Origin of the sequence: Xanthomonas sp. NCPPB 2866, assembly GCF_041475745.2 — a bacterium.
Taxonomy (GTDB): domain Bacteria; phylum Pseudomonadota; class Gammaproteobacteria; order Xanthomonadales; family Xanthomonadaceae; genus Xanthomonas; species Xanthomonas arboricola.
In genome coordinates, this window is the sequence record NZ_CM192975.1 from 397,286 (window position 1) to 453,630 (window position 56,345).

Genomic DNA, 56,345 nt, shown 5'->3' on the forward strand with positions numbered 1-56,345 from the left:
TTCGTCGCGCAGGCCGGAGTTGAGCGCGTCGGCACGGTCCAGGGTGAGACGGTTCTGGCTGGACTGCAGGTTCTCCCAGCCGTACGGCATCTTCGACTGGCCCACGCGCACGCGGTACTCGCGCTTCTTGTCGAAGTAGATGTCGGCATACGCATCGCGCAGCTGCGCGAAGTTGGAGGTGGTCGAACCGGTCGGCGTGCTCGCAAAGTCCGGCTGGAAGTACAGCGACACGTGCTCGTTGAGATCGCCGCTCAGCACCAGGCGCGCACGCCGGATGCCAAGGCTCTGGTCGTTGCCGATAAAGCGGTCGCCGGGTGCGCGCAGATCCTGCGCGTCGCCGCCGATGCCCTGGTTGTAGCGGATCTGCGTGTAGCCGCGCAGGCTCAGCTTGTCGTACCACTTCTTGCCGGCCTCGCCAGCCTTGGCCGGTGCCGCAGCCGGTACGGGTGCAGGCGCGGCCTGGGCGATGGCGGTGTCGGCAGGTGCCGGCGCCGCAGGGGCGGGCGGCAGTGCCGGTGCGGCCGGCATCGCCGACGCCGGCAGCTTGCCGTTCTCGTCCACCTGCACGAACTTGCCCAGTTTGTCGCGGCCCGGGGCCGGCTCGGCGAAGATCTGCTTGGTCTTGCGGTCGACGTACAGCTCCAGCTCGGCGGCCAGCGTGCTGCCGCTGGCGGTCGCGCTGAGGGCGCACAGGACGGTGGCGAGATTGCGTTTTTTCATTGGTCCGGCTCGTGCAAGGGAAACGGGTCGGCGGCAGCGTCAGGCCGGCGCTGCCCGGCGGGCGGCGAACACGGCGCCGGCACGCCCACCAGGCGCCCGGTCGTCCTGACGGTGCGGCAATGCGTGCAGTTATATTTAGATTTGATGTCAGTTTGGTGACATCGGTGGCCCCGCACAGCGCAACGCTGTGTCAGCTGCGTGTCTGGCGCGTGTCAGTTGTGCGACGTGCAGAAGGCGGGCCCAGCGGCGCGCGGCGCGGACATCAGGCGCGGATGTGACGCTTTGGTTGCTGCCGCCGGCCATCGGACCTGCGGTGCCATGGGTAGATGGTGCCGCCAGGAGCATTTGCCGACGCAAAGGCCGAAGCGCGTGCTTGGCACGGCCATAGCGTGCTGTCGTCGTCGCCAACGCGTGGGCAAGGGACGATGACTCAGAAACATGGCAAAGGCGGGGTCATCGCCCGCCTTTGCCAGATCACGCACCGTGTGGCGTAGCGCCAGGCCGGTGCGGCTGCACGGTGTCGCGCAACACCGTGCCAGGGCTCGGCTCAGCCGCCCGGCGTCGCCTGCAATGCCGCCGCCACCGCATCGCGCAGCGGGGTGGTCGGACGGCCGATCAGCTGGCTCAGCGTGTGGCTGTCGTCGAACAGGCTGCCGCCGCGCGAGGATGCCGAGCACTGCGCCAGCACCTGTGCGAATGCAGCCGGCAGGCCGATCTGCACCAACGCCGCCGCGTAGTCGGCTTCGGGCAGGTCGTGATAGGCCACCGGCTTGCCCGACTGCTGCGCCACCTCGGCGGCATACTCGGCCATCGTGAAGGCCGTATCGCCGGCCAGTTCGTAGACCTTGCCGGCCTGCGGCGTGTCGGCGGCCAGCACCGCTGCGGCGGCCTCGGCATAGTCGGCGCGCGTGGCCGCACTGATCCTGCCCTCGCCGGCGCTGCCGATCACCGCGCCATGCGCCACCTCGGCCGCGATCGAGCCGGTGTAGTTCTCGGTGTACCAGCCATTGCGCAGCAGTACGTGCGGCACGCCGCTCTCGCGCAGCAGCGCCTCGGTGGCCACATGCTCGGGTGCCAGCGCCAGCGTGCTGGTATCGGCATGCAGCACGCTCGTATAGGCCAGCAATTCCACGCCGGCACGCTTGGCGGCTTCGATCACGTTGCGGTGCTGCGGCACGCGTTCGCCCACCGCATTGGACGACACCAGCAGCACCCGGCCCACACCTGCGAAGGCCTGATCCAGGCTCTGCGGGTCCGCGTAGTCGGCGCGACGCACGGTGATGTCGCGTTTTGCGAACTGTGCGAGTGACGCAGTATCGCGGGCCGTTGCTACGATCCGAGCGGCCGGGACACGCTCCAGCAATGCGTCGACCACCAATGCGCCCAGCTGCCCGCTGGCGCCGGTGACGAGGATCAGGGGGGAGGTGTGTGCCATGGTGAACTCCAGTAGGTATTGATAAGAGGTGTGGTCTACTATCTAGACTCTTGGTCCGCGCACCTATTGTCAGGGCCGTTCGAACCTCCGCAAGGAGGCAGTTTTCCACCCCCTGGTTACCGTGAGATATCCCAGTGAACGCGATTGCTCTGTTTCCGCCGCCGCCGTCCCTGCAAGGTATGCCGTTCGACGCCACCAAGTGCCCGGTGCGCGACGTGCTCGATCAGATCGGCGACAAATGGACCATGCTGATCCTGCTGACGCTGATCCCCGGCCCCTCCCGCTTCAGCGCCATCCAGCGCGCCGTGCCGGACATCTCCAAGCGCATGCTGACCCAGACCCTGCGCAACCTCGAGCGCAACGGCATGATCACCCGCAAGGTCTACGCGACCAAGCCGCCCAGCGTGGAATATGCCTTGTCCAAGCTCGGCGTGGCGCTGCTCGGCCCGATCTCGCAGCTGCTCAACTGGGCAGGCGAGAACCATGCGGCCATCCGCTCCGCGCGCGAACGCTTCGATCATGCCCAGCAGCCGGCTGTTGCGCTGGATGCCGACGAAGCGCTCGCGTAAGCGCCGGTTTGCAGTATCGGCAAGCGAGCTGACGGCGCTGACTGTAGGTGGGCGCCTCGGCGCGTTGGTGGATCGCCTAGGCGCTTGCACCAGGCGCAGCGGTGGATGGATTTCCGCGTCTGTCAGGCGTGCTCTGTCGAGGCATCGATACCCGGGCCCGGAAGCGTAGGCGGCTCAGTGGCGGACTCGCCATGCATCGCCGCTGTCGGGGGCACGCCCTGGCACCTGGACCCGACCCCAGAGTGACGACATCACAGCCACCACGGCCTGCCGTGCATGCAGCAGCCCCGCCGTCGATCTGTGAACGCGTGCTCACAAAATCCCGCGCCGGATAAACGACTGCCAGCGCAGCCACCCCACGCGTCGCCCGCAAACCCTTGCGGCATAACGGGCCTGGCGCGTGCTATCGCTGCCATCGCTAATTTCAATCGCAAGCCGGCTCAAGCGTCTGCACCAGCACCCGATAAGGGGCTCACCTTACCTCGCGAATCCGCTGCGCCATGCCCGTCTTCGGCACCCTGTCCGCCTCGACGCGACGCACCCTGGGCGCTGCCCTGCTCGCGCTGTGGTGCGGCTGGATCGCCGTGGCCTGGACCACGCCCCACGCGCAAGCCACCGACGTCGCCAGTGCATGGGCGCAGGTCCAGGCCAGCCTGCCGGCCGCGCAGCAGGCGCCGATGCTGATCGGCGTCGCCGGTGCCTGCGCCTGCACCGACCCGGCCGCCGATCGCGCCTGGGCCGTGCTCAGCAGCGCGGTACGTGCGCGTGGCGGCCAGGTGCGCATGCTCGACACCCCCGCGCTGCGTGGCAGCGGCTATGCCGTGTGGCTGCTCGGTGCCGACGGCCAACCGCGCTACGCCGGCCCCGCAGACGGCGGCGCCGTGTGCGGCACCGCCGGCACGGCGGATTGGTCGCGCTGGTTACCCGATGTCCTGGCGCGCACCCCGGGTGCCGCGCTGGTGTCCCCTTGTCCCTGTGCCGTGGAGTCGCTGTCATGATGGAACTGTCCGCATCGGCGCCGCCGACCTCCACCTACGCCACCCGCCTGGCGATCAAGGCCGACCGGCTGTTTCTGTGGCTGGCCGTGCTGCAGAGCGTCGGCTCGCTGGGCCTGGCCTGGTACCAGGGCCAATGGACCACGTTTCTGGCGGTCACGCTGCCCAGCCTGTTACTGATGGCCTGGCAAGTGCAGGCCAACCCCGGCACGCGCCTGACCCGCATCACCAACGCGCTGGTGCTGATGGCCCTGGTCGCGGCCACCATCCAGCAGGCGCATGGCCTGGTGGAAATGCACTTTGGCGTGTTCGTGATCCTGGCGCTGCTGCTGTACTACCGCGACTGGCTGCCGGTGGTGGTCGCCGCAGGCGCCATCGCCGTGCATCACCTGGCGTTCTACTGGCTGCAATCGCGCGGCATGCCGGTGCAGGCGTTCACCGTCGGCAGCGGCTTCGGCATCGTGGTGCTGCATGCCGGCTACGTGATCGTCGAAACCGCCTTCGTCTGCGTGATGGCCATCCAGCTGCGCCGCCAGGTCGATGCCCTCGACCACGAGGCCGAAGCGCTGGCCGAACTGGCCGACACCCTGGCCACCGGCGCCACCTTGCCGCCGGCCATCCTGCAGCAGCCCTTCCGCAGCGGCTCGCTGGCGCAGGCGTTGGTGCGCATGAGCGTGCAGGTGGAAGAGCGCATCGCCCAACAGCAGCAACTGCTACTGGAAAATCGCCGTATCCGCCTGGCGCTGGATGCATCGGCAATGGCGGTGGCCATCGTCGACGGGCAGGGCGCTGCCATCTATCGCAATCAATCGTTCCAGCAACTGAGCACGCAGGTCGATGCGCATGTGCTGCACACCGCACTGGCCGATGCGGTGCAGCTGGGGCATGACGCAGGCAGCAGCAAAACGCGCGCGCTGGCGGCGTTGCAACTGCAGGAAAACATCACCCCGGTCCGCGATGACGACGGCGCCTCGCTGGGCGTGGTGGTGGAGTGGCAGGACCGCACCCAGGACCTGGCGCTGGAAGAGCAACTGGCTACGGTCATTGCCCAGGCTGCGCGTGGCGAGCTCGGTGCCCGTCTGCAGGGAAATGCTAGGAGCGGCACGCTCGGCCAGCTGGCCGAGGGCGTCAACCAGTTCCTGGCCATCACCGACGACAGCCTGCAGGACATGCGTCGCATGCTGGCGGCGATGTCGCGTGGCGATCTGACCCAGCGCATCGACCGCCACTGCGAAGGCGTGTTCGAGCAGATGAAGCGCGATGCCAATGCCACCGCCGACGAGCTGGCGCGCATCATCACGCAGATCCGCAGCTCCAGCACCGCGATCAATCACGCCGCTGGCCACATCCTGACCCGCAACGATGCCTTGGAGCAGCAGGTGCAGCGCCAGTCGGCCACCCTGGGCCGCACCGCCACCCAGATGCAGGCCGTGCTCGGCACCATGCAGGAGCACACCGCGCAGGCGGCCGACGCCGACAAGCTCACCGCCGCCGCATCCGAGGCCGCACGCAGCGGCGGTGACACCATGCACCAGGCGATGGGCACCATGCAGCAGATGGAACAGGCCTCGCGCCGCATCCAGGACATCGTCTCGGTCATCGACGGCATCGCCTTCCAGACCAATATTCTGGCCTTGAATGCCGCCGTCGAAGCTGCACGCGCCGGCGAAGAAGGCCGCGGCTTCGCCGTGGTTGCGGGCGAGGTGCGCGCGCTGGCATTGCGCTCGTCCGCCGCCGCCAGCCAGATCAAGACGCTGATCGGCGAATCGGTCACGCATATGCAGGCCGGGGTGCAGCAGGTGCGCCACGCCGGCGAAGGCATGCAGCACATCGTCGCCACCATCGGCCAGGTCAGCAGCACGCTCAGCAGGATCGCCGTCGCCTCGCAACAGGAAGCCGGCAGCATCGCGCAGGTGCATCACACCCTCGCCGGCGTAGACGCCGACATGCGCGACGGCGTCACTCGCATGCAGGACGCCAGCGCCGCTGCACGCGCCATGGGCGACCATGCCGCGCAGCTGGAGGATGCAGTGAGTGCGTTTGTGGCCGATGAGCGCGATGGCAGCGCTGAGGCAGCGCAGAGGCTGCGCGTTGCCTGATCTACATCAGCGCATCTTTGGCGCGCGATAGCACCACGCGTGATCTTGCCTGATCGCTGGAGCTGACGCCGGGTTTTCCAGGGCCGATAGTGCAACCACCGCTTTCGGCCGGCCGGTCCACAGAAGCTGTCCAGCATCAGTTGCCAGCGCCTCAGGCAACGCTGCAAGGCGGATGCTGTGGTTCCGACGCCTGCCGATTACTTGCGCAGCTCCCGCAGCTTGCCAGTGAACCAGGATTGGCTGGATACCGGCGCAAGGTTGCCGCAACGCACCTGATACGGCGTGCCCGACATGCTGCTCTTGGTGGCAGCAAGCTCGATGAAGGATTCGGTAGACGTCACCAGCCCCTTCTTCTGCAAGTAGTCGTACTTGCGCTGCAAGTGTTCACTGGCTTTGGGCGCCGCGTACCACGACCCATTGCGCGAAAACTCGCAGTTGGATTGCGCAAGGACCTTGAAAAGCTGATCGACCTCACGCGTGGTGGCGGGCGAAACCCCTTGGGCCGAAAGCGATGCACAGGCACCGAGCAGGAACACTGCAAGACACGATTTAACGTTCATCGACCCATGGTAGCGCATGCCAGCGCCTTGCCGACCGGCATTGAGGAGCGGTACCAAAACAGCTGCGGATCCGCTGCCATGGCCGCATGTCACAGCGGTTACCAGGCGGTATCAACGTCGGCTCCGGCAGCACAGCGCAGTCGGCGAGCGACATGCGCGTGTCACCTCATGCCGGCGTCAGATGGCACCACGCCGACGCGCCCAGGCAATGCCGAACACGGAGCCAAGCGACAGCCCCAGGCCGAGGCCTTGCGGCAGGTTGCCCATTGCTGCCCCGAGGGCAGCCCCCAAGGCTGCGCCGATGCCAATGCTGGTGCCGACCAATTTGGAATAGAGCTTGGTATCTGCTGGTTTCAACATGAGCATTCCTTCGTTGATAGTTGAACCGATCCACCTAACGATTACATTGCGCAGGCGGGAACTGACGCGCACCACACGTCCTGATTCTAATGTCTTGGGCTCGCGTTGCAACTCCGGAACTCCGCGCTGCGTAGCGGAAGCGTGACATCACGCCAACAAGCAAGGCTGATTTTCAGCCCATGAGACGGCAATGCATGCCTGCTCAAGCGCATTCGGAATCGTTATAAAAGCGTTGCTTTGCGAGCTCGCACAGACCAGCGGCAACGCAGCAATGGAGTCATCAGGAAGAATGCTGAACATCAGGCGGCGCGTATCGCAACAGCGTTGAACCCTCGAAGTAATTCCCGTAGTACTCGCTCGCCCTCAGCCCCGGGTTCGCCTCAAAATCGATGTAAGGCTCGGAACAATGCGGGCAGCGGAACGGATTGAGATAGGCGTAGCTGGACCCATCCGGCGCCAGCGGCAGTGCGTCTTCCAGCGCAGCAAGCGCTTCGGCATCCGGCTCGGACAGCGCTGCGGGGCTGCCAGGCAGGTGGCTATCGACGGTGATGCTGTACTTGCCGGACCCCGAGTAGAAGTATCCCGCGTTGCTAAAACCCGCGTGATAGGAGCGGATCAGGAACGAACGTTTGCAGTGGTCGCATTCACAAGAAAGCAGCACGTTGCCACCGATGACTAATCCGCTGAAGTGCAGACCCCTTGCAAACAACCCCTTGCCTGCAAGTGCGGAACTGCTGACGCTGGCGCCCGGCAGAAAGAACGGCTGAAACCTGATCCCGGATGCTTGGCCATTCGCAAACGCATCTGGATCGAGCTGCTCGGTCTGCGAAATGACACAGTCTGCCTGGCACCCGAGGTTGGGATGCACACGAACGGAGAAGTGGAATCACCCCGTCGCAGCACCGAGTTCATGCCGGTGCACCTCTCCCGCCGAGTCGGCAAACTCCAGGACGCTGTTGGCCTTCAACCACGCACGGGGCTTGAGCTCGCATGGGACATCGCTCTCGGTAACGCGGCACAACTCTCGCCCATCGGCGCGAACAATCAATAACGGAGCGGCTTTCTTCTTGAAGATGGAGAACATGCTTTCCTTGGCGGCAGTGCGTGAGTGACAGATTGGAACGCTGGGCGCGAGCGCAGCAGAACAATGGTAGCTCTACCGAAGGTTCGGCGCTGCGCTCGCGGTGTTCCTCTTGAAGGCCATGCCTACACTGGCGGGCGCAGTCAACACGAAACCGAACTGCTGATAGAGCCTGTACGCCTGACCATCCGCAATCAGGCTGACGTACGCCGAATCAGGGACTTCCTGCTCAATATAATTGGCGATCTCGCCCATGACAGCCTTACCCAGGCCACGGCCCTGATGTTCTGGCAAAACGGCAATGTCCACCACCTGATAAAAACAGCCGCCATCACCGATAACGCGCCCCATCGCCACCGGCTCGCTATCGCAAAGCACCTGCACGCTGAAGAGCGAGTTGGGCAGCCCGCGCTCGGCGGCTTCAAGTGCCTTCGGACTCAAGCCGCTTGCTTGCCGAAGATGCCGATACGCTTCGACAGTCGGTGTTTGATGCACAACGCGGTAGGGCGTTGAATGAGTCATTGCAAATCCCTGTAGCACCGAACGGCTACGCTCATTCGGTTTGATAGGTGGATGAGGCTTGATTGAAATTCTAGGACGAATCAGCGGGAGAACCAATAGATGCTCTGTTTGCCTCGGTCACTGGAGCAAGCATTTCCAGGAGAGCTTTAGCCAACAAGCGAACCTGCTCCCAAGCGGGGTGCTGCATTGCTACAAGATTTACGGTGCGCCCCGAGCCTCCTGGTATGTCATTGACCGGAACAAGATGTGCCGCAGCCATCAATGCAAGAAGAGCAGATTCCTGCTGCTCTGTGAAGAAGCCAGTAACTATCAGGTTATGTCCGTACAGAGCATCATCTCGTAGCTCCCAAGCGGTGTTGTAGTCGCCCATCGCTTGGCTGCTCCTACTCTGGCTCGACCAACGCCTCTACAGTAAAGGGGAAAGCATTGTATGAGAGGTGTGATGCCTCAATTGCCGACATTTGTGGGGGATCAGACATGGATTTCAATAGCCCGGCTAAGTTGGACTGTTAAGCGTCTTCGGCTTGAGCGAATAGCTAAGTCAACCGGCGGAGCGGCTTCGTCTCGAATGAATTGTCACGCCGCATGCCGATACGTCACGGCGGCAAATCCAATGATTGCTGCAAGGATAAGCATGACAATCCATCCTGACCTCTGATGGAACGGCACTGGGTTGCACCCAATCTGCGCTTCCGCCGCCGAAGCGTTAACTATCCAGCCGTGGGAGCAAACGGGGCAAATGAGCTGATACTGCTTGGAGATAACCCATCCGAAAAGATGGTAGAAGTGTCCGTACGTGTACTTGAGACGCAGTGTAAAGACTTGCTCTTGCTCGCACCTCTGGCAGTGCTCATGCTCTGCCAGGTCGAAGGTCAGCACTCGCTCGCCCCATCCCCAAAGAATCATCTGTCTCCCTCGAAATATCCTTAGCGGTCCAGCAACTGGATTAAACAGAACCGCGAACTGGATCCGGCTTGAACGACTTGCCCGGCGTCGCCACTAGTCACTGCTCCCGGCACAGCCAGAGTCCCCCGCATCGCAACCGGAAAAACCAGCGTCCTGACCAGCCGATGCGCCACCATCGGATGACAGATAGAGCGGGTCACTTGTATCGGACGACATGGAGCCAGCTGCCTGAGAAGAAGCAAATGCCGCACAAACCACCGCGCCAATGACTGGAACAAGCCAGATGAGGGCAACTTGCAATGCGCGTTGTGATGGCGACAGCACCGAAACGCGAAGCACGGCAACCGATGCAACGATATTGCCAAGCGCAAGTACCACACCCAATAGAAGCATCAACTTCATCCAAACCTCCAAGTCGCCTGACTATTACCGGGGCTGCCTGTGTGGCGTAAAAACGATCCTCGCCGAGTCGTCCATTGCCGTCAATCGCTGCAAGCCTTTGCAACAAACGCTCGTTATGCCAGCGCGGCTGCCCATGACCATGTGCCATGCCATAGTCAAGCTGATCCAACGTGAGATGCAGGACGACGGCTTGGTGCTCCACTTTTGTCCTCCTGCGCGAGAAGCAGTGAGCGCGCAAGGTGTGATGCTAAACGCGTTGCGCTTGATGCGGGCGTTGGTCTGCATGCTGCGCGACGCATCTGCTTAGTCCTTGGGTGCCACGCTGACGACCAGCTCGCCGTTGCGCATGCGGATGTGGAATTTGCTGCCGATGGTGAAGCCGAGTTGTTCCAGCCAGCGGCCGCGTAGGCGCAGCGTGGGGATGCGTTGGTGGCTGTCTGGGTAGTAGCCGTAGCCAACGGTGCAGTGCTGCGGGGCCCGTGGGTGGCCTTGGCGGCGCGGCTTGCCGGGATCGGGGCGGGGCTCGGGGACGGGGGTGCGCTCGAGGTAGCGCCGCGGCGTGATCGTTGGGTCGAGCGAGTGCCAGCCGATCTCGGTGGGCGGTGGCACCGTGGCGCGCTTGCGCGCTGGCTTGGGACTAGACGTGGATCGACGCATGGCAAAGCCCTCCTTGACGAACAGGCCCCGACGCCGGGCGGCGACGGGATGTCGGGAGGTTAGAAACCGCGAACAGTCGGCGGGCGTATTTCCCCGAAGGGTGTTGTATTAGCCGCCCTCCCGACGCAGGCATCGCGTCGGTTGCACCCGCAAGAAGCTGCAGGCACAAAAAACCCACCGGTTTGACGGAGGTGGGTACCGCTGTTCGAGGAGTTTCTACGCTCCTTGAGGAAGAGATTGCTGCGTGTTTGTTGGGATGTCAACTGCCTCGATAAGCAGGGAGCCGATCAGCGTCCAACGAAGCCGTTGCCCATACCGATGAGGCATCTGGAAAATAACCCCGCCCCCTCATTCTCAATTTTTAGCGGGCTGATGCACCTCAGACTCCAGGCGAAGAACGCGGTATCCGAGAAAGGCGCACAAGACAGCCATAGTGATGAGCAAGCCTTTGAACACCATAAAATTTCCAGCTAGGTCTAACGCCTGAGTTAAGCCGACTCACGTAGCGGTTTCGGCTTGGGTGAGTTGCTGTGGCTCAGCGTTGCTAGAACGTAGCCTGCTAGTGCGTACAACACAGAACGCAAGATACCCCACGGCTCGAGTAACTCACCGACATGCGCACCCAGTGCCAAAGACAGAGCCATGTCCGTCAGCTGTACTAGCAAGAATGCAGCACCTACCTGCCAGGCCCTACGAGTCGGGGCACCAGTGGCAAGGCGCCAATAGCAGACGACTGCAATAAGCCCAGTTGCAACACGCCTGAAAAGGCGGGCTCTCTCTACTAGTTGGTCAATCGTCGCCGGTTCGATCTGCGAATGAGCCACCCAGACTCCGCTAAGAACACCGACACCACTGGTCAGAAACATGAGTAGAGCAGACCAGCCAACGACGCGCTTCCAGTTCACAGCACTCTCCCCCTGAGTTCCAACACCGGAATCAAGCCGACTCGCGAAGCGGCTTCGGCTTGAATGAAGTGCTAGGCGGCAGCTTACCGCCCATTGGCACGACTAGCCTCCTGAAAAAGCGCGTCAAGGTCCGAGCTGGACATCTTGCTGAGCCTGTCATACGCGGGTTTGGTGGCGGACTCGGTCCCAGTACCTTCGCCGCGCAACTCAATGCCACCGTTACCGTCCGGCGTGAGGATAAAGACGAACGGAGCAGCGGGATTGGGCACGCTAGCAGCGACCACTACGGAATGCCCGTCAGCGCAGCCATATATCAGCCACTCATTGCCTCCGAACTTCTTCAGGGCCGGTCCAATGTTGCATTGAAGCACGGGTTGCTCAGTGGCAGGCACAGTCGACGAGCTAGCAGCGAGAAGTGCGATGAATAGAGTTGCGATCATGTCTACTTTGCTGCCTAGCACCTGAGTTGAGCCGACCCGCGAAGCGGGTACGGCTTAAATGACTTGTTAGGCCCCGGACCTGCGCGTCACCAACCAGCCAACTATGGAGCTCGCAAGCCCGCCCCAAACCACTCCGATTGGAAACTGCACGCCGATGAGGTATGCAATGCCAGCAGCGAACCCCGAGCCCGCTAAAGCAAGCCATGCTACTTTGCGCTTTCGCGAGAGATAAGCGGTCTCCGCTATACGCTTTTGGCGAATCTGCTCCTGAGTACGCAGATCCGGCCCCAAAATGGCCTTCGCGATTGCGTCGGATTGTGTCCTTTCCATCTTGCGATGACTCCTGACAGCGGCGAACGCCTGAGTTAAGCAACGTCGCGAAGCGGCGACGGCTTGAATGGATTATCAGGCCTTCGCCCGTGCACCTTTGGCCTGCACGAACCGACCGATCACATAGACGACAGCGCCGCAAAGCAGCACCACGCCACCGATGTTGCGGACAATAGCTTGGAGATCTCTATCCGGAAGAAAGAACGAGGTAAAAGCTATCACTCCTAGGGCGAACAAGACCAGCGATCTGCCAATCTTTAAGTAGGGGTTGGAACGGCCAAATCGGGACTCGCTCATGATCTCTGCCTCAAATGTCAGTTGCGAAAAAGCAGACCTAACGCCTGAGTTAAGCCGAACCGTATAGCGGTTTCGGCTTGAATGGATGGTTAGGCCGCAAGCCGGCGTAGCCTGCCCCACGACTGGCGAAGCCCCACAAGGTGCACTAGACCAATGGCGAGACAGGTCGCCGAGCTCACGACCCAGAACGTGAGGCTGTTGCCAGGGAAGTAGGCCATGACCGGGACAAACGCCACACCGCGAACGATGTAAATACCTGTGATCGCCGTAAGGACTGTTCGACGTAGCAGAAACGGCCGGAATACACCTGCGGCCGAGAGTGCGTACGCACTCCAAATGGCCAAGATGGTGGCGATTGCTAGCGTGACCACTGTGGGGTACCAGCTGCCTTCAGCGTGACGTTGCGCCATCTGCTCTCCGGCGCCCAAGAGGCGGAAGAGCGGTGCGCCCACTACCAAGCATGCAAGATGTGCCAGTGCTGCAACGCCACTCAGTGCGCCGCCGACGATGAGAAGCTTGTTGGTTGGGCCTTCCACGCGATCTCCCTTGCGGTCTCACGCCCGAGTTAAGCCAATCCACGGGTTCGGCTTGAATGAATTGTTAGACCGCTGCCTATTCACCTTGTCCCCTCATGTAGGTGATCTCAACTATCTCTGTGACAGTAAGGACATGTTTGCAGCGACCAAGGCCACCATAGCTACCTCTGGGACCAAGTCTGCCACGTAGGACAACGTGTGATGTACCCCACGGGCCACTTGCATCTTTCGCGGGAAGTTCAGCTTTTTGCATGGATATGCCGCTGAGGCACCAATCCTCCTTTTTGCCGTCAGGAGTGAAAATGGCGTTCTCGAAGTTGTAGAAGTATTCACCGCCATAGGCTGGATCTTTGGTGGACCCTGAGGAACAAGCTGTCAGTGATGTGCAAATCACCATTGTCAAAATTGCGAAATTCTTCACTGCTGCGCCCTAACGTCCGAATTAAGCCGAGCCACGAGGCGGCGTGGGCTTGAATAAATTCTTAGGATTCATCTGTGGGCCAAACCTCGACCAAGTCACCGTCGACAAAGCCGACACATGCTGCGGTCGCGATGCGAACCATCGCTTGCCTGTGAGTTAGATGAATTCTCATTAAAAGATCTGACCTATTTAGTAACGCACCCCTGTGATTGTTCCCCCGGTGCCCGCGACAGAATGTATGAGTACGAATTTGAGTGGCTGAATCGGCTTGAATGAACTGTTAGCAGTCATTACACGTACGTTGCCCTAGTGCCAGGCTTGGAACTCGCTACGCGATCTGAAAATCCTGCGTAGAAAAATGGAATGTTGTGACCGGCGTCGCCAGCAATACGCCCGTGTACTTTGCTCCATGTGACTAACGCGATATGACTTTCTGGCTCTCCAACGATGAGAATTGGTTGGTCATACCCGTCGTGCCAGAAGAACTGGCCGCCGAATTGACGATAAGCAACATCCAAGATGTAACAGCCAACGCGCTGAACGATTTCTGTGATCTGACCCTGCGGCAGGTCTGAGAAGTAGTTGCAGGCTTCTGCAAGTATCTCTTCAACAACCTCTAGGCTCTGGGAAGAGTAGTTCAATGCACCACCAGCGCGTTCCTGAAGCATCTCAATGCACTCGACAGCCAAGCGCTGTACTTCGCTCCTTGTATGACTCACCAACTTCTCTCCTATGACGACTAACGCCTGAACTAAGCTAGCCCGCAAACCGGGTCTGGCTGACTGAATTGCTAGGTACCGCCGACCCCTACAATAATGCAGATTGCCGGTGTGGTTAAGAGCCAAACAACTGGTAGCCAGACGAGCTTACGTGCCCGGAGCCACAGCGGTTTGAGGTGGGGCGGGATAGTAGACGACGGTCGTGCGATCCAGCCTAGCTCACGAAGATTGTTGTGGTAGCCAGGACCAAGACCAGGAAATTGCGTGAGGTATTCCCAGGTGGCTCGATCAACTGCCAGAAGATCTCGACGAAAATGGATGTTGAGTAGGGTGCCAGCGCCGCCGGCAAGTGCGAGACTACCCACGCTATAGAGCGTGGTCAGCCACTCTCGTGGACCGACCACACCGAAACGCAGCAAAAGAACCAGAGCTGCAAAGATTCCCCATGCAACAAATAGCCATCGAACTTTCATGCAGTGCCTGTCGCCTAAATTAAGCCGACTCGCGAAGCGAGTTCTGCTTAGATGAATTGTTAGACGTGCCTACGCAGATCAGCAATGCAGTGGGCTGCTGAGCACGCCATGGGCGCCGAGGTTGCTCACACTCTCACCCCAAAAGCAATAGAAGCGGCTCTGCTCTGGTTGGTACACGAGCCAGTAGCCTGCTTGATGAGCGACGCATTGACCCGAGATGACTTGGCCAAGCGCCATCTCGGGAAAGCCAGGCGCCATGACTGTAGCGCTAACGGGAAATGGTTTGCAGACGTTGCGCCGGATGCTATCCGCTAGCCCAGCAAAGTAGCTTTTGGCGTTGACGCCGGAATTGACGTACACACCGTAGTGTCAGATAGCTCGACCTACAGTTTCGCAAGTAGCGGGTTATTTTCTTGTACATCTAACGCCTAAATTAAGCCGATCCGCGAAGTGACTTTGGCTTGAATGGGTTGTTAGGCGGCGCGCCTAAATAGCAAATGTGGGAATCTTCGAAGTGACCCTTTAGGTCATATGGTATCCTACAGCTCAGCTGTATATCATCTTGTTTCTTGTCATCCAAGATCATGAAATCACTATAGATTTTTCCATTTAGTGTGAAGCATGGACGGATTGGATACCCGTCAATCGACGCTCGAAATTTTCCCGACTGATCCGTCACGGCCGCGAGAGGAGCGGCACCGCAATCAGAATAATCATCGATGTTATGTGGAAGTCTCACCTCTATGCCTGGCGTAGGTTTTCCATCCACCGTGAATAATCCTTCAATCATGCGGCCTGGGTTATGGCAACCACTGATCGCAATAGCAAATATGAGGGGAAGATATCTCATGTGCGGCCTACACCTGAATTAAGCTGCGTCGCTAAGCAACTTCGGCCTGAATGAATAGTTAGGCATCAGCGTCTCTACGAAAGGTAGCGCAAACTGATGCTCATTGAATACGGTCTTGTAGTGAGCAAGCATACTTAGCAGCTTATTGTGCAGATCTTGAAGTTCGTCCCGGACATCAGGCCTATCCCACAATGCCTTAGTGGCTTGAGCGCACAGCGTATGAAGGGTGTCGCCCTGTACGAGTACGCCAGGGAACTGGCGGCCAAGATGCCCAATCACCGGCATGTTTGATTGGTCTGAGAAAATTTCAACGCTCTCAACGTGCATGATCTGATGCCTAAAGTTTGAGCTAAACCGACCCGCGAAGCGGGTTCGGCTTGAATGAATTGTTAGGGGATAGCCTACGTGGCGTCATGACTGATTGCCAGGCTGCCGACGAACCACAAGTACGCAGCGGCTGCGACAGTAAGCAAATGCAGCACGCCGACCCAGCGCCACCGAAGGGCCAAGACCGAAGGGGCAACTAGGGCGACCGTTACGACGAGCCCAGCCAGTGGGAAATACCTAGCGAGTTGCGATGATTCAATGCCGGGAATGCCGGCCACAAGGCATGAGGCCGCAAAGAAAAAGAAAGCAGAAAGGCCTGCGGCTGACGCCTTGAGCTTACGGTTTGGCGTCGAAGAGAGAACAAAAGCCGGGAGGATAACGGTGAGCCCGATGAGCCCGGAAATACCCTGTTCCGCGGCAAAGAGAACGTGGTGCCAATCCATAACTGTCACTGCCCCCTAACGTCCGAATTAAGCCGACCCGCGAAGCGGGTTCGGTTTGAATGAAGTGTTTAGATGCACTCCAGGGTAGCGTCTTCGCGTGCGCCATTGGCGAGCCCCCCAAGCTCCGCAATGAAGTTGTCTAGCAGGACGGGCTCGCTGACCAAGTACATCTTGGCCTCACTAGCGACCTCGCCAATAGAGAATCCAGCGAATTCGGACTGCTGGTGCGTTGAGACATAGAGCTTTCCCGGCGACCGGAAGTGCAGTCGCGCATGGAAGGCCCCGTTAGCGTACTCCGGGCCGAACTCCCCAAGGCGAATGTCCTTTATCCCGCCATCAATGTGATTTCTAAAGGTACGGAGCTGTGTAGCCAGCTCTTCCAAGTGTCCATGATCCACATAGGCGGTACTGCAGAAAGATGAGGCTTGGTCTGCCACGACAATGCGAAGCTCAACTAGGTCGTCATCTGACCAGATTTTGGAGATGGAGATACCTTTCTGCATCGTGCGCCTAACGCCTGAATTAAGCCGCGCCGCGAAGCGGCGTCGGATTGAATGAATTGTTAGGCCGCATCTGCGACCCGCAAGTGAACGAACTCGCCATGTTGCTTGTCGCGGATTGCCGCCTCAACTACATCACGCCCAGACCCCTCTAGCACTAGGCCCGCGCTCCACCCCCTAGGAATCACTGGAACCGATTTGCGATAAATTATTGCATCAGTTAAGCGAAGACTGATTGAAGCTGACCATAACTCATTGCGGTGACCAGAGCCAAGGGCACCTTCGTGGCGAATCTTTACGAGCAGTGTGAACAACGTTCCGACTGGCACTTCTTCAGCATTGTTAGTCCCGACGATGATTCCTCGGGCTTCAATGCGGTCTAGAAAAATATCCGGACTTTTCATATGCGTCCTAACGCCTGAATTAAGCCGACCCGCGAAGCGGGTTCGGCTTGAATGAATTGTTGGGCCGCAGCGCAGAGGACACTGTTCTGCAGCCTTCAGGAGAGCTGGAGTCTATAAGACTAGGGGTGCGCAGGTTGAACAAGAACGTCTGGCCTGATCTTGGATATTTTTCTTGTTCTTGACCAGGGTCAGGAAACTCAACATTGATGTAGAAAGGTACAATTCTCTCATCGTGATACCAGGATCCGCTCAGTCTTATACTTGACCTCTGGCGCGTTTTAATGAGTCGCGTCATGCAAAGTGGTAGAGCGGTGCTACGAGCGCCAATTTTAAGCTTAACGACAGGCGCCTTCGTGCCTAAGCCCTCAACAACCGGAAATGCCTTGCCGAACGATGCGGGAATCTCGGGGATCGACCCGTCGGGCTCAAGGCTAAGTGTGCGGTCCTGATGCGCGATGGCAGGCTCGGTGAGCAGCGTCAAAACTAGGAAAAACAGTATGCGGCTAGCTTTCATGCGGCCTAACGCCTGAATTAAGCCGACCCGCGAAGCGGGTTCGGCTTGAATGAATTGTTAGACCTGCCAACTGCGGGGCTGGAGCCCTCAAAGTGAAACTCTACCGGAACTTGGTGGCGGCAGGCTTGCTCTCGCGACGGATAGCGCCACTGTGCTACAGCGGAAAGGATGGCGTCGTTGTAGCCAACTGGTTGGCCGCGACTGCGGCCGATGGGGTGCCACTCCGCCGAGACAATGACCGGGGACTGCACATGCCCGGTAGGCCCAATGACAAAAGCGACTTGGGCTTTGCCAGAAAACTCATTGTGTAGCCGGGGTGGCAGCCTTGGTGCAACTGTAGCTGTAGGGGCAAGCCCGAACGAGCAGCGCGGGGGCGGCGCAGCTGAAGCGCACGCGCACAGCGCGATGCCGAGAGAAAAAACCATCAAGTTGTAGATTTCTCTCATGGCAGGTCTAACGCCTGAATTAAGCCGAGCCGCGAAGCGGCTTCGGCTTGAATGAATTGTTAGGTGTCAACCTACGGCACAAATCCGGCAGGAAGCAACCTGACCTCCGTGGCCATGCAAATGCCGTTGCCGCCGGACAGCGGTCGCACTCCCAAGATGATGCCGTGAGGCGCAAGCTCTGCTTGGACAATGATCACAGGTTGCTCGGAGCCATCCTCAAGTGACTGGATTGCACAGCAAGGCAGCGCCATTGGGGCAGCGGCGGAATCACCCTGTACGTAGAAGACTGCGGAGCCAGCAGCGACGTCGGCCTCCGTAGCCGGACGGCCGACAATACAGGGCGTGTTGTGCCACTCACTTCCTGCAATTGAACCCCAAAGATTGGCCATATTTGGTGTGGCGCCTAACGCCTGAATTAAGCCGACCCGCGAAGCGGGTTCGGCTTGAATGAATTGTTAGGCGGCAGCTCGTAGGCAACAACCTCGACGCCGCCGGCCAGTAATTGCTGATGCAGCTCCGAGTAGCGGCGCGGCTGGACTTGCGCGAGAGGCGCTACTTGGAGTGCATAGTCTTGCGTTGGGTTGTCACGGCTGTCGTGCTCGGCCTGAGGCGGGCCAAGCAGAGCAATCTCCAGGTCGGAGGTGGCTCCTACGAACGCCGGGTACTCCTCAAAGCGTCCAGACATTTCAGGCTCAAGTCGCACGGCTAGTGCCGCGCCGATGCGCTCAGCCGCTACAAGCAGAGAAATGCTTGGGTTGATGATAAACACGCAGCAAGTTGCCATGATGTATCTCTGCCGCCTAACGCCTAAATTAAGCCGGCCCGCGAAGCGGGTTCGGCTTGAATGAATTGTTAGGCCGCACGCCAAGTTGCATGGCTACTGACCCGCTGAGATTGAGTGGCAGGCCTTTGCCTCGCCGTAGCAGACAACGCAGACGACGGCCATGCCATTGAATTCTCTAAAGGCATCCGTCATGTCTCCCTCCAACTGGAACTTATCCTCGCATAGGTAGCACCATGCTTGGAGGTCATTTGGATCGCAGCTGTTCTCCACGAATCCAGAAGGAGCAGACTGACCTTGAAGCAGATGCCTACAGACAATGGCGGAGATTCGCTCGCCGTGAGGTCCGCAGCCAATCATCATAGGTTCGCTTGCGGTCATCTGTTCCATGCGGCCTAACGCTTGAATTAAGCCGAGTTGCGAAGCAACTTCGGCTTGAATGAATTGTTAGGCAGTGAGTGGCCGCGAAGGTTGGATGGTGCAACCATGCTCCCCAGCACTGCCGCCTGGGCAGAGTGTGCCACAGCTTGTGGGATGGAGCTTGCCTAGCGACGCCGCGGCGCGTGATGCCACCGAAGCCAAGTGCGACGAGCGCAGTGCGGGAACGACGTGCCAAGGCGAAGCACCAAACTTACCGCAACCAGCAACGGTGATGACTGCTGTCCGGAGCCAACCGCATGCACGCCTGCGAATTCACCGAAGCGGCAACCACCAATGTATTTGCTCCACCACGGCCTAATTAGCCCGCACAGTACTGATCTGTGTTCGGGAGCTCGCCGCCCAGCCAGCACCTGTGGATCTTGTAGCTAGCACGGTTGAAAGCGCTGAGGCTCTCATCGCCAGGCATGGGGTGCACTAGTTCAGTGATGCCCGTTTGCTTGTCTATCTGAAAGGCGCCGGTGACGTATCCGAGCTGTTCGAGACGCTTGGTGCCGATCCGCCGGTATTCCGTGCAGATGAACTCATAGCAGCATACCCGCTCTGTCTCGGACTGCTTCCGGATGCCGATGTAATGCCGGTCGAGATAGTCTTCTGACTGCATGGATGTGTCCGAATGTGGCCTAACACTTGAGTTAAGCCGCGCCGCACGCGGCGCCGGCTTGAATGAATTGTTAGCGCCCATTGGCAACCATGCCGAGTTTGCGAACGAGAGCGTCAAACTTGCTAAGGATTGTTACCAACTCCTCAATGGAACGGAAGTCGGGGCGAGGATAGGCGGGATTAGGTGCGGCCAAACTAGCCGCGACTGTTGCAGCGTTACACAAGATTGCAAATGTGCCCCGTTGGGCCCCATCTCCGAAAGGCACAGCAAAATCTGTCTCAACAGAACTGCGGCCTTGGATTATGAAATTGAGTGACACTCTGTCCGGCAGGCCGTCCAGCCGAAATACGGTGCCCGGGCCGTCAAGCTTTGTGAGTAAGACCTGCCCGGTCGCAGCCTTTAGTACGGCACTGGCGGGCGCCTTTGCGAGTGGAACGTTTAGCCGAAGAGGATGCTCACGACAAAGGGAGTAGTACGCGGAGCAGATGCCCGATTCACTTACGGCTGCAAGGAAGTGTGGGAGAAAGATCATGGATGATAACGTTTGACATGAGGGGCGCCCAAAGGCGCTAGCCTTTGGGCGCCCCTCTCGATGGAAGGGTTAGGCGGCACGGGCTACCTTTCAGGGGAGTTTGAGTTGTGAATCGCAGCTCACTCGGTTCATTGGGAACTCGATGACCCGGAGAGCCCCTTTCCGCATGCCCTCGATTCGAGCCCGCAGCTTCGTTTCGCCTTCGAGTTGATAGATGACCCGTTGCGGGAAGTCGTGTTGTGGATTCTCGAACACGACCTCGGTCTCACCAAGGCGCAGGAGAGGGAAGACCACTGTCTTCTGCCCTGACGGCATGGCGATGAAAGCCAGTTGTCCACTTTCCGCAGCTCGGATCTGCATGAACTCAAACTCGACTGTCTTTCCTTGCTTCACCGTGCGGTTCACGCCAAGCAAGCTACCGCCAGCCAAGGGCAGCCAGTGCTCGCCTGAGCCCGGCTCGGCGGTATCGCTTTTCCAGCAGCCCCCAAGCCAAGCCAACTGCGAGATGTCTGCAGCTCTTGCACTTGTGCCCGTGCCAGCGAGAAGCACGAGTATTGCTGCTAGGAAGGGCAGAGTACGCATGATATTTGTGCCACCTGACGCCTGAATTAAGCCGCGCCGCGAAGCGGCGTCGGCTTGAATGAATAGTTAGAGGGTGCCTAGTAACCCAAGGCCTGCCGCATCTTTGCTCGACTCTCGGCGATCTCGCCGGAGAGCTTGGCATGTGATGGCTCATCAATCGGAAGCGCAAGTGGAACCTTGAAGGTGAGACGGTTAGTAGCTGCACTGGAGTTGGAGGATTGACCCCCAGCCCCCAGCGAGAGGATGGTTGCGACGTTGAGCTTGGCTTGAGCGCTTGTCCCGGCGTTCTCAGCCACAGTCACCGCAACATCAAAGTCCACCAAGAAGACGTGGTGTAGGTCATCAACGGATGCAAAATAGGAGTTCCCGCTGGTTGAGGGATTCTGGGTGGCAGGGTTGACGATGCCGCCCAAAGTGCGCACATCGGTTTGGGCATCTCTGACACCAGCGGCAATCTGCACGAGGGTTTCTCTCACAAATTCCTTTAGATCCATATAGCCCTCTAACGCCTGAATTAAGCCGACCCGCGAAGCGGGTTCGGCTTGAATGAATTGTTAGCCGCTAACCGACGCAAATACGGCGGTGATGGCTGGCCAGTAACGCTGGCATACCTCACTGATGTCGTTAGCCATTGACGTAATCTTCTCGGCCCGCTCCAAGAGCGATAGTGCAACCGTGTTTTGGCGTGTTTCGGGCGGCGTGGCAGCCTCCCGCGAGATGGCGTTAAGTGCCTCAATGAGCTCATTGCGCTGGTTCCTTGTCAGGTCGCCGCTCTGAAGGATTGCCTCCGAAAGTCCTTTGAACGCTTGAGCAACTTGCGGCTCATTGAGCTGGACCAAAGCAGAAATGGACTGGTCCAAGCTACCTATTGAGCCAGTATTGACTGTGCCGACGACACTGTTATTGACCGAAATATTGTTCAAACGGACGTCTCCGACGTGAACTGGCTTGGGCCGCGGCTGAAACCGGGGGCCGCCCAAGGATGGCATGCCAACGCTAAAGGCTATCTCATCGCTCAGGTAGTTGAGCATGCGCTCGTGATTCTCCAGCTGTTGCTGCTCCATGTATGCCACCTTTGAGTAGCAATTGAGGCACAGCGGGATATTCTGATCCCCAACTTGATACATGGCCGGAGAAGGGCACTGATAGCACTTCACGTGACGTGATTCTCCCATTAGCGGCTAACGCCTGAATTAAGACGAGCCGCGAAGCGGCTTCGGCTTGAATGAATTGTTAGGCCCAGCCGCCAGCTTGGTGGCCGATCCTGCCACCGTCGCAGACCCACACGACCAGCTGGGCATCAAACGCTAGCTCGTTTGGTAGCCACATGACCGACCAGCAACTTTTGTCTGGGTGGCCTGGCTCCTCATGCCACGAGATACTAGCAAGGTAACGGTGGGTGTTTGAAATTTTATGGCTTGAGACATAAGCCTCGGCCAAGCGTAGTGCTTCAGGAAGCTCAGTGCTGGGCTTGGCTAAGGATGCCCCGCTAGCTAGTAACAGTGTGCCGAGAAGACAGGCGCGGTTGAGCATGGATAGGGCCTTTGAGAATGTCTGACTGAGCCTAACACCTGAGTTAAGCCGAGCCGAAGGCGTCGGCTTGAATGATTGGTTAGGCCACTGGCCCCGCGCCATACAACTGCTCCCAGTAGTGACCGTAACTCCATGCCTTGGCACCTGAGGATCGGCAGATATAAGACCTTTCATCAGTACGTAGCTCACTCGTGCACTCAAAGCTGAAATGTGCGCTATGAAAGACATGACCATAGGATTCCTTGACCTCGATTCCTGTGACCTCGAATGCGACATTCATCGATGCATGCAGCAGTGCGTCCGCGGGAATGCTATGCGCCTCCGACTCTTTTAGGAGCCACTCTCGATAGCTAGCACCGGTGCGCATCTCTGGCTTGGAGAGGCCATCAATTGAGGCGGTTCCTTGCAGAAAATCAAACTCCACTACACCATTCTTCTCCCTCGCCAAGACCGCTAGATCCAGCCCCTCGGGAAGATCCAGGAATCTCTGAGGAAGCATGTTTGCAAAATACTGGATCACCTTGCGGCGCATGAAGGGGTCTAGCGCCTGAGTTAAGCCGACCCGCGAAGCGGGTTCGGCTTGAATGAATTGTTAGACGGGACCTTGCGGTGGCTGCGCTTCGAGTGCTCTGTTGAGTGTCTCGAGGTGACGCTCATTGGATGGTACAAGTGAAAAAGTCTCTGGCCCAACCTGCACCTCTTGTAGATAGCCAACGCCGATAATCTCTGGCTCCTCAGGCCATTCACCTGCATGGGTAGCAAACTCAAGGAACTGAATCCTCCCGCCGTAACCGTAGAGGAGAGTGGTGACACCATCCGGAAGCCCCGCAATCTCAAGATTGAGATCCCCAATTATGAATGTTCCTGGCTCGAGAAGCGACGACGAGTCGGGCACAGAGAAGTTGATGTAAGCCCCGACACCAGTATGCTCACGGGAAGCTACAACTGCCGCCTCGGCTTGCAGCCGAAGCAACGAAAGTCTTTGATCGTCTCCGGCTAAAAAGGCGTCTAGAACTCGCTTCTCAAATGCTGTGAGAGTGCTCATGTGCCTCCTAACGCTTGAATTAAGCCGACCCGCGAAGCGGGTTCGGCTTGAATGAATTGTTAGGCGGCAACCGGCTATTGCCGAAGCGCGCCGCTGACTTTGCCGTGCTCCGTGCTGCCGAACAGGCCGTAAGAGACATGAGACCCCTTGAAGGTTGAGCCAGAAACATTGCCTATGAGAACAGTGTAGGCGTCGCACAGCTCGGTGGATAGCAGGATCTCGAGCTCGCCAGATTGGTACTGATAAGCCGGCCGGGAGACCTGCCCCTGCGGCGCAGAGAGCGGCTGTGCCTGGAACCAGTTGCCGGAAATGCAGGTGTCGGCGGGTGTGTCCGTGAGAGCAAAGCTAAACAATTGCGTCTGGCTCTTGTCGGTGACTACAAGATCCCAGATAGCCGTCACCGCGTTTGGCGCAGACGCTTGTGTAGGGCTTATCCGGCCAGAAGACGCGCAGCCAGCCATGAAAAGGATTGAAAGAGTAGCCGCTGCGAGAACTCTCATTTCCGCCTAACTCCTGAATTAAGCCGCGCCGCGAAGCGGCGTCGGCTTGAATGAATTGTTAGGTGCGCCCGTCAACGAAGCAGCCCTAGCTCAAGTGGAACGTTGTCCCCTTTGAGGCGCTGCACATAGACAATCCCATGCTCGGCAGCGATCTCACAGTCTATGTATGTAAGGTGGGGTTGGAGCAGGTTGGGCTCAATTTCATGGATTGTTGGGGCTAGCGTGAGGTCAATCAAATCTGCGCCGACGGCTAGCCAAGCATGCAAGTTGTAGCGAGGCTTCATGGCGCCAGAGCGCCAATCTGCAACCTCTTTTTCAGTGAAATGGAAACGTTCCTCTCCGCCCATCTCGATATGACCGATGACAAATTCCACTGTTTGGCCGAAAAACTGTCTTGCCGTACCCAGCATTCCGAAGTGCACGGTTACGCAATTACCGGCAAGCTTGCTCCCAATTTCTGGAGTTTGAGATGCCATCTCTCTTGCCATTTCGTAGAGACAATCTGCCTTTCGCTGATCAATCATCAAATCTCCTAGCGCACCTAACGCCTGAATTAAGCCGAGCCGCGAAGCGGCGTCGGCCTGAATGAATTGTTAGACCGCGCCATCACTGCTCATCCTCCGGGCGCAGTGGAGAGTGGGACCAGTCAAAAGCGGTCAGTACGTGTCTGGCCAGAGCATCGAACTCCTCACGGTAGTGATGTTCATGTGGTGCCGGAACCTCAGGCCAACCCAGGGCAAAGCCCATCGACCTTAGAGTGGAAGAGTACCGCTCAAGTGGGCCATAGCCGAATACTTGGTTGTGACGGTCCCACACAACAGTGGCCTTGTCTCCTGGAGAGTATGCCCAAAGGTCAAAGCGTGCATCTGCGGAGAGAAACGGCGCAAACCTGGCTAGGAACTCTTTGACCTGAGCCAGCGACAAGGCTGGGCTTTGGTAACGGCCAGGTAGCGCCTCTCCGCGAGGAGTGTGAAGCACGTACAGCAAGTAGTACGGTGGGCCCAAGCATTCAACCAATCGTTCAAAAACGACAGGGTCTCCGCCGGGAGCGCCCGCAGTTACGTGCTGCCCGATGTCGAACACGGGCAGGTGCGAGTGGGCAGCCCACTCACCGTTAACAAGGTGGCCGAGACGGTACATAGCGGTCTAACGCTTGAATTAAGCCGAGTTGCGAAGCAACTTCGGCTTGAATGAGTTGTTAGGCATCACTCTCGTCGAAGTGGCCGCACAACTCAAGGAATCGATGATGTCTGGCGTGACCGATGCCATCGCGTTGGTCAATAGCGAGCTCATGATCCGCGGACAGCGGAAACGTAAAGATGGGCCGGCTCTTTGCACTCTGAATCTCAATGTCGAGGAGCAGCCCGGTGATCTCAGGAAAGCCAGGGATGGTGTTGGCGAGCTTTCCTTGAAATTTGGTGCCTTGGACGAGTTCGTTGCTGTAGTTGTCCACGTAGAAGTCATGCTCAGGCTTTGAGACCTCGGCCCAAACGCCCCAAGCAAACTCACCTTCTTGGTGGGTGAATGGAATCATGAGAATGCCGCGCATGAAAAAGCGTTGCTCATCAAGGACGCAAAGGTCGGTGTTAGAGCGAGTGCGCCGATACTTGTCCAAGTAGGAAAGCTCAAAGGCTTCATCCGGCAGCTTGAAGCCCCAGTCTGTGGGCAACCCCTCGTGCGTCCTGCCGCAACTGGCACAAACGTAGCTCGAATCTGTCATGTGATGCCTTACGCCTGAATTAAGACGACCCGCGAAGTGGGTTCGGCTTGAATGAATTGTTAGGCCGGAACCACGCGCGGGATCCGGCAGGTAAGAGCAATAAGGTTGCGATGGCGAAAACGACGTACTGGCTGATGTAGAGGGCTAGAGGAACGCCCGCAGGAATGCTCAGCCAAGGAAGAGAGACGAGACCGTAAGCGCCAAAAAATAGCTGTAGCCACCACGCCCATCTGCGGCCGCGCCAAACTGCCCGCAAGTAGAGAAAAACCAGCCATGAGGCAAACGCCCAGACCCCTAGGGTGATAAATGAGGCGTTTGGCCCTTTTGTAGCAAACAAATTGATCATGCCGGCAGCGCAGGCAGCTGCACTTGCTAGCACGGAGATGGTGACTGCTCTAGGACGATCCATGATGTCTCAATCCGGCCTAACGCCTGAGTTAAGCCGAACCGCGTAGTGGAGGCAAAGGCATGGCAAGCTTTTCCGCCATGCCTTTGCCGTAACGAAGCGGTTTCGGCTTGAACGAATTGTTAGACCTCTAGCGCTGGACATATGAAGCCGACTCTGGGCTGATAAGGACACGATACTCCTGCGGGCGCCAAGCTTTGCGGGCTGCGAGATCAATGTTTGTCTCTGGCAGCGTAGTGCGTACGATAAAGCTTGCCATGCGGGTGTGACCCGAGATGACTGGACTGGACCAACCCTTGAACTCCCAACCTTTCTGCTTGGGAAGTTGATATAGAACCGGAGTCTCCTCGAGATCTCCATGAGAGGCAGTCATGAATAGCCTCACGTCAGGACAAGAGGCGACCGTGCCACCGCACTCACCAACAGAAGTTGGCGCTGCATAGATGCGAACAATGTACGGCTGATCCGAAGCTAGAGGCGTTGTTGCCAGTTCGTCGAGTAAGCCGAGAACAGTAGCGAGCTCCGGCTTGTCCACGGGCGCCAAATCATGCGCGATAGCGTCGATGGGAAAAAGCAGGGCAAGTATCGCGATTAGTTTCATCAGAGGTCTAACACCAGAATTAAGCCGACCCGCGAAGCGGGTTCGGCTTGAATGAATTGTTAGGCCGCGCCACCACGATCCCGAGCACGTTTGACCAGGAAATTCGTAGCAACTAGACCAATCACAAAAAAGAGCGCAAGGATAGCCAGCGCTGCGATCACGTAAGCAGTGTCTCCCATTGAGGCTCGATGCTGTCGAAGTGGCCAAGACACGATAAAAATAGAAGCGAACCATAGCGCAGTACGAATGCCATAGGTTTGACGCTCTACTGATGGCGTTTGAGCACTGAAAAATCCGCGCCGCCAAAGGCCATAGCCCCAAAAGGCTAATGCAACCGCAAGTATCCCCAAAATTGCATGTGCACTCATGAGCGGCCTAACGCCTGAATTAAGCCGACCCGCGAAGCGGGTTCGGCTTGAATGAATTGTTGGGCCGCAGCGCAGAGGACACTGTTCTGCAGCCTTCAGGAGAGCTGGAGTCTATAAGACTAGGGGTGCGCAGGTTGAACAAGAACGTCTGGCCTGATCTTGGATATTTTTCTTGTTCTTGACCAGGGTCAGGAAACTCAACATTGATGTAGAAAGGTACAATTCTCTCATCGTGATACCAGGATCCGCTCAGTCTTATACTTGACCTCTGGCGCGTTTTAATGAGTCGCGTCATGCAAAGTGGTAGAGCGGTGCTACGAGCGCCAATTTTAAGCTTAACGACAGGCGCCTTCGTGCCTAAGCCCTCAACAACCAGAAATGCCTTGCCGAACGATGCGGGAATCTCGGGGATCGACCCGTCGGGCTCAAGGCTAAGTATGCGGTCCTGATGCGCGATGGCAGGCTCGGTGAGCAGCGTCAAAACTAGGAAAAACAGTATGCGGCTAGCTTTCATGCGGCCTAACACCGGAATTAAGCCGACCCGCAAAGCGGGTTCGGCTTGAATGAATTGTTAGGCCGCAGACCGCTGACGCCAACGCCAACGCTCGAGGGATTAATCATGATGCCCAGCATGCGCTCTCCGGAAGGTTGCCATCACGAAAGTGACGAGCGACCGTAACTGCGGCGCGGCTGAAGAATGCATCTCTAGAGGGCTTCGTCATCTCGATGCTCGCGGTGGCCTTGTCCAGGCGTAGTTCTCCGACCTCGTCCGGCTAACCTGTGTCGTAGAAGCGATAGAAGGCCTCTCTTTCCGACTCCGAGATCTTGTCGATAAGAATATAGAAAGCCAAGTTCTCTCCTGCGGCCTAACGCCTGAATTAAGCCGAGCAGCGAAGCGGCTTCGGCTTGAATGAATTGTTAGGCGCCAACCTAGATGGCAATGAGGTTGTTGACGCCTGTTGATTCATCGCTCGGGTCAAAGTGTGCAAGTTGGAACTCTATGCCGTGTTTCGCGAGGGCGGACTTGAGCTGCGCCAGATAAGGGTACAGGGGCGATGGAGGAATAATCTGGGCAACCAGGCGAACCCAAACCTGCCGATCTGCGAATTGCGGGTTATCCCGAACCATCTCACCGTCAACGGCGTAAGAAAGGTAAGCCTGCGTTTTTTTGTGGAGATCGTGAAGCTGTAGCTCTGGATCTGACCAGTTGCGGTGCTCAAACATCATCAGCCCGACTCGCCCATCTGGAGCAAGTCCCGCCGCATCAATGACATCAAACTCTTCAACCACCGATGAACTCCATTTGGCGCCTAACACCGGAGTTAAGCCGACCCGCGGAGCGGGTTCGGCTTGAATGATTTGTTAGGCGACTGGCTCAAGATCATTGGGAAATGCACCGGCAACTGCCCACTCGCCGTCCGTAAAGTCCTCAGCAATGTCTCTACGCCTCCATGCCCGATTGAGATGAGCATACACATCGCCTAGATCTATCCGAAACTCAGGCTCTCCATACCCTGAACTCGCAGATATCTCCTTGATGAGGTTGTCCAAGTGCTCACGCGCATCCTCAAGGTCGTCAAGGGGCACGGACCAGCCCACTGGGTTGTCGGTGCAATTAATCATGGTCCTGTCGCCTAACGCCTGAATTAAGCCGACCCGCGAAACGGGTTCGGCTTGAATGAATTGTTAGACCGCGGGTAACGCATTGCCGCTCTCCAGATTGATGCGCACCACCAACGGGCCGTCGAACACAGCTCCACCGATCACGGACTCAAAGACAGCAACCCAATACACAGGAGTCTTGCCTCTGTGCTCAGAGTCATACCCGTCCGGCTCAACGCCGAACAGCTTGACCTCGATGCCTGCCGCGGTGGCATATTCCAAAGCGATCTGCTCAGCCCTCGCTGTGGCCTCAGCTCGCGACAATCTTCTAATGCTGCCAATCATCGTGGTCCGTGGTCTAACAACTATTCGAAGTCAAAAAGGTGCGTAGCGCCGGGGTGTAGTACGTAATCTCTGACCTCCACACCAAGTGCATTCCCATTGGTTTTACCGCGATATCCCGATCGTGGTGCGTGACCACGGTGCGTAAACATGTCGCATTCCCCTGCGGCGACTCATCGCAATGCGACCGTATCATTCCGACCGAACGGCTTCAATGTCTTCGTCTACATCGGCCGCCAGGCAGCCATCTTCGGCAGCGCCTAGCGGGCGACGGCCTGCCAGGCTGTTGGACCGCGTCCGCGATCGGTTGCAGCGGCTGGGCCGTGCCAAGCGCACCGAGGATGCCTATGTTGGTTGGATTCGGCGCTTCATCCTGGCCAACGACAAACGCCATCCAGAGACGATGGGAGTGCGCGAAGTGGAGGCGTTCCTGACCATGCTGGCGGCGCGCGATGGCGTGGCGCCTTCCACGCAGAATCAGGCACTGGCCGCGTTGCTGTTTCTGTATCGCGAGGTATTGGGACGCGATCTGCCATGGATGGACGAGATTCGGCGTGCCAAGCGGCCGCGGCGGTTGCCGACCGTCTGAGTGAGGTGGAGGTCATGGCGGTGCTGGCGCAGATGGAGGGGCGTCACGCACTGATGGCGGCACTCCTCTACGGGACCGGCATGCGCTTGATGGAGTGCGTGCGCCTACGCATCAAGGATGTGGATGTTGCGCGCAACGAGATCGTGGTGCGCGATGGCAAGGGTGGGAAGGACCGCCGCACACTGCTGCCGCAGTCATTGCGCGATGCGCTGCAGCTCCAGTTGGACGAAGCCAAGCGCGTGCATGCGCGGGATCTGCAGGTGGGCGCAGGTGAGGTCTGGCTTCCGCACGCGCTGCTGCGCAAGTATCCCAATGCAGCGCGTGAGCCAGGATGGCAGTATCTGTTCCCGGCGCCGCGTCGTAGCGTGGATCCGCGCGGGGGTGCGGTTCGCCGCCATCATGTGGACGAGAAGGGTTTGCAGCGTGCGGTGAAGGCGGCCTGTCGGCAGGCAGGGCTGGACAAGCCGGCCAGCTGCCACACGCTGCGGCATTCTTTCGCAACCCATCTGCTCGAAGCTGGGTACGACATCCGCACCGTGCAGGAGCTGCTGGGTCACAAGGACGTGGCGACCACCCAGCTCTACACCCATGTGCTGGGGCGAGGCGCGTCGGCGGTGCGCAGCCCGCTCGATCGTCAGCCGCAGGCTTGGCGATAAGTGCTGCTTGCGCGCCTCAGCCGTCCAGCATCGCCTTGTCGCGCACCGCACCCTTATCTGCGCTGGTCGCCAGCAACGCGTAGGCCTTCAACGCCGTAGTGACCTTGCGTGGGCGCACTTCCACCGGCTTCCAGCCCTTGGCATCCTGCTCTGCACGACGACTGGCAAGCTCTTCGTCGGACACCAGCAGATTGATCGAGCGGTTGGGGATATCGATCAGGATCTTGTCGCCGTCGCGTACCAGCCCGATCGCGCCGCCCGCCGCCGCTTCCGGTGAGGCGTGGCCGATCGACAGGCCCGAGGTGCCGCCGGAGAAGCGGCCGTCGGTGAGCAGGGCGCATTGCTTGCCCAGGCCCTTGGACTTGAGATAGCTGGTGGGGTAGAGCATTTCCTGCATGCCGGGGCCACCCTTGGGGCCTTCGTAGCGGATCACCACGATGTCGCCGGCTTTCACTTCGTCGGCCAGGATGCCCTTCACTGCCGAATCCTGGCTCTCAAAGACGCGCACATTGCCTTCGAAGACGTGGATGGATTCGTCCACGCCCGCGGTCTTCACCACGCAGCCGTCGCGGGCGATATTGCCGTACAGCACGGCCAGGCCGCCTTCCTGCGAGAACGCGTGCGCGACATCGCGGATGCAGCCTTCGCTGCGATCGGTGTCCAGGCTGTCCCAGCGGGTGGCCTGGCTGAAGGCAATCTGCGTGGGGATGCCGGCCGGGCCGGCCTTGTAGAACGTGTGCACGGTCTCCGCGTCGGTCTGGGTGACATCCCATTGCGCGATGGCGTCGGCCAGCGTGCGTGCGTGCACCGTGGCCGCGTTGGTATGCAGCAGGCCGCCGCGTGCCAGCTCGCCGAGGATGGCCATGATGCCGCCGGCGCGGTGCACGTCTTCGATGTGGTACTTGGGGGTGTTCGGGGCGACCTTGCACAGCTGCGGCACGCGCTTGGACAGGCGGTCGATATCGCGCATGCCGAATGGCACGTCGCCTTCCTGCGCGGCGGCGAGCAGATGCAGGATGGTGTTGGTCGAGCCGCCCATGGCGATATCCAGCGTCATCGCATTCTCGAACGCTTCGAACGTGGCGATACCGCGCGGCAGCGCGGTGGGGTCTTCGCCGCCATACCAGCGGTGGCACAGCTCCACCGCCACGCGGCCGGCGCGCAAAAACAATTGCTCGCGGTCGGCGTGCGTGGCCACCACGGTGCCGTTGCCCGGCAGCGACAGGCCCAGCGCTTCGGTCAGGCAGTTCATCGAGTTGGCGGTGAACATGCCCGAGCACGAGCCGCAGGTGGGGCAGGCGCTGCGTTCGAACTCGGCCACCTTTTCGTCGGAGGCGCTGTCGTCGGCGGCGATCACCATCGCGTCGATCAGATCGAGCTTGTGTTCGGCCAGCTTGGTCTTGCCGGCTTCCATCGGCCCGCCGGAGACGAACACGGTGGGGATGTTGAGCCGCAGCGCGGCCATCAACATGCCGGGGGTGATCTTGTCGCAGTTGGAAATGCACACCAGCGCGTCGGCGCAATGCGCGTTGACCATGTATTCGACCGAGTCGGCGATGATCTCGCGGCTGGGCAGCGAATACAGCATGCCGTCGTGACCCATGGCGATGCCGTCGTCCACGGCGATGGTGTCGAACTCCTTGGCCACGCCGCCGACGCGTTCGATCTCGCGCGCGACCAGCTGGCCGAGATCCTTCAGATGCACGTGCCCGGGCACGAACTGCGTAAACGAGTTGGCGATGGCGATGATGGGCTTGTGGAAGTCCCCATCCTTCATGCCGGTGGCGCGCCACAGTGCGCGGGCGCCGGCCATGTTGCGGCCGTGGGTGGAGGTCTTGGAGCGGTACTCGGGCATGGCGAATTCGACGGCTGATTGGCGAGCGGTGGCTGGCAATTAGACCGCGTCGTGACTGTTGCTGCTGCAACGGTCGCGGCGCGCTCCGGTGATCCGGCACGGTAGCACGCGGGCCAGGGCACGCCGTGGCGGTGGGCGAGGGCGCGGGCCGCGCGCATCGCACAGGCGGCGCCGGAGCGTTCGCCGGCACGGCGCGGGAACATGCGCCTCCCGCTGGTCGGCGTGGCATGTAATGCGATGTAAACGTATGCGTGCCGGCATGCAGTGCCAGGAGTGCGAACCGGAGCGCAGATTGCGCCGTTGCCACACCGGCACCATCGCCGTCAGACCGGTGCGGCAGAGGGGAGCACCACCGCCAAGGATCTCCACCAACGGCACCGCAGGAGGCGCCCATGTCCGACCATCCACACCCACGCCGCACGGCGGCGGCAGCCCCGCATCCCATCGACCAGACGCCGGCAGCAACCGCCGGGATCACCCGCCGTCGCGTGCTGCAGGGCGCAGCCGGCGCGGTGGCACTGGCCGGCCTCGGGTGGGGCGGCCGCGCGGCTGCGCAGAGCGCCACCCTGCCGTTTGCGGGCCTGAACCTGTCGGGCCTGGCCTCCAACAGCTATGTGGAGAATGCGGAGATCGGCACGCACTATCGCGCCATTACCGCACAGCACGTGGCCGCCGCCGGCGCCTGCCCGCTGTTCCGGCTGCCGACCACCGCCGCGCGCTTCACGCGGGGGCAGGGCCTGGCCTTGAACGAGACCTACTGCAGCCAGGTCCAGGATGCGCTGGACCACATCGCCGCCCGTGGAAAGCGCGCCATCGTGGAGCTGCACGACTACATGCGCCTGCCGCAGCGGGTGGCCGTCAAGTCGGGCTATCGACGCGACGCCAGCGGCACGCTTGTGGATGCGCGCGGCAACCGCATCGACGACCCGGCGGCCGCCGCGGTCTGGGCCGACACCTATCCGCTGCGTAACTTCGGCTACCAGGGCTATTTCGATCGCCGCGACGGGCTGCTCAAGCTGTACGAATACCGCGTGATCGGCACGCCGGGGTGCACGCTCTACAACGCATCCGGCCTGCCCGACCTGTGGGCACGCATCGTCAACCGGTTCCGGCAGCACCCGGCGGTGTTCGGCTGGGGCGTGATGAACGAGCCCTATCAGGGCGACGAGCGCGCCGCCGACGGCAGCGTGCTGTCGATGGCAACGCACTGGCAGAACACTGCCACTGCGTGCTGCAAGACCATCATCGATCGCGACCGCGACCACTTCGTGTTCGTCTGCGGCAACGGCTATGCCAGTGCCCGGCTCTGGCAGAAGGATTCGATGGGCCTGTTCGACATCCCCGATCCCTACAACCGCATCGTCTACGAAGCGCACAACTATCTGGACAGCAACGGGGCTGGCGGCGGCAACTGGATCGGACCGGGCGGGCGCAACGAAGTGATCCAGCCCGATACCGGCATCATGATGGTGACGCCCTTCATCGACGCCCTGCGGGATGCCGGCAAGCGCGGTTATCTCGGCGAGCACGGCTACCCGGCCGGCAACCGCAGCGCGGAGGTCGCCACCACGCGCATGCTGGCCCATCTGCAGGCGAACAATATCCCCAGCACGCAATGGTGCTTCGGCCCCGGTTGGCCGGATGATGACGTGCTCGGCATGAGCCGCGACGTGGGCGCGGACATCCAGGCCAAGAGCAATCTCGCTGCCGTGCAGGCCTTCTTCGACGTGCGCCTGTCCAGCTACATCCCGCCGCGCTAGCCACGCCGCCGCTGCCGGCAGGTGGCGGCGGTTTACACTGGCGGCATGCGCAAGAACCTCCCGTGCCGCGCCGGCTGCGCGGCCTGCTGCATCGCGCCGTCGATCAGTTCGGCCATCCCCGGCATGCCGCAAGGCAAGCCGGCGGGTGTGCCCTGCGTGCAGCTCGACAGCCAGGGCCGTTGTCGCCTGTTCGGGTTGCCGACGCGGCCGGCGGTGTGCGCCAGCCTGCGTCCGTCCGAGGACATGTGCGGCGCATCGCGCGCACAGGCGCTGGCCACGTTGACGGCACTGGAGCACGCCACGCGGCCGTGAGCCGCGGCACGCCTCAGCTGCCGGTGCCCTGCGCCTTGCGGGAGAAGACCCGCTTGATGCCCGTCCCCACGGCAAACACGCCCAACAGCACCAGCTTCCAGCCCTTGGCCAGCAACAGGCCCAGCTTGGCGAACAGCCCGGCCTTGGCCGCCAGGCCACCGCCGATCAGGCCGGCCAGCCCATAGCTGGCGATCTTGTCGGTGGACGGGTTGTGGTCGGCATAGCGCGCGCCCTGGTCGAATTCGGTCATCGGCAGCAATTGCTGCATGCCCTGGCGGACCTGTTCGAGCTGGTCCATGCCGGCGACGGCATTGAGGCTGAGGTAGCCGCTGCGGCCCAGCACGCGGATATCGTAGTTGAGCGTGTGCTGCTGGGCGCCATCGAAGCGCAGTTCCTTGGCCCAGTAGAGCTTCTTGCTGCCGGCGTCGTACCGCGGCGGCACCGCCCAGCCGAGCAAGTCGACGGTGCCGTAGCCCTGCTCGCGGCGCGCGGCGTTGTCTTCGGCGGTGCCCTTCTGCATGTCGGCCAGCAGTTCGCTGTAATCGATCTTGGCGGCATCCTCATCGGACACATACCCGTCGTCGGCATAGGTCACCACCACTGCCCAGCCACCCGGCGCATCCAGCGCGGGTGTGCGCGGCACGATCATGCCCAGCACGCTGTCGTCGGGCGGGTTGCCCCACAGCTGCTCGAGCACGCGGCGCGTGTCGGCCTTGTCCAGGTAGCGGAATGCCGGGTCCAGATCGAAGTGCGCCTTGGCTTGCGGCATGTCGATGTGGCCGTCGCGGTACTGCAGGGCAGACAGCACCTGCGCTTCGTCGACGGCGTCGGCTGGAATGGCCAGCAGCGACTGGCTTGCGATCAGCAGGCAGGCGGCCAGCAGGCTGCGCAGGGCAAAACGCGGATGCATCGGGTCGAATCCATTCGAGGGCAGCGTCCCCACGCCGCAGGGCGCCGATCTTGCCATGCCTGCGTAGGGCGGACAACGGTTCAGCCGGTACCGACGGTGCCCAGGTACTGGTCCTTGAGCCGCACATAATGCTGTGCGGAGTAATGCAGGCTCTCGATTTCCTTGTCGCTGAGCGTGCGGGCCAGCCGTGCGGGATTGCCCAGCCACAATTCGCCTTCGCCGACGATCTTGCCCGGGCCGACGACCGCCCCGGCGCCGACAAAGCCGTAGCGCTTGACGGTGGCGCCGTCGAGCACGCAGGCACCCATGCCGATCAGGCACAGGTCTTCGATGGTGCAGGCATGCAGGATGGTGCCGTGGCCGACCGTGACGTCGGCGCCGATCACTGTCGGGTAGCCGGCCTTGTTGAACGGGCTATGGTGGCTGACGTGGATGATGGTGCCGTCCTGCACGTTGGTGCGTGCGCCGATCTGCACATGATTGACGTCGCCGCGAATCACCGTGCCCGGCCACACCGACACGTCATCGCCCAGGCTCACCTTGCCGATGATGGTGCAGGCAGGATCGACATAGACGCGTGCGCCCAGTTGCGGGGTGTGTTCCAGGAACGAGCGAATCGGGGTCACGATGATCTCCGGCATGTCGGTGTGCCGCCCGGTGCGGGCACGGCCTGCATGATAGCGGGCGAGCGTCTGCATGCGGAAAGCGCTGGTGCGGCAGTGGATCGATCTGGCTGCGGACGTGCCTGATGCAGCGGCGCAGCGTGTTGGAACAGCTGGCGCCAGGGCGTGTGAGGCTGCGCCTGCACATTCGCTGCCGCTTCGAACGGATCGAGGTGTGTGTGGCGGTGAGCAATCATGCATATGTCGCGTCGTTCAACCTCGCTGCCAGCAGCGTTGCATCCATGCCTGCATCACGAGTGCGGCGTTGCGCTTTGCAATCCTGATCGGGCGAGCGTGAGGGTTGCCCGGTCTGATCGCACTCGAGGCACGCGCTGCAGCACTACATGCGAGGTCGATCGTTTCCGTGCAGGCAAGGCGCACACCGCAGATGCCGCTGCGCAGACAGCTCAACGAATGCGTGGAGAGGCAAGCGAAGCGCGCTGCCGGCTTGTTCGATAAGCGCACACCCGTGCAGGCCGCCGTCTTGAACGCCCTCTGCGATCGGCCTAGCGTGCGGTGACGTTGCAACACCCCGACTGTCGTTGCCGCGTTGCAGTGCCGCTGCGCTGTCGAAGGCCGTCGCAGCGTCCAGCGTGCTTGCGTCTTCGTCGTGGCGGCGCTGCGTGAGCGCATGGCCACGCGTGAGGTTGCCAATGCAGCTGCCCTCCCTAACCAGGATCACCCGATGACCCAGAGCGCCGCGACACCTGCACCCTTCGTACTGCAACGCATGACGCCGTTTCAGTGGAGGGCGGTGGCGGTGTGCGTGTTGCTGACCATGCTCGATGGCTTCGATGTGATGGCGATGGCCTTCACCGCCTCGCATGTGTCGGCGCAGTGGCAGTTGTCGGGCAAGCTGCTCGGGGCCTTGTTCAGTGCCGGCCTGGTCGGCATGGCGGTGGGGTCGTTGCTGTTGGCGCCGCTGGCCGACCGCATCGGGCGGCGCGCGACGATCCTGGCATGCCTGGCGATCTTGACCGTGGGCATGGGCGCCTCGGCGCTGGCCACCGGGGTGTGGCAACTCGGCGCGTTGCGTGCATTTACCGGGATCGGCATCGGCGGCATGCTGGCCTGCGTTGCGGTGATCGCTGCCGAATATTCCACCGCCCAGTGGCGCAGCACGGCACTGGCGCTGCAGGCCACCGGTTATCCGATCGGCGCGACGCTGGGCGGCGCGATCGCAGCAGTGCTGTTGCAGCACTGGTCCTGGCACGCAGTGTTCGTGCTCGGTGCGCTCGGGTCGCTGCTGTGCGTGCCCTTGGTGCTGGCGTTTTTGCCCGAGTCGTTGGAATTTCTGATCGCGCGTCGCCCGCCCGGTGCTGGCGTACGCTTCAACGCGGTGCTCGCGCGCATGGGCATGCCGCCGCAGGCGGTACTGCCGTCACCGCCGCCGCATGGCTCCGATCGGGCGCGGGGCTATGCGGCCCTGTTCGTGCCGGCATTGCGGCGGCAGTCGCTGTTGATCGCGCTGGCGTTCTTTCTGCTGATGTTTGCGTTCTATTTCGTGCTCAGCTGGACTCCGAAGCTGCTGGTCGTGGCCGGCCTGTCGGCAGAGCAGGGCGTGACCGGTGGCGTGTTGTTGAACCTGGGCGGCATCGCCGGCGGTGCGATCTTCAGCGCGTTGGCCGCGCGTGCGCGGCTGTCGTGGCTGACCGCCGGTGTGCTGGGGCTGTCGGCGCTGGCGCTGCTGGCCTTTGGCTGGTACAGCACGGTGCTGGGTTGGGCGTTCGTCATTGCGGTGCTGAGCGGCGCGGTGCTGTTTGCCGCCATCGCCGGGCTGTATGCGGTGGCGCCGGTGGTCTTCACGGCGGCGGTGCGTTCCACCGGCATGGGCTGGGCGATCGGGGTGGGCCGCTTCGGTGCGATCGCCTCGCCGTTGTGCGTGGGCGTGCTGGTGGATGCGGGCTGGTCGCCGGCGGCCCTGTATCTGGCCTGCAGCGTGCCGCTGCTGCTCGCGGCCATCGCCGTGCTGGGCATGCGCCTGCCGGCGCGCTGAACTGCTCAGCCAGCGGTTGCCGCACGGCGCGAGCGAGTTCTACCGGACCAAAGAAATCCTGCGCACTGCCGATAACCCGACAGACCCTCCATCGTCGTGGCGGGCTCTTCCGCGGACCATTTGCAGATCAGCGCCGGCATGCTCAGAACCATCGATTCAGACCAACTCCGCCCCGGCATGTATGTCTACAAGCTGCTGGGCGCGTGGGTGCACCACCCGTTCTGGAAGACCTCGTTCCTGGTCGATTCGGACGACGTGGAGAAGATCCATGGCAGCCGGATCGAGCAACTGGTGATCGACACCGCGCGTGGCCTGGACCTGGACACGGCGGCGCCGGACGCGCCCGATCCGCAGCCTGAGCCGGAGCAAGCGCCGCCGCCGGCACCGGACCCCCCCGAGCCGGCCACCACCACGCGCACCGCGCGGACCAATAGCGTCACCGCGCAGGTCGGCATCGAGTCCGAAGTGGTGCGCGCACGCAAGATCTTCGAAGACGGCCGCGACACGGTCGAGGCGATGTTCCGCGATGTGCGGCTTGGCCGCACCGTCGACACCGAGGCGGCGATGCCGCTGGTGGAAGCCATCAACGATTCGGTCCTGCGGCATCCGCAGGCCTTGATCAGCGTGGCAAGGCTCAAGACCGCCGACGACTACACCTATCTGCATTCGATGGCGGTGGCTGGCCTGATGAGCGGGCTGGCGCGCCAGCTCGGTCTGCCCGAAGGGCAGGTCGTCGAGGCGGCCATGGGCGGCCTGCTGCACGATATGGGCAAGGCGGTGACGCCGCTGGACATCCTCAACAAGCCCGGCAAGCTCACCGACGAAGAGATGGCGATCATGCGCCAGCACCCGCTGGACGGTCATCGCCTGCTGGTGGCCGGCGGCGTGCAGAACGCGGTGGTGCTGGAGATCGCGTTGCACCACCACGAGAAAATGGACGGCAGTGGCTACCCGAACCGCTTGGCGGGCGAGAACATCGCGCTGATGTCGCGGATGGGCGCGGTGTGCGATGTGTACGACGCCATCAGCTCGGACCGCCCCTACAAGCGCGGCTGGGATCCGGCCGAATCGCTCAAGCGCATGGCGTCGTGGCAGGGGCACTTCGACCCGGTGGTGTTCCAGGCCTTCGTGCGCCGGTTGGGGATTTATCCGGTCGGCTCGTTGGTGCGGCTGGAGTCGCAGAAACTCGCGGTGGTCATCGAGCAGACCCCCGATGCGCTGCTCAAGCCCAAGGTGCGCGTGTTCTATTCGGCCAAGCTGCGCAGCCATGTGCTGGTGCAGGACATCGACCTGTCGCGCCCGGACTGCCAGGACCGCATCGCGCAGATGGAAAGCCCCTCGGACTGGGGCTTCCGCGATCTCGAGAAGCTCTGGCTGCCGTAACCCGTAACCCGTAACCCGCTGGCCACAGGCCGCGCGCATGCACGCGGCCTACCTGGCGCGGAGATGCGCCGGGCAAGTGGGCTGGGTCCGCAGGCGTCGTCCGGCGATGGCGGCAGCCTTGCCGTCGTGATTGCCACCACCGCTGCCAGGCCCGGCATGCCGCGCGCACCTGTGCCCGGCTCGCCGATCACAGGCGGTTGCCGCCACTCTCGCCAGGCCTATCGGCCCGCCGAGTCAGCCTGGCGAGCGCGACCATGCTGCGCTGCAGCTTGGCAATGTAGTTATGATCAATAACTATTCCGGAACGCAATCACTTGCCGACCCCGGATCCCATGTCGCAGCCGTGCCTGGATGACCGTCGCTTCCCACACCTGCCTGCCGCCGCATGCGGCCGCCATGTGCTGGCGCTGGACTGGCATGAGCCTGTGGCGACCTGCCTGCACGGCGGTGCCACGCGCTCGGCGGCCACGCCCACATCGGCATGCCTGTGCGCGTCTACAATGCAGCTCACGCCGCGGATCGGCGTTGCGGGCGGTGAGCGTTGCGCGCACCGGTCCGCCTGTCGTCTTCGCTGCGAGAACCGTCATGTCCGTCACTGCCACTGCCGTACCGCTGCCGGATGCCGTCACCACGGTGGATCAGGCACGCCTGCTGCGGCTGCTGGGCTACCGCATCACCCGCACCGAGTTGCTGGTGCGGCGGATGTTTCAGGACTGCGTGGCTGCGTTCGACCTCAAGCCGGTCGACTTCTCGCTGCTGATGCTGGTGGACGGCAACCCGGGCATCAACCAGCGCCAGATCGGCGACGTGCTGCACGTGTCGGCGCCCAACCTGGCGATCGTGGTGGCACGCCTGGTCAAGCGCCGCCTGCTGCGGCAGGTGCGGGGACGCCAGGACCGACGCATGCAGCATCTGTCGCTGACCAGCGCCGGCGTGACCCTGCTGAGCGCTGCCGAGGCCGAAGTGCTGCGCATGGAACAGCAACTCAGCGTGGTGCTGGGCAGCAGCGAGGCGCCGTTGCTGCGCGCACTCGACCGGCTGGACCGTCTGGACACCGCGTAATCCGCCGCTGCCGTGCAGGCGCACGGCCAGCTTTCCTGTTGACCTGCGCACGCGCCGTTGCCGGCGTGTCGATCGCGCCTGCCTGACCGTTGTCCCGCCGCAGTTCCCGCTGTCCCTCCCAATGCTGGAGATGTTCGCAGTGAGCTATCGATCGGTCCTGTCTGGGTTGTCTTCCCGCGCGTCGGCGCAGCGCCGCGCAGCGCTTGGCATGCTGTCGCTGCTTGCTGCCGGCACGGCCGGCGCACAGAACCTGCCGCAGAGTACGACGCTGACCAACGGCATCAATACCGGCGGCACCAGCTATCTGGACGGTTTCACCCGCACCACGCCCGGCTGGGCGGTGGTCACCTATCTGCGTCAGAGCTCACTGGACGCGATCAAGGATTCGCGCGGCAACGACGTGCCGGTGTTCGACCACCCACGCATCGATTCGACCCTGCTGCTGACCCAGGTCGCCTATGTCACCCCGTACACGCTCTTCGGCGGCGCAGTGGGCATCAACACGCTGCTGCCGCTGATCAATCTGGATGCCTCGTTCGGGCGCAACAGCATTGCCAGCTTGCGCGACAACGGCGCCGGCGTGGGCGACCTGACCTTTGGCCCGTATCTGCAGATGCTGCCGGTGATCCGCAATGGCAGGCCGGTGTTTTCGCAGCGTTTCGAAATCGATGCGATCGCGCCGATCGGCAAGTTCGACCGCGATCGCGACCTCAATCAGGGCGCCGGCTACTGGTCGCTGGTGCCGCAATATGCGTTCACCGTGTTCCCGACCCCCAACTGGGAAGTCAGCGCACGCATCAACTACATCTACAACTTCCGCAGCGAGCGCCGGCCGAACCTGCCGCCGGGCTTCGAGTTCCGCAACGGCCAGGCCGGCGACGCGGGCTGGATCAACTTCGCCACCTCCTGGGAAGTGGTACCCGACATCCGGCTTGGCGTGAATGCCTATTACCTCACCCAGTTCCGCGACAACCGCACCAATGGGCAGCGCGTGGCCGAGACCCGCCAGAGCGTGTTCTATGCCGGCCCCGGTGGCGTGTGGCGGATGGATGCCAACAACATGCTGTTTGCCAATGTGTATCTGCCGGTGGAGGTCAAAAACGCCGCCTCCGGCAATAACGTCAACCTGCAGTACGTCCATGTGTTCTAGCGCCGGCTCTGCCGGCCTCTTCGGAGAGTGGCAATGAATTTGCAGAACAAGACGATCGTGGTCACTGGCGTGGCATCGGGCATCGGTGCCGAAGTCGCGCGTCTGGCCCGTTTCCATGGCGCCACGGTGATCGGCGTCGATCGCACGCCGGTGCAGATGTCGCTGCACGGGTTCCACCAGGCCGATCTCGGTGATCCGGCATCCATCGATGCGCTGGTGCAGGCCTTGCCGGCGCGTATCGATGCGCTGGCCAATGTGGCTGGCGTTCCCGGTACCGCGCCGCTGGAGGTGGTGGCACGCGTCAACTATCTGGGCCTGCGCCATTTGAGTCAGGCGCTGCTGCCGCGCATGACGCCCGGTGGTTCCATCATCAATGTGGCTTCCATCCTGGGCGCCGAGTGGCCGCAGCGCCTGGAACTGCACAAACAACTGGCCGCCACCGACAGCTTTGCGTCTGGCGATGCATGGCTGCAGGCGCATCCGGTGGCACACGACACCTGCTACCAGTACTTCAAGGAAGCGCTGATCGTCTGGACGCTGCTGCAGTCGCGGCCCTGGTTCGCCGAGCACGGTGTGCGCGTCAACAACGTCTCGCCGGGGCCGGTGTTTACGCCGATTCTTGGCGATTTCGTCACCATGCTCGGCGAGGAGCGCGTCAAGGAAGATGCCAAGCGCATGACGCGGCCGGCGTATGCCGACGAGGTGGCGGAGGCCATCGTGTTTCTCGCCTCCGATGCGGCGCGCTGGATCAACGGCATCACCCTGCCGGTCGATGGCGGGCTGGCGTCCACCACTCTGTAACACCACCCCCTCAGCAGGAGGCTAGACCATGAACGCTCTCCCCAATACCGCCATTGCCGCAAGCGCCGCTCCGGCCTGGCATGGCTGCATCTTCAATGGCGACTGGGTGCCCGGCAACGGCGGCACCGCGCAGATCATCGAACCGGCCACCGGCACGCTGCTGCACGAAGTCGGCAAGGCCGACCTGGCCGATGTCGCCGCTGCCGTGGCGCTGGCGAAAAAAGCGCAGCGTGCCTGGGCAGCCACTGCGCCACGCGAGCGCGCTGCGGTGTTTCACCGTGCCGCGCAGCTGATGGAAGCGCGCAGTGCCGAAGCGGCGCTGCTGATCGCGCGCGAAACCGGCGGCATCCTGCCCAAGGCCCAGCGCGAAGTGAACGAGTCGGTGGTGATCTACCAGCAGTCTGCGGCGCTGCCGCTGCAGGCGGTCGGCCAGGTGCTGCCGACGGGCGCCGGTCAGCTCAGCCTGGCGCGGCATCTGCCGCTGGGCGTGATCGCAGTGATTTCCCCGTTCAATTTCCCGCTGATCCTGTCGCTGCGCTCGGTCGCCCCGGCGCTGGCGATGGGCAATGCAGTGGTGCTCAAGCCCGACCCGCGCACGCCGTATACCGGTGGCGTGGTCATCGCCCAGGTGCTGGAAGAAGCGGGCCTGCCGAAGGGACTGCTGCATGTACTGCATGGCGATGCCGCCATCGGGCAGGCGCTGGTCGAATCGCCGGATATCCCGATGATTGCCTTCACCGGCTCCACCGCGGCCGGGCGGCGCATCGGCGAGATCGCTGGCCGGCATTTGAAGAAGGTGTCGCTGGAGTTGGGTGGCAACAACGCAGTGATCGTGCTCGACGACGCCGATCTGGACAAGGCCGCCGCTGCAGTGGCATTCGGCGCCTACATGCATCAGGGACAGATCTGCATGGCCACCGGCCGCGTGCTGGTTCAGCGCGGGATCGCCGATGCATTCACGCAGCGGCTGGCCGAAAAAGCCAGGCATCTGCCGGTTGGCGATCCGGTCAGCGGCACCGTGGCACTGGGGCCGATCATCGACCAGCGCCAGCTGCAGCGGGTGATCGATATCGTGGACGACAGCATCGCCGCCGGTGCGGTGGTGGAGGCCGGCGCCAGCAACGAAGGCCTGTTCTATGCACCGACGGTGCTGTCCAACGTGCGTCCGGGCATGCGTGCATTCGACGAAGAAGTCTTTGGTCCGGTGATCAACATCACCGTGTTCGATACCGACGACGAAGCCGCAGAACTTGCCAACCATGGCGAGTACGGTCTGGCTGCGGGCATCCTGTCGGCGTCGGTGTCGCGCGCGATGCGCCTGGGCGACAAGCTGCACACCGGCCTGTTGCACATCAACGATCAGACCGTGGCCGATGAAGTCATCAATCCCTTCGGCGGGACCGGCGCGTCGGGCAACGGCACCAGTGTCGGCGGACCGGCCGATTGGGAGCAGTACACCCACTGGCAATGGCTGACGATCAAGAACGAAGTGCCGCAGTACCCGTTCTGACCGGCGCGGCGCAACCGACCGGGCAGCGGGGCTGCAGGCGAGCCGTGGATCAGCCGCTTTGGGGCTGATCTATCTGCGTTGTCCAAGCGCACCGCTCTTAACCTTGCCCACCGACCATCTCAACTGGGCCTTGCCCGCCCGCCGTCGCGGGACCTTACGCGGCATGGATGCCGCGTACAGGGATGTACTTGCGGCGTGTCCTGCGAGGGTGGGCGGGCAAGGGCCGTGCAACAAAGCTGCAGATCAACCGCTCTACGATTGAGCTATCGCAAGGGCTCGGCAGCCAAGCTCCAGACCAGCCGCTCTTACTCGCCAGCGCGGAATTGCGTCGGCGAGCAGCCGGCATGGCGTGCGAAGTAGCGGCTGAAGTATGCAGCGTCGAAAAATCCAAGGCTGGCGGCGATCTGCTGCACGCTCAGACTGGTGTAGCGCAGGCTGCGGCGTGCTTCGAGCATGATCCGGCGCTGCAGTAACTGCAGTGCCGAGGCGCCGGCCAGTCGCTGGCACAACGCGTTGAGATGGCCCGGAGTCAGACCCAGCTGCTCGGCATAGCGGGAGATCGGCCAGTGCGCGCGATAGTGCTGGTCAATCAGGGCCCGATAGCCACGCAGATGGCGCAATGCCGGGTCGGCGTACGGGCTCACCGCAGCCGCATCCTGCGCGTGCTCCAGCGCCGTGCGGGCGGTCCAGATCAACAGCTGTGCTGCGGCGGCGTGCAATGCGGCCTCATGGCCGATGCGTCGGTATGCGTGATCGTCGGCAATGCTGGCGAACAGCACGTCGAGCAATCCGCGTGCATGGTGTGCATGCAGGACCTGCGGGACGGTCAGTGCGCCCTGCAGTACTGGCGCGGCACTCAAGGCACTGCGTACCAAGGGCATGCACACGGTGATGATGTGGCCGCGCACCTGTGGATCGAATTTGAAGCCATGCACGCATAGCGGTGGCAGCCAGATCACGCTTGCGCCACGCACGCGCTGGCTGCGTCCATCCAGCTGCAGTGTCGCCGGTCCGCGTTGCACGTACAGCAGTTGCGCCAGGTCTTCGTGCCGGTGCGGGGCGATGCGCCAGTCATGCAGCCGGCTGCGTGCGGCAATCGACTCCCAGTGCAACAGCTCGGGCGTGTCGGCATGCTGCTCGCCATACAGGCCGAAGGCTGGAACCGCATTAGCTGCAGTGGCGTGCGCACGTGTGGGCATCGTCGAAAAGTCCAAGCACTGCACGCAATCATCCCTTCAAAGCATGTGCTTGGCTACCCACACTGGCCTGCATCCGTCGGCTGAGGCAGGAGCATTGCATGCGAACCCAGATCGCGATCATCGGCGCCGGCCCCTCCGGCCTGTTGCTGGGCGAGCTGTTGCTGCGGGCCGGTATCGATACCGTGGTGATCGAGCGGCAGACCCCGGAACATGTGCTGGGGCGTATCCGTGCCGGCGTGCTGGAACAGGGCAGCGTGGCGCTGCTGCAGCGGGCAGGCGTTGGCGCACGCGTGCAACGCGAAGGCTTGCCGCATCACGGCTTCGAACTGTCGCTGGATGGCCGGCGGGAGCGTATCGATCTGCTGCGCGGCTGCGGACGCAGCGTGACCGTCTACGGCCAGACCGAGGTCACTGCCGATCTGATGCAAGCCCGTGCGCGCAGCGCTGCGCCGACGTATTACAGCGCGCAGGACGTGACACTGTGCGGAGTGGACAGCGACGCGCCTGCGGTGGAATTCACCCACGATGGCCAGCGCCTGCGTATCGACTGCGACTATATCGTCGGCTGCGACGGCTTCCATGGCATCAGCCGCGCCAGCATCCCGCCGGAGCGACTGCGCCTGTTCGAGCGGATGTACCCGTTCGGGTGGCTTGGTGTGCTTGCCGACACCCCGCCGGTCCACGATGAGTTGATCTACGCGCAGCACCCACGCGGCTTTGCCTTGTGTTCGATGCGCTCGCCGACGCGCTCGCGCTATTACGTGCAGGTACCGGCCGATGCGCGGGTAGAGGCATGGAGCGATCAGGCGTTCTGGGATGAGTTGCGTGCGCGCCTGCCAGCCAGCTTGTCTGCGCAGCTGGTCACCGCGCCATCGATCGAGAAGAGCATTGCGCCGTTGCGTAGCTTCGTCGCCGAACCCATGCAGTACGGACGCCTGTTCCTGGCCGGCGATGCGGCGCATATCGTACCGCCCACCGGCGCCAAGGGCCTGAATCTGGCGCTGGCCGATGTCGGTTTGCTGGCGCAATTGTTCGAGCGCTGGAACGCGCGTGGCGATACCGCGGTGCTGCAACAGTATTCGGCGCTGGCATTGCAGCGGGTGTGGAAGGCCGAACGGTTTTCATGGTGGATGACCACCTTGCTGCATACCTTCGACGACCAGGACGCGTTCTCCGCACGCATTCATGCCGCAGAACTGGATTATCTGCTGGACAGCGAGGCCGGGCGGGCCACCCTGGCCGAAAACTATGCGGGCTTGCCGTTGGTGGAGCTGCCGGATTGAGCGTAGCGGTGGCCGCCGTCGAGATGCCTCGTGCGTGCGCGAGAGAAAACCGACTGCGATGGTTATCTTCTGATTACCACCAATACCGCAGGTGCCCTGGTGCACTCCAGGGCGGCTAGCGGGCGAGCGGACGCGGCCGTTAGGCTGGCGGCGACGCGTGGAAAACCCTGTATGCCAAGGCGCGTCGTCCCCCAATCAACGGTGCAGCGTGCTGGTATCCCTGCCAATGCAGTGCCCGTCTCCACATAAGGAGTCTTCCATGAATAAGCTGTTCTCCCGCGCCTTGCTGCTGGTCATGCTGGTGGCGCCGGTGGCTGCGTTCGCGCAGACCGCAGTGACGGAAAATCCCAACCACCAGAAGATGCTGCTCGGCTCCACCTGGTATGAAACCGCCAACAAGCGGCTGGTCTACGATTTCTGGCGCACCGTGTTCGAAGCCGGCCAGGTGCAGTATGCGCCGATGTACATGGACAAGAACTACATCCAGCACAACCCGAATGTGGCCAATGGCCGCGATGCCTTCATCGCCTTCCTGACCGCCTTCGTGAAGCCGACGCCGGTGCAGCCGCGCGTGCAGCTGCCGCTGGTGGCCATCACTGCCGACGGCGATCTGGTCACGCTGGTGTCGGTGCGCACCTTGCCCAATCCGAACAAACCGGGCACCACCTACACGACCACCTGGTTCGACATGTTCCGCATTGAAAAAGGCCTGATCAAGGAGCATTGGGATCCGGACACCATTGCCGGCCGCGCCAATAGCGGCGGCCAGTAATCGCTGCTGCATTGCAGGGCTGCAGCGTGCAGCCCTGCAATGCGTGATCCATGCAGGTCGTCAGCAACCATGCAAGTGGTTGGCGGAAACGACAACGCCCGTCTGATGGCGGGCGTTGTCTTTTTGAGCGCAGCGGTCAGCTGATGCGGAAGCCCATCGTCGCTTCCACCGCCTGCTGCCAGCCGGCATAGAGTTGTTCGCGCTTGTCGTCGGGCATGGTCGGCTCGAAGCGGCGATCCACCGCCCACTGCTTGGCGATCTCTTCGCGGCTGCTCCAGAATCCGGTCGCCAGACCGGCCAGATAGGCGGCGCCAAGCGCGGTGGTTTCGGCCACTTCCGGGCGCAGCACCGGCACGTTGAGCATGTCGCTCTGGAACTGCGCCATGAAGTCGTTGGCGATGGCGCCACCGTCGGCGCGCAGTTCCTTCAGCTCGATGCCCGAATCGGCCTGCATCGCAGTCAACACGTCGCGGGTCTGGTAGGCCATCGATTCCACCGCCGCACGCACGAAATGTTCCTTGGTGGTGCCGCGGGTCAACCCGAACACCGCGCCGCGGATATCGCTGCGCCAATACGGTGCGCCCAGGCCGACGAAGGCCGGCACCAGATAGACCCCGTCGTTGTCGCCGGCGCGTTCGGCATAGGCCTGCGAGTCGCTGGCCTTGCCGAGCATGCGCAGGCCGTCGCGCAGCCACTGCACCACCGAGCCGGCGACGAAGATCGAACCTTCCAGCGCGTATTCGACCTTGCCGTCGATGCCCCAGGCGATCGTGGTCAACAGACCGGCCTTGGACGCAACCGCCTTGTCGCCGGTATTCATCAACGCAAAGCAGCCGGTGCCATAGGTGTTCTTGGCCATGCCCGGCTCGAAGCAGGCCTGCCCGAACAGCGCCGCCTGCTGGTCGCCGGCGATCCCGGCGATCGGCACCTGCTCGCCGTAGAAATACTGGGTCTGGGTCATGCCGTAGATTTCGCTGGACGAGCGCACCTCCGGCAGCATCTCCTTCGGCACGTCGAGCATGGCCAGCAGCTCGGCGTCCCACTCCAGCGTGTGGATGTTGTACATCAGCGTGCGCGAGGCATTGGTGTAGTCGGTGACATGCACCTTGCCGCCAGTGAGATTCCAGATCAGCCAGCTGTCGATGGTGCCGAAGGCCAGCTCGCCGTTACGCGCGCGCTCGCGGGCGCCGTCGACGTGGTCGAGAATCCATTTGACCTTGGTGCCGGAAAAATACGCATCGATCAGCAGGCCGGTCTTGTCGCGCACCATCTGTTCGTGCCCGGCCTCCTTGAGCTGCGTGCAGATGTCCTTGGTCTGCCGCGATTGCCAGACGATGGCGTTGTAGATCGGCTGGCCGGTGGCCTTGTCCCACACCACCGCGGTCTCGCGCTGGTTGGTGATGCCGATACCGGCGATCGAGCGCGCATCGATCTGCGCGTTGTTGAGCAGCTCGGTGATCGTGGTGTAGACGCTGGTCATGATCTCGCGCGGGTTGTGTTCCACCCAGCCCGGCTGCGGAAAGATCTGGCCGAACTCGCGCTGCGCCACGCCGGCCACCTTGCCGTTGCGATCGAACAACATCGCCCGTGAACTGGTGGTGCCTTGATCGATCGCAAGGACGTATTGCTTTTCCATCGGAGATTCCTCGAACAATGCCGGCGCTGGCGCACGGCGAGAAAAGGGGGCAGTGCACGCCGCTGCGCGAAAGGCCGATAAAACCCAACCTGTCCGGCGGCGGCGCTGTGCTGTCAGTCGTGCAGCAGGGCGATCAGCGCGGATCGAGCGGTTTGCCGGCCTGCAGATGGCGCACGCGTGCCGGCAGGAACGGCAGGATCAGCCACTGGTAGGCGAGCGCACCGATCGGGCCGCCGATCAACGGGCCGACAATGGGGATCCACCAGTAGTTGTCCTTGGCCGGCAACGCAGCCTCGCCCCAACCGGCGAGGTAGGCGAACAGGCGCGGGCCGAAATCGCGCGCCGGATTCATCGCCCAGGCTTCCAGATAGCCCATCGACGCGCCCAGCGTCGCCACCAGCAGGCCGATCATCAGCGCGCCAGAGTTGGCGGTCGGCGCGGCTTCGTTGAATTGTTCGGTGATGGCGAAGATGCCGAAGATCAGGAACGCGGTGATGATGATCTGGTCGACCAGCGCATGCATCGGCGTGACCGCAAGGCCGGGTGCGGTGAAGAACACCCCGGCGGCGCCACCGGCTTCGCGGGTGAGTTGCTGCACCTGGTTGTAGTGGTCGATGACCGGGCCGTACAACTGGTAGACGATGGCCGCGCCCAGAAACGCACCGATCACCTGCGCGCCCCAGTACGGCAGCACCTTCTTCCAGGAGAACCCGCGGAACAGCGCCAGCGCCAGCGTCACCGCCGGGTTGGCATGCGTGCCGGACACCGAGCCGGTGACATAGATCGCCAGCGTTACCGCCAGGCCCCAGGCGATGCACACGCCCCAGTAGGCGTTCTGGTACGGGCTGGGGTCGTAGAGGACGTACATCGCCGCGACCGAATCGCCGAGCGCGATGATGATGAACATCGCCACCGCTTCGGAAATCAACTCACCCACGAGTTGGCGGCTCATGCGCGCGTCCTCGTGCCGATGGCGATGATGCAGGCAGGGTGGTGCGATGCGCGCATTGGCGCGCAGGGGTCTTCGGTGATGCTCATCAGGGTGCCCTCCACGTGACTCAGGATGATGCCGGCGAATGCGCCAGGATACGTTGCCGCGCGACCCGTCCTCGCCGGCAACGTGGTTCGATCAGGCCGGCGCGCCGTCCGCCTGCCGGACCGAGTGTGTCTGCAGATACGCCTCCAGGCGTGCGCGCCCGGCCGCGTCGATGCGCAGGCCGAGTTTGCTGCGGCGCCACAGGATGTCGTCGGCAGTGACGGCCCACTCGTGGGCACGCAGGTAATCCACCTCGGCCTGGTACAGATCGGCGCCGAAGTGCGTGCCCAGGGCGGCGATGTCCTGCGCCTGGCCCAGCAGCTGCTCCGCACAGGTGCCGTAGTTGCGCACCAGCCGCTGCGCGGTCGGCGCCGGCAGCCATGGGTATGCGTTGCGCACGCGCTCGAGCAGGCTGGCGATATCGCGTTGTTCGCCGCCGGGCAATGCATCGCCGCGCGCGGTCCATGCCGGCTTGCGGGCACCCAGCGCCTGGGTGAGGCGGTCGACCGCTTCTTCGGCCAGCTTGCGATAGGTGGTGAGCTTGCCGCCGAACACGTTGAGCAACGGTGCGCCGTCGGTAAGCACTTCCAGCTGGTAATCGCGGGTGACTTCGGCGGCGTTGTCCTCGGCATCGTCCAGCAGCGGACGCACGCCGCTATAGCTCCACACCACATCGCTGGGGGCGATCTGCTGCTGGAAATACAGGTTCACCGCATCGCACAGGTACTGCACTTCGGCCGCATCGATGCTGGGCGCAGCGGGGTCGGCCTGGTAATCCACGTCGGTGGTGCCGATCAGGGTGAAGTCGTGCTCGTACGGGATGGCGAATACGATGCGCCGATCCGGTTGCTGGAAGATGTAGGCGTGGTCGTGGTCGAACAACTTGGGCACCACGATGTGGCTGCCCTTGACCAGGCGCAGTGCGTGCTTGTGCGGCACTGCGGCGACCTTGTCCAGGAACGACACCGCCCACGGCCCGGCCGCATTGGCCAGCGCACGCGCCTGCACGGTGCGGCGGCGGCCGTCCCGGTCTTCCAGCTCGGCATACCAGAAGCCTGCATCGCGCCAGGCACCGACGCAGCGTGTGCGGGTGCGGATCTGTGCGCCACGCCTGGCGGCGTCCATCGCATTGAGCACCACCAGCCGCGCATCCTGCACCCAGGCATCGGAGTACACGAAGCCGGTGCGCAGCGATTCCTGCAGCGGCTGGCCAATCGGGTGCGTGCGCAGCGATAGCCGGCGCGAGCGCGGCAGGCTGCGCTTGCTGCCACCGAGATGGTCGTACAGGAACAGGCCGGCGCGGATCATCCAGGCCGGGCGCAGATGCGGTTGATGCGGCAGCAGGAAGCGCAGCGGCCAGATGATGTGCGGAGCCAGCCGCAGCAACACCTCGCGCTCGGCCAGCGCCTTGCCGACCAGCGCGAACTCGTACTGCTCCAGGTAGCGCAGGCCACCGTGAATGAGCTTGGTGCTGGCGCTGCTCGTATGCGCAGCCAGATCGTCCTGTTCGCACAGGCACACCGACAGGCCACGCCCGGCCGCATCGCGGGCGATGCCGACCCCGTTGATGCCGCCGCCTATCACCAGAAGATCGTATGTCTCGCCCATCGGTGTCTCCGTCCGGGCGCGCCAGTAGCGAACCCAAGTTGTCATGTTCGAACATATTCGAACATCAAACCTTCTCGGGACGTGAAGAACCGTGAGGCCTGGGAGCTACGCGAATAAAGAGTAAATTGGCCTATCGAAGCCGCAATTTCGATAGCCAGAGCGGATCATTAGGGCGATCAGATCGGCACGCCGCACCGCAAACGCACAAAAACGAACAATTGGCTCAGCCGGCGTCGCCAGGCTCGGCCAGATGCACGCGGGTGGCGGCCTCGGCCAGCACGGCGGCCAGTTCCTGCGGCGGCGGTCGGTCGGTGAACCAGTCGTGCACCTGGGCGATCGTGCCCAGTCGCACCATGGCGTTGCGGCCGAACTTGCTGTGGTCGGCGGCCAGCAGCACCTGCCGCGAGTGCTCGATGATGGCCTGGGCCACGCGCACTTCCTGGTAGTCGAAATCCAGCAGGGTGCCGTCCAGATCGATGCCGGAAATGCCGATCACCCCGAAGTCCACCTTGAACTGCCGGATCAGCTCTACCGTCGCCTCGCCGGTCACGCCCTGGTCGCGGCCGCGCACCACGCCACCGGCCACGATCACCTCGAAGCTGGGGTTGGCACTGAGCATCACCGCCACGTTGAGGTTGTTGGTGATCACGCGCAGGCCGCGGTGCTGCAGCAAGGCGCGCGCGACCTCTTCGTTGGTGGTGCCCAGGTTGATGAACAACGAGGCATCGTCGGGAATGAAGCGGGCGACCTGCGCGGCGATGTGCTGCTTCTCGCGCGCCTGCAGCGCCTTGCGCGCGGTGTAGGCCAGGTTTTCCACGCTCGAGGGCATGCTGACGCCACCGTGATAACGGCGCAGCACGCCGGCATCGCACAGCAGGGTCAGGTCGCGACGGATGGTCTGCGGCGTCACCTCGAAGCGCGTCGCCAGCCCTTCCACCTCGGCAAAGCCCTGCTGCCGCACCAATGCCACCAATTGTTCCTGGCGCGGGTTGAGTGCCGGCGCCGGGACCGTCCTGTAGTGAGTCGACTCCATGCGCAGATGATCGCGCATGCGCGTGAGGATGCAAACACGCGCTGCGCGAGCGCCGGCGTGTGGATGGCTGCGCTCAGCCCAGCTCGCCGCGGTAGCCGGTATCGATGCTGATGCTGCCGCCCACCGCGCGCGAGACGCAGGCGCACAGCTTGCGGTTCTCGCGGCGCTGTTCGTCGCTGAAGAACACATCGCGGTGATCGATATCGGCCGCGCTGTCCAGCACCTCGACCGCGCACAGCCCGCATTCGCCGCGCCGGCATTCGGCAATCAGCTCGACTCCGGCGTCGGCCAGCGCATCCAGCATCGATTCGTTCTCGGCCACCGGCACTTCCAGGCCGAGCCCGGGCAGCTTGACCACGAACGCCTGCGCCGGCACCCGCCCGCTGTTGCCGAAGGTTTCGAAGTGCAGCCGCGCGCGCGGACGTCCGGCGGCATGCCAGTGCTGGCGCACCGCCTCGAGCATGCCGAGCGGGCCGCACACGTACACCTCGGCATTGGGCGACAGCCGCGCCAGCTCGGCGGCAAGATCCGCCGGGCCGGCGCCGTCGTCGCATTGCAGCTGCAGGCGCTCGCCCAGCAGCGCTTCCAGTTCGTCGACATAGGCCATCGCACGGCGCGTGCGCCCGGCATACAGCAGGCGGAACGCGCGATGGCGGCGCGCCAGCCGCTGCGCCATGCCGATGATCGGGGTGATGCCGATCCCGCCGGCGATCAGCAGGATCTCCTCGCCGCCCTCGTCCAGCGCGAAGTTGTTGCTGGGCGGGGAGATTTCCACCACATCGCCGGGCTGCAGCGTCCACATGTGCCGCGAGCCGCCGCGGCTGTCGGGCATCTGCCGTACCGCGATCTGGTAGTAGCCATCGGCACGCGGCTCGCCCACCAGCGAGTACGAGCGCACGTCGGCGCGGCCATGCAGTTGCACGCGAAAATCCAGATGGCTGCCGACCTCGAAGCCGCGCGCCGCGGTGCCCGGATCGAGCACGATTTCGCGCACGCCCTCGCAGGCGTCGGCAATGCTGACCACGTGGGCGCGGTGCCACTGGGTGTCTTTACGCATGGGGAACTCCAGGCAGAGGGGTGGGCCGGCTGCTGCCGGCAGTGGCGGGATGGGCGCGGCCGATCAATGCGCCGCCGCGCACCTGGGTGATCGCCGCCGGGGTCTGCAGCACGTGGCGCAGATTGCGATGGGCCAGCCGTGCGTGTTCGCGCATCAGCGCTTCAGCGCGCGCGCTTTGACGGTCTTCGATGGCCGCCAGGACTTCGCGGTGCTGGTCCTGCGCCAGGGTCAGGATCAGCCGCGCCTCGGCGCTGGTGGTCTGCGCCATGACCAGGCTGTTGGGCGAGGCGAACGGCAGCTGCAGCACGCGGGTGAGCTCGCGGCCCAGCACATCGCTGCCGGCCATGGCCACCAGCAACGCGTGGAACTGCGCATTGGCCTGCACGTACGCGCTGAAGTCGATGGCGTGCAGCGGCGAGCCGACGATGCGGTCGAGCGTATCCAGCAACTGGCGTGCCTGGGCCAGCGCCGCGGCCGATGCCCCGCGCTCGGCCGCCATGCGTGCGGCCAGGCCTTCGAGCGTGCCGCGCAGTTCAATCGCATCGTGCACATCGCGTTCGCTGAAGGCCTGCACCGCATAGCCGCCGCCGGGCAGTGCGCTGGCCAGGCCTTCTTCGCACAGCCGCTGCAACGCGGCGCGCACGGGCGTGCGCGACATGCCCAGCCGCTGCACCACCGCCAGCTCGGACAGGCGCGTTCCGGCCGGCAGGGTGCCGTCGAGGATCAGTTCGCGTAGCGACAGCAGTGCGCGCGTGGTCTGCGCGGCACTGCTGCGAAACGGGGTGGCGGGTGACATGGAAACCTCCGATGCAGTGCTCAGCCCACCATGCGCAGCGACAGTTCCTGCGCGCGCTGCTCCTGGGCGATCAGCCGATCGATCACGCGGCGCGCCCACATCCCGCCGGCATCGACGTTGAGGTTGTAGAAGGTGTGATCCGGATGCGCGTCGATGGCGCGTTGCTGCGCTTCCAGCACCGCCTCGTCCTCGCCGAACACGCCGGTGACGCCCGCACGGGTCAGCGTGGTCAGCGATTGGTCGTGCAGCGCGTAGTTGCGCATGAACGCCCAGAAGTAGTGGCAGGTGGTGTCGGTTTCGGGCGTGATGGTATTGAGCACGTAGCCGTTGACACCCTGGCTGCGGTCGCCCTCCGGCGCACCGGTGCCGGCGATGGCCACGCCGACGTCGATGGCGATGGTGCCGGGCGCTTCGAAGCGGATGATCTGCCAGCGGTCGACCTTGCCGCGGTAATCCAGATGGCGCGCGATCTGGCTGGCCCAGAATGGCGGCGCGTCGATGTTGCGCATCCAGCGCGACACCACCACCGAGCGGTCGCCATGCATCACCTCGAACGGCGCTTCGGCGATCTCGTCCTGGCCGATGCTGGAGCCATGCACGAAGGTCTCGTGGGTCAGGTCCATCAGATTGTCCAGCACCAGCCGGTAGTCGCACTTGGCATAGATGGTGCGGCCATCGCCGGCCCAGGCCGGATCGTGCGCCCAGTGCAGGTCGGGAATCAGGCGGGTGTCGGCCTGCGCCGGGTCGCCGGGCCAGATCCACACATAGCGATGCTTTTCGGCCACCGGAAAACTGCGCACGCACGCGGAGGGATTGATGGTCTCCTGCGAGGGCATGTGCACGCAGCGGCCCTGGCTGTTGTAGACCAGCCCGTGGTAACCGCACACCACATCGTCGCCGCGCAGCTTGCCCATCGACAGCGGCACCAGGCGATGCCAACACGCATCTTCGAGCGCGATCACCGCCCCGGCAGTGGTGCGATAGACCACCACATCCAGGTTGCAGACCTTGCGCGGGGTCAGCGCGTGCTTGATCTCGTGGTCCCAGGCGACGGCGTACCACGCATTGAGGGGAAACAGCTGCTTGGACTGGGACATGACCGTGGCTCCTGGGGTTTGTATACAACCTGGGGTGCGGATCGGCAGCGGTGCGCCGGCTGGCGACCAGTTGACGCGCATGCCGGCGCTGGCGTCTGCTTGCAAGCGAAGTTATGTATACACCGGAGACAATGTTGGAGCGTCGGTCGCTCGCCGAAATTGTGCGATTATCGAATTGATGCACCGATAATCGCATTGACCGGGCCGTGCAGCTGCGCCTAACGTGACCACACGCTCGCTGTGCAGGACCGAAGCAATGGCCCAGATCGTCCCCCTTTCAGAAGCGGTGTCCCAGCTGATCGCCGATGGCGACTGCGTGGCGATGGAAGGCTTCACCCATCTGATTCCGCATGCGGCCGGCCACGAGGTGATCCGCCAGCGCAAGCGCGACCTGCACCTGGTACGCATGACCCCGGACCTGATCTACGACCAGCTGATCGGCGCCGGTTGTGCGTCGGCATTGCGGTTCTCGTGGGGCGGCAATCCGGGTGTCGGCTCGCTGCACCGGCTGCGCGATGCGGTCGAACATGCGTGGCCGCAGCCGCTGCAGATCCGCGAACACAGCCATGCCGACATGGCCAACGCGTATGTGGCCGGTGCCTCGGGCCTGCCGTTCGCGGTGCTGCGCGGCTATGTCGGCTCGGACCTGCCGCGCGTCAACGACAGCATCAAGTTCCTGCAATGCCCGTACACCGGCGAGACGCTGGCCACCACGCCGGCGGTCAAGCCCGATGTCACCGTGATCCATGCGCAGCAGGCCGACCGCCGCGGCAACGTGCTGTTGTGGGGCATCCTGGGTGTGCAGAAGGAAGCCGCGCTGGCGGCGCGCAAGGTGATCGTCACGGTGGAAGAGATCGTCGACACGCTGGATGCGCCGCCCAATGCCTGCATCCTGCCGCGCTGGGTGGTCGATGCGGTCTGCCACGTGCCCGGCGGTGCGGCACCGTCGTACGCGCACGGTTATTACGCCCGCGACAACCGCTTCTACCTGGCCTGGGATGCGATTGCGCGCGACCGTGCACGCTTCCAGGCCTGGATCCAGACGCACATTCTCGACACCGAGGACTTTGCCGCGTTCCAGCGCGTGTACGCGCAATCGCTGCTGCAGGTGGCCGCATGAGCGACTACAGCACCAACGAGATGATGACCGTGGCGGCGGCGCGGCGCCTGCCCGATGGCGCGGTGTGCTTCGTCGGCATCGGCCTGCCGTCCACCGC

The 56,345-nt window shown here is 62.4% G+C and carries 53 protein-coding genes and 1 pseudogene (2 of these 54 running past the window's edge); 16 read left to right on the top strand and 38 right to left on the bottom strand.

The window, feature by feature from the left end; genetic code table 11:
- Nucleotides 1–720 carry the beginning of an OprO/OprP family phosphate-selective porin gene (locus tag ACCQ04_RS01685; protein ID WP_104646737.1) on the bottom strand. 726 nt of this gene lie to the left of the window's left edge, so the window shows 720 of its 1,446 coding nt (coding positions 1–720); the start codon lies at nt 718–720; its stop codon lies beyond the left edge, outside the window.
- A 547-nt stretch (nt 721–1,267) separates the two neighbouring features.
- Entirely contained in the window at nt 1,268–2,155 is an 888-nt protein-coding gene (locus ACCQ04_RS01690) for an SDR family oxidoreductase (protein ID WP_226427000.1), read from the bottom strand.
- A gap of 134 nt (nt 2,156–2,289) precedes the next feature.
- On the opposite strand from ACCQ04_RS01690, the gene ACCQ04_RS01695 reads away from it, so the two are divergent.
- The 3 genes from ACCQ04_RS01695 to ACCQ04_RS01705 all read left to right on the top strand — a co-directional run bounded on the left by ACCQ04_RS01695 (nt 2,290) and on the right by ACCQ04_RS01705 (nt 5,818).
- Nucleotides 2,290–2,724 (top strand): winged helix-turn-helix transcriptional regulator, encoded by a 435-nt coding sequence (locus tag ACCQ04_RS01695; RefSeq protein WP_046345376.1) that lies wholly within the window; start codon nt 2,290–2,292, stop codon nt 2,722–2,724.
- 500 nt (nt 2,725–3,224) lie between these two features.
- Nucleotides 3,225–3,722: a hypothetical protein gene (locus ACCQ04_RS01700; protein ID WP_046345378.1), complete on the top strand. Its 498-nt coding sequence runs from the start codon at nt 3,225–3,227 to the stop codon at nt 3,720–3,722.
- On the top strand, nt 3,719–5,818 hold the full coding sequence (locus ACCQ04_RS01705; RefSeq protein ID WP_372358636.1) for a methyl-accepting chemotaxis protein: 2,100 nt from the start codon (nt 3,719–3,721) through the stop codon (nt 5,816–5,818). The genes ACCQ04_RS01700 and ACCQ04_RS01705 overlap by 4 nt, the downstream gene beginning before the upstream one ends.
- A gap of 197 nt (nt 5,819–6,015) precedes the next feature.
- On the opposite strand, the gene ACCQ04_RS01710 is transcribed toward ACCQ04_RS01705, so the two are convergent.
- The 25 genes from ACCQ04_RS01710 to ACCQ04_RS01830 form a co-directional block, all read right to left on the bottom strand.
- A complete protein-coding gene (locus tag ACCQ04_RS01710; RefSeq protein WP_154831268.1) occupies nt 6,016–6,378 on the bottom strand; it encodes a YfeK family protein in 363 nt (120 codons plus the stop codon).
- A 177-nt stretch (nt 6,379–6,555) separates the two neighbouring features.
- Entirely contained in the window at nt 6,556–6,738 is a 183-nt protein-coding gene (locus ACCQ04_RS01715) for a glycine zipper domain-containing protein (protein WP_102253267.1), read from the bottom strand.
- A gap of 280 nt (nt 6,739–7,018) precedes the next feature.
- Nucleotides 7,019–7,606, bottom strand: a complete 588-nt coding sequence (locus tag ACCQ04_RS01720) for a hypothetical protein (protein WP_226426998.1) — start codon at nt 7,604–7,606, stop codon at nt 7,019–7,021.
- 18 nt (nt 7,607–7,624) lie between these two features.
- Nucleotides 7,625–7,822 carry a hypothetical protein gene (locus ACCQ04_RS01725; RefSeq protein WP_226426997.1) on the bottom strand — a complete coding sequence of 66 codons (198 nt, stop codon included), beginning with the start codon at nt 7,820–7,822 and terminating at the stop codon, nt 7,625–7,627.
- 72 nt (nt 7,823–7,894) lie between these two features.
- Nucleotides 7,895–8,341 (bottom strand): GNAT family N-acetyltransferase, encoded by a 447-nt coding sequence (locus tag ACCQ04_RS01730; protein WP_024938824.1) that lies wholly within the window; start codon nt 8,339–8,341, stop codon nt 7,895–7,897.
- 70 nt (nt 8,342–8,411) lie between these two features.
- Nucleotides 8,412–8,711, bottom strand: a complete 300-nt coding sequence (locus ACCQ04_RS01735; RefSeq protein WP_146011361.1) for a hypothetical protein — start codon at nt 8,709–8,711, stop codon at nt 8,412–8,414.
- A gap of 629 nt (nt 8,712–9,340) precedes the next feature.
- Nucleotides 9,341–9,649 (bottom strand): hypothetical protein, encoded by a 309-nt coding sequence (locus ACCQ04_RS01740; RefSeq protein WP_226426996.1) that lies wholly within the window; start codon nt 9,647–9,649, stop codon nt 9,341–9,343.
- Nucleotides 9,650–9,952: 303 nt separating this feature from the next.
- The gene (locus tag ACCQ04_RS01745; protein ID WP_226426995.1) at nt 9,953–10,306 is read right to left on the bottom strand and encodes a SymE family type I addiction module toxin; all 354 of its coding nucleotides are present in this window, start codon (nt 10,304–10,306) and stop codon (nt 9,953–9,955) included.
- Nucleotides 10,307–12,056: 1,750 nt separating this feature from the next.
- Nucleotides 12,057–12,278 (bottom strand): hypothetical protein, encoded by a 222-nt coding sequence (locus tag ACCQ04_RS01750; RefSeq protein ID WP_226426994.1) that lies wholly within the window; start codon nt 12,276–12,278, stop codon nt 12,057–12,059.
- Nucleotides 12,279–13,525: 1,247 nt separating this feature from the next.
- Nucleotides 13,526–13,903 carry a hypothetical protein gene (locus tag ACCQ04_RS01755; protein WP_372358637.1) on the bottom strand — a complete coding sequence of 126 codons (378 nt, stop codon included), beginning with the start codon at nt 13,901–13,903 and terminating at the stop codon, nt 13,526–13,528.
- A 1,392-nt stretch (nt 13,904–15,295) separates the two neighbouring features.
- Nucleotides 15,296–15,604, bottom strand: a complete 309-nt coding sequence (locus ACCQ04_RS01760; protein ID WP_372358638.1) for a DUF6959 family protein — start codon at nt 15,602–15,604, stop codon at nt 15,296–15,298.
- Between the two features lie 511 nt (nt 15,605–16,115).
- A complete protein-coding gene (locus tag ACCQ04_RS01765) occupies nt 16,116–16,550 on the bottom strand; it encodes a hypothetical protein (RefSeq protein ID WP_226426992.1) in 435 nt (144 codons plus the stop codon).
- A gap of 1,776 nt (nt 16,551–18,326) precedes the next feature.
- Entirely contained in the window at nt 18,327–18,680 is a 354-nt protein-coding gene (locus tag ACCQ04_RS01770; RefSeq protein WP_226426991.1) for a hypothetical protein, read from the bottom strand.
- Nucleotides 18,681–19,431: 751 nt separating this feature from the next.
- Nucleotides 19,432–19,734: a hypothetical protein gene (locus ACCQ04_RS01775; protein ID WP_226426990.1), complete on the bottom strand. Its 303-nt coding sequence runs from the start codon at nt 19,732–19,734 to the stop codon at nt 19,432–19,434.
- A gap of 622 nt (nt 19,735–20,356) precedes the next feature.
- Nucleotides 20,357–20,848 carry a DUF6265 family protein gene (locus tag ACCQ04_RS01780; RefSeq protein ID WP_226426989.1) on the bottom strand — a complete coding sequence of 164 codons (492 nt, stop codon included), beginning with the start codon at nt 20,846–20,848 and terminating at the stop codon, nt 20,357–20,359.
- 77 nt (nt 20,849–20,925) lie between these two features.
- Entirely contained in the window at nt 20,926–21,342 is a 417-nt protein-coding gene (locus ACCQ04_RS01785) for a hypothetical protein (protein ID WP_054591168.1), read from the bottom strand.
- 60 nt (nt 21,343–21,402) lie between these two features.
- Nucleotides 21,403–21,912 (bottom strand): hypothetical protein, encoded by a 510-nt coding sequence (locus ACCQ04_RS01790; RefSeq protein ID WP_126947449.1) that lies wholly within the window; start codon nt 21,910–21,912, stop codon nt 21,403–21,405.
- 548 nt (nt 21,913–22,460) lie between these two features.
- Nucleotides 22,461–22,913, bottom strand: a complete 453-nt coding sequence (locus ACCQ04_RS01795) for a hypothetical protein (RefSeq protein ID WP_226426988.1) — start codon at nt 22,911–22,913, stop codon at nt 22,461–22,463.
- Nucleotides 22,914–22,973: 60 nt separating this feature from the next.
- Nucleotides 22,974–23,426: a hypothetical protein gene (locus tag ACCQ04_RS01800; RefSeq protein ID WP_226426987.1), complete on the bottom strand. Its 453-nt coding sequence runs from the start codon at nt 23,424–23,426 to the stop codon at nt 22,974–22,976.
- Between the two features lie 74 nt (nt 23,427–23,500).
- Nucleotides 23,501–23,926 carry a hypothetical protein gene (locus ACCQ04_RS01805; RefSeq protein ID WP_226426986.1) on the bottom strand — a complete coding sequence of 142 codons (426 nt, stop codon included), beginning with the start codon at nt 23,924–23,926 and terminating at the stop codon, nt 23,501–23,503.
- Nucleotides 23,927–23,997: 71 nt separating this feature from the next.
- A complete protein-coding gene (locus tag ACCQ04_RS01810) occupies nt 23,998–24,450 on the bottom strand; it encodes a patatin-like phospholipase domain-containing protein (RefSeq protein ID WP_226426985.1) in 453 nt (150 codons plus the stop codon).
- Between the two features lie 674 nt (nt 24,451–25,124).
- The gene (locus tag ACCQ04_RS01815) at nt 25,125–25,646 is read right to left on the bottom strand and encodes a DUF2199 domain-containing protein (RefSeq protein WP_226426984.1); all 522 of its coding nucleotides are present in this window, start codon (nt 25,644–25,646) and stop codon (nt 25,125–25,127) included.
- Nucleotides 25,647–26,712: 1,066 nt separating this feature from the next.
- Entirely contained in the window at nt 26,713–27,021 is a 309-nt protein-coding gene (locus tag ACCQ04_RS01820) for a hypothetical protein (protein ID WP_184230416.1), read from the bottom strand.
- Between the two features lie 930 nt (nt 27,022–27,951).
- Complete coding sequence (locus ACCQ04_RS01825) at nt 27,952–28,311, bottom strand: DUF6572 domain-containing protein (protein ID WP_184631420.1); 360 nt, start codon at nt 28,309–28,311, stop codon at nt 27,952–27,954.
- A 396-nt stretch (nt 28,312–28,707) separates the two neighbouring features.
- Nucleotides 28,708–28,905 carry a hypothetical protein gene (locus ACCQ04_RS01830; protein WP_372358639.1) on the bottom strand — a complete coding sequence of 66 codons (198 nt, stop codon included), beginning with the start codon at nt 28,903–28,905 and terminating at the stop codon, nt 28,708–28,710.
- A gap of 274 nt (nt 28,906–29,179) precedes the next feature.
- On the opposite strand from ACCQ04_RS01830, the pseudogene ACCQ04_RS01835 reads away from it, so the two are divergent.
- Nucleotides 29,180–30,210, top strand: a pseudogene (locus ACCQ04_RS01835) (integron integrase).
- A gap of 16 nt (nt 30,211–30,226) precedes the next feature.
- On the opposite strand, the gene ilvD reads toward ACCQ04_RS01835, so the two are convergent.
- Nucleotides 30,227–32,065 (bottom strand): dihydroxy-acid dehydratase, encoded by a 1,839-nt coding sequence (gene ilvD / locus ACCQ04_RS01840; RefSeq protein WP_126965404.1) that lies wholly within the window; start codon nt 32,063–32,065, stop codon nt 30,227–30,229.
- A gap of 392 nt (nt 32,066–32,457) precedes the next feature.
- Here ilvD and ACCQ04_RS01845 point away from each other — a divergent pair, with 392 nt between their 5' ends.
- Complete coding sequence (locus ACCQ04_RS01845) at nt 32,458–33,825, top strand: glycoside hydrolase family 5 protein (RefSeq protein WP_184614666.1); 1,368 nt, start codon at nt 32,458–32,460, stop codon at nt 33,823–33,825.
- 45 nt (nt 33,826–33,870) lie between these two features.
- Nucleotides 33,871–34,137: a YkgJ family cysteine cluster protein gene (locus ACCQ04_RS01850; RefSeq protein WP_080715739.1), complete on the top strand. Its 267-nt coding sequence runs from the start codon at nt 33,871–33,873 to the stop codon at nt 34,135–34,137.
- Nucleotides 34,138–34,150: 13 nt separating this feature from the next.
- On the opposite strand, the gene ACCQ04_RS01855 is transcribed toward ACCQ04_RS01850, so the two are convergent.
- Complete coding sequence (locus tag ACCQ04_RS01855; protein ID WP_226426980.1) at nt 34,151–35,047, bottom strand: DUF2167 domain-containing protein; 897 nt, start codon at nt 35,045–35,047, stop codon at nt 34,151–34,153.
- An 80-nt stretch (nt 35,048–35,127) separates the two neighbouring features.
- Nucleotides 35,128–35,673: a gamma carbonic anhydrase family protein gene (locus tag ACCQ04_RS01860; RefSeq protein WP_024938808.1), complete on the bottom strand. Its 546-nt coding sequence runs from the start codon at nt 35,671–35,673 to the stop codon at nt 35,128–35,130.
- A gap of 721 nt (nt 35,674–36,394) precedes the next feature.
- Here ACCQ04_RS01860 and ACCQ04_RS01865 point away from each other — a divergent pair.
- From ACCQ04_RS01865 to ACCQ04_RS01890, 6 genes are all read left to right on the top strand, one after another.
- Nucleotides 36,395–37,705 (top strand): MFS transporter, encoded by a 1,311-nt coding sequence (locus tag ACCQ04_RS01865; RefSeq protein WP_226426979.1) that lies wholly within the window; start codon nt 36,395–36,397, stop codon nt 37,703–37,705.
- 138 nt (nt 37,706–37,843) lie between these two features.
- Entirely contained in the window at nt 37,844–39,088 is a 1,245-nt protein-coding gene (locus tag ACCQ04_RS01870) for an HD-GYP domain-containing protein (RefSeq protein WP_226426978.1), read from the top strand.
- A 585-nt stretch (nt 39,089–39,673) separates the two neighbouring features.
- The gene (locus ACCQ04_RS01875; RefSeq protein WP_024938805.1) at nt 39,674–40,150 is read left to right on the top strand and encodes a MarR family winged helix-turn-helix transcriptional regulator; all 477 of its coding nucleotides are present in this window, start codon (nt 39,674–39,676) and stop codon (nt 40,148–40,150) included.
- Nucleotides 40,151–40,271: 121 nt separating this feature from the next.
- Nucleotides 40,272–41,300 carry a SphA family protein gene (locus tag ACCQ04_RS01880; protein WP_372358640.1) on the top strand — a complete coding sequence of 343 codons (1,029 nt, stop codon included), beginning with the start codon at nt 40,272–40,274 and terminating at the stop codon, nt 41,298–41,300.
- A gap of 33 nt (nt 41,301–41,333) precedes the next feature.
- Nucleotides 41,334–42,101 (top strand): coniferyl-alcohol dehydrogenase, encoded by a 768-nt coding sequence (locus tag ACCQ04_RS01885; protein ID WP_065033063.1) that lies wholly within the window; start codon nt 41,334–41,336, stop codon nt 42,099–42,101.
- Between the two features lie 28 nt (nt 42,102–42,129).
- Nucleotides 42,130–43,611, top strand: coding sequence for a benzaldehyde dehydrogenase (locus tag ACCQ04_RS01890; protein ID WP_054591158.1), 1,482 nt, complete (start codon nt 42,130–42,132; stop codon nt 43,609–43,611).
- Between the two features lie 305 nt (nt 43,612–43,916).
- Here the strand turns inward: ACCQ04_RS01890 and ACCQ04_RS01895 are convergent, their stop codons facing one another.
- Complete coding sequence (locus ACCQ04_RS01895; protein ID WP_226426976.1) at nt 43,917–44,810, bottom strand: helix-turn-helix domain-containing protein; 894 nt, start codon at nt 44,808–44,810, stop codon at nt 43,917–43,919.
- 98 nt (nt 44,811–44,908) lie between these two features.
- Here ACCQ04_RS01895 and pobA point away from each other — a divergent pair, with 98 nt between their 5' ends.
- The gene (gene pobA / locus ACCQ04_RS01900) at nt 44,909–46,093 is read left to right on the top strand and encodes a 4-hydroxybenzoate 3-monooxygenase (protein ID WP_226426975.1); all 1,185 of its coding nucleotides are present in this window, start codon (nt 44,909–44,911) and stop codon (nt 46,091–46,093) included.
- Between the two features lie 259 nt (nt 46,094–46,352).
- Complete coding sequence (locus ACCQ04_RS01905; protein WP_046345403.1) at nt 46,353–46,865, top strand: nuclear transport factor 2 family protein; 513 nt, start codon at nt 46,353–46,355, stop codon at nt 46,863–46,865.
- Between the two features lie 136 nt (nt 46,866–47,001).
- On the opposite strand, the gene glpK is transcribed toward ACCQ04_RS01905, so the two are convergent.
- From glpK to ACCQ04_RS01940, 7 genes are all read right to left on the bottom strand, one after another.
- Nucleotides 47,002–48,501, bottom strand: a complete 1,500-nt coding sequence (glpK, locus tag ACCQ04_RS01910; RefSeq protein ID WP_047126261.1) for a glycerol kinase GlpK — start codon at nt 48,499–48,501, stop codon at nt 47,002–47,004.
- 133 nt (nt 48,502–48,634) lie between these two features.
- The gene (locus ACCQ04_RS01915) at nt 48,635–49,453 is read right to left on the bottom strand and encodes an MIP/aquaporin family protein (RefSeq protein WP_226426973.1); all 819 of its coding nucleotides are present in this window, start codon (nt 49,451–49,453) and stop codon (nt 48,635–48,637) included.
- 177 nt (nt 49,454–49,630) lie between these two features.
- Nucleotides 49,631–51,145 carry a glycerol-3-phosphate dehydrogenase gene (gene glpD, locus ACCQ04_RS01920; protein WP_226426972.1) on the bottom strand — a complete coding sequence of 505 codons (1,515 nt, stop codon included), beginning with the start codon at nt 51,143–51,145 and terminating at the stop codon, nt 49,631–49,633.
- A 223-nt stretch (nt 51,146–51,368) separates the two neighbouring features.
- A complete protein-coding gene (locus ACCQ04_RS01925) occupies nt 51,369–52,196 on the bottom strand; it encodes a DeoR family transcriptional regulator (protein WP_226426971.1) in 828 nt (275 codons plus the stop codon).
- A gap of 55 nt (nt 52,197–52,251) precedes the next feature.
- Nucleotides 52,252–53,235 (bottom strand): PDR/VanB family oxidoreductase, encoded by a 984-nt coding sequence (locus ACCQ04_RS01930; RefSeq protein WP_046345406.1) that lies wholly within the window; start codon nt 53,233–53,235, stop codon nt 52,252–52,254.
- Nucleotides 53,228–54,031, bottom strand: a complete 804-nt coding sequence (locus ACCQ04_RS01935; protein ID WP_039816637.1) for a GntR family transcriptional regulator — start codon at nt 54,029–54,031, stop codon at nt 53,228–53,230. Before ACCQ04_RS01935 ends, ACCQ04_RS01930 begins: the two co-directional genes overlap by 8 nt.
- 20 nt (nt 54,032–54,051) lie before the next feature.
- Nucleotides 54,052–55,128: an aromatic ring-hydroxylating dioxygenase subunit alpha gene (locus ACCQ04_RS01940; protein WP_016904721.1), complete on the bottom strand. Its 1,077-nt coding sequence runs from the start codon at nt 55,126–55,128 to the stop codon at nt 54,052–54,054.
- 256 nt (nt 55,129–55,384) lie between these two features.
- Between ACCQ04_RS01940 and ACCQ04_RS01945 the strand changes: the two genes are divergently transcribed.
- Together ACCQ04_RS01945 and ACCQ04_RS01950 are read left to right on the top strand one after the other, a co-directional pair.
- Nucleotides 55,385–56,248, top strand: a complete 864-nt coding sequence (locus ACCQ04_RS01945; RefSeq protein ID WP_024938793.1) for a CoA transferase subunit A — start codon at nt 55,385–55,387, stop codon at nt 56,246–56,248.
- Nucleotides 56,245–56,345, top strand: partial view of a CoA-transferase subunit beta gene (locus ACCQ04_RS01950; RefSeq protein ID WP_039517333.1) — the 5' end (the start) only. It continues 688 nt past the right edge of the window; the window shows 101 of its 789 coding nt (coding positions 1–101); the start codon lies at nt 56,245–56,247; its stop codon lies off the right edge, out of view. Before ACCQ04_RS01945 ends, ACCQ04_RS01950 begins: the two co-directional genes overlap by 4 nt.

What these genes read in the sequence shown, in the direction of transcription:
- ACCQ04_RS01750 (WP_226426994.1), bottom strand. Translation starts at nt 12,278, where the DNA reads ATGAGCGAGTCCCGATTTGGCCGTTCCAACCCCTACTTAAAGATTGGC.
- ACCQ04_RS01870 (WP_226426978.1), top strand. Translation starts at nt 37,844, where the DNA reads ATGCTCAGAACCATCGATTCAGACCAACTCCGCCCCGGCATGTATGTC.
- ACCQ04_RS01755 (WP_372358637.1), bottom strand. Translation starts at nt 13,903, where the DNA reads ATGCTTCAGGAACGCGCTGGTGGTGCATTGAACTACTCTTCCCAGAGC.
- pobA (WP_226426975.1), top strand. Translation starts at nt 44,909, where the DNA reads ATGCGAACCCAGATCGCGATCATCGGCGCCGGCCCCTCCGGCCTGTTG.
- ACCQ04_RS01925 (WP_226426971.1), bottom strand. Translation starts at nt 52,196, where the DNA reads ATGCGCGATCATCTGCGCATGGAGTCGACTCACTACAGGACGGTCCCG.
- ACCQ04_RS01785 (WP_054591168.1), bottom strand. Translation starts at nt 21,342, where the DNA reads ATGGATCTAAAGGAATTTGTGAGAGAAACCCTCGTGCAGATTGCCGCT.
- ACCQ04_RS01760 (WP_372358638.1), bottom strand. Translation starts at nt 15,604, where the DNA reads ATGCACGTTGAGAGCGTTGAAATTTTCTCAGACCAATCAAACATGCCG.
- ACCQ04_RS01740 (WP_226426996.1), bottom strand. Translation starts at nt 9,649, where the DNA reads ATGAAGTTGATGCTTCTATTGGGTGTGGTACTTGCGCTTGGCAATATC.
- ACCQ04_RS01880 (WP_372358640.1), top strand. Translation starts at nt 40,272, where the DNA reads ATGCTGGAGATGTTCGCAGTGAGCTATCGATCGGTCCTGTCTGGGTTG.
- ACCQ04_RS01775 (WP_226426990.1), bottom strand. Translation starts at nt 19,734, where the DNA reads ATGCAGTCAGAAGACTATCTCGACCGGCATTACATCGGCATCCGGAAG.
- ACCQ04_RS01745 (WP_226426995.1), bottom strand. Translation starts at nt 10,306, where the DNA reads ATGCGTCGATCCACGTCTAGTCCCAAGCCAGCGCGCAAGCGCGCCACG.
- ACCQ04_RS01790 (WP_126947449.1), bottom strand. Translation starts at nt 21,912, where the DNA reads ATGGAGCAGCAACAGCTGGAGAATCACGAGCGCATGCTCAACTACCTG.
- ACCQ04_RS01875 (WP_024938805.1), top strand. Translation starts at nt 39,674, where the DNA reads ATGTCCGTCACTGCCACTGCCGTACCGCTGCCGGATGCCGTCACCACG.
- ACCQ04_RS01855 (WP_226426980.1), bottom strand. Translation starts at nt 35,047, where the DNA reads ATGCATCCGCGTTTTGCCCTGCGCAGCCTGCTGGCCGCCTGCCTGCTG.
- ACCQ04_RS01725 (WP_226426997.1), bottom strand. Translation starts at nt 7,822, where the DNA reads ATGTTCTCCATCTTCAAGAAGAAAGCCGCTCCGTTATTGATTGTTCGC.
- ACCQ04_RS01850 (WP_080715739.1), top strand. Translation starts at nt 33,871, where the DNA reads ATGCGCAAGAACCTCCCGTGCCGCGCCGGCTGCGCGGCCTGCTGCATC.
- ACCQ04_RS01895 (WP_226426976.1), bottom strand. Translation starts at nt 44,810, where the DNA reads ATGCCCACACGTGCGCACGCCACTGCAGCTAATGCGGTTCCAGCCTTC.
- ACCQ04_RS01905 (WP_046345403.1), top strand. Translation starts at nt 46,353, where the DNA reads ATGAATAAGCTGTTCTCCCGCGCCTTGCTGCTGGTCATGCTGGTGGCG.
- ACCQ04_RS01805 (WP_226426986.1), bottom strand. Translation starts at nt 23,926, where the DNA reads ATGAGAGTTCTCGCAGCGGCTACTCTTTCAATCCTTTTCATGGCTGGC.
- ACCQ04_RS01735 (WP_146011361.1), bottom strand. Translation starts at nt 8,711, where the DNA reads ATGGGCGACTACAACACCGCTTGGGAGCTACGAGATGATGCTCTGTAC.
- glpK (WP_047126261.1), bottom strand. Translation starts at nt 48,501, where the DNA reads ATGGAAAAGCAATACGTCCTTGCGATCGATCAAGGCACCACCAGTTCA.
- ACCQ04_RS01930 (WP_046345406.1), bottom strand. Translation starts at nt 53,235, where the DNA reads ATGCGTAAAGACACCCAGTGGCACCGCGCCCACGTGGTCAGCATTGCC.
- ACCQ04_RS01845 (WP_184614666.1), top strand. Translation starts at nt 32,458, where the DNA reads ATGTCCGACCATCCACACCCACGCCGCACGGCGGCGGCAGCCCCGCAT.
- glpD (WP_226426972.1), bottom strand. Translation starts at nt 51,145, where the DNA reads ATGGGCGAGACATACGATCTTCTGGTGATAGGCGGCGGCATCAACGGG.
- ACCQ04_RS01800 (WP_226426987.1), bottom strand. Translation starts at nt 23,426, where the DNA reads ATGAGCACTCTCACAGCATTTGAGAAGCGAGTTCTAGACGCCTTTTTA.
- ACCQ04_RS01780 (WP_226426989.1), bottom strand. Translation starts at nt 20,848, where the DNA reads ATGCGTACTCTGCCCTTCCTAGCAGCAATACTCGTGCTTCTCGCTGGC.
- ACCQ04_RS01710 (WP_154831268.1), bottom strand. Translation starts at nt 6,378, where the DNA reads ATGAACGTTAAATCGTGTCTTGCAGTGTTCCTGCTCGGTGCCTGTGCA.
- ACCQ04_RS01730 (WP_024938824.1), bottom strand. Translation starts at nt 8,341, where the DNA reads ATGACTCATTCAACGCCCTACCGCGTTGTGCATCAAACACCGACTGTC.
- ACCQ04_RS01715 (WP_102253267.1), bottom strand. Translation starts at nt 6,738, where the DNA reads ATGTTGAAACCAGCAGATACCAAGCTCTATTCCAAATTGGTCGGCACC.
- ACCQ04_RS01935 (WP_039816637.1), bottom strand. Translation starts at nt 54,031, where the DNA reads ATGTCACCCGCCACCCCGTTTCGCAGCAGTGCCGCGCAGACCACGCGC.
- ilvD (WP_126965404.1), bottom strand. Translation starts at nt 32,065, where the DNA reads ATGCCCGAGTACCGCTCCAAGACCTCCACCCACGGCCGCAACATGGCC.
- ACCQ04_RS01705 (WP_372358636.1), top strand. Translation starts at nt 3,719, where the DNA reads ATGATGGAACTGTCCGCATCGGCGCCGCCGACCTCCACCTACGCCACC.
- ACCQ04_RS01865 (WP_226426979.1), top strand. Translation starts at nt 36,395, where the DNA reads ATGACCCAGAGCGCCGCGACACCTGCACCCTTCGTACTGCAACGCATG.
- ACCQ04_RS01810 (WP_226426985.1), bottom strand. Translation starts at nt 24,450, where the DNA reads ATGATTGATCAGCGAAAGGCAGATTGTCTCTACGAAATGGCAAGAGAG.
- ACCQ04_RS01795 (WP_226426988.1), bottom strand. Translation starts at nt 22,913, where the DNA reads ATGCGCCGCAAGGTGATCCAGTATTTTGCAAACATGCTTCCTCAGAGA.
- ACCQ04_RS01815 (WP_226426984.1), bottom strand. Translation starts at nt 25,646, where the DNA reads ATGACAGATTCGAGCTACGTTTGTGCCAGTTGCGGCAGGACGCACGAG.
- ACCQ04_RS01765 (WP_226426992.1), bottom strand. Translation starts at nt 16,550, where the DNA reads ATGCAGAAAGGTATCTCCATCTCCAAAATCTGGTCAGATGACGACCTA.
- ACCQ04_RS01820 (WP_184230416.1), bottom strand. Translation starts at nt 27,021, where the DNA reads ATGAGTGCACATGCAATTTTGGGGATACTTGCGGTTGCATTAGCCTTT.
- ACCQ04_RS01940 (WP_016904721.1), bottom strand. Translation starts at nt 55,128, where the DNA reads ATGTCCCAGTCCAAGCAGCTGTTTCCCCTCAATGCGTGGTACGCCGTC.
- ACCQ04_RS01690 (WP_226427000.1), bottom strand. Translation starts at nt 2,155, where the DNA reads ATGGCACACACCTCCCCCCTGATCCTCGTCACCGGCGCCAGCGGGCAG.
- ACCQ04_RS01915 (WP_226426973.1), bottom strand. Translation starts at nt 49,453, where the DNA reads ATGAGCCGCCAACTCGTGGGTGAGTTGATTTCCGAAGCGGTGGCGATG.
- ACCQ04_RS01700 (WP_046345378.1), top strand. Translation starts at nt 3,225, where the DNA reads ATGCCCGTCTTCGGCACCCTGTCCGCCTCGACGCGACGCACCCTGGGC.
- ACCQ04_RS01890 (WP_054591158.1), top strand. Translation starts at nt 42,130, where the DNA reads ATGAACGCTCTCCCCAATACCGCCATTGCCGCAAGCGCCGCTCCGGCC.
- ACCQ04_RS01885 (WP_065033063.1), top strand. Translation starts at nt 41,334, where the DNA reads ATGAATTTGCAGAACAAGACGATCGTGGTCACTGGCGTGGCATCGGGC.
- ACCQ04_RS01945 (WP_024938793.1), top strand. Translation starts at nt 55,385, where the DNA reads ATGGCCCAGATCGTCCCCCTTTCAGAAGCGGTGTCCCAGCTGATCGCC.